Below are 57,671 nucleotides of genomic sequence, written 5' to 3'. Positions count from 1 at the left end.
ATCTCCGCTGCGGGAACCGGCGTCGAGCAGTGTGTGAGTCGTGCTCCCATCAGTACCAGGGCGACGTCTACCACGTGATCATGGCCGGCGCCGCAGGCGGCATGAAGAACGTACCGGCCGACGTGGCCGACCATCCGTTGGTGTTCGCCACCTTGACCGCTCCCTCGTTCGGGCCGGTGCATGCGGCGAAGAAGCCCGGCCGGCGCGGGACCCAGCGGTGCCGACCCCGCAGCGGCGACGGGCGGAAACTGTGTCCGCACGGACGTCCGACCTGGTGCATGGCCGTCCATGATCACGACGACACCCTGGTCGGTCAGCCGCTGTGCCGGGAGTGTTACGACTATCTGGGGCATCTGGTGTGGCAGTGGTACGCACCCGAGCTGTGGCGGCGGTTCACGATCGCTCTCGGTCGCGCGCTCGCTCGCCATCTCAACCTCTCGGAGACTGCGTGTCGTCGGCTGGTCCGGGTCCAGTTCGCGAAGGTGGCCGAGTTCCAACGCCGCGGCGTCATCCACTTCCACGCCCTGATCCGGCTCGACGGCCAACCTACCGAAACTGACCCCTTCCCTCCCCCGGCCCGGACGGTCTCGGCATCCGAGCTGGTGGACCTGGTGCTGCAGGCAGCCGGTGACGTGTCGTGCGAGGCGTCGCCGGTCGACGTGCACGATGTGGGGCGAGTGCTGAGCTTCGGCCGCCAGTTGGACGCCCGGGCCGTCCACGGTGACGCTGACCGGGAAGCCGCAACCGGGGTCGAGTTGCACCCCGAAACGGTCGCTGCGTACGTAGCGAAGTACGCCACCAAAGCCGCTGCAGACCTGGCCGACAGTCAGGCCGGTCCGAACCCGCACCTGGCCCGGCTCAAGCGACTGGTGAGAAGGACGGCGTTGCGGGCCGGTTGCGCCGGGCTGACCGGGCCGGATGGTCCGTACAAGGGGTGGGGTCGGTGGGCGGACATGCTCGGCTTCCGGGGCCACTTCGCTTCGAAGTCCCGCCGGTACTCGACCACTCTCGGCCGGCTGCGGCAGGCCCGCCGAGACCACGTCCGGGCACGGCTCAACAAGCTGCACGGCGGGGAGCCGGTCCGGGTCGGTGACGACGCTGACCTGGCCGAGCTGGAAGCGGATTCGACGCTGGTGGTGGGGTCGTGGCGGTTCGCCGGCATCGGTTGGCTGACAGCTGGTGATGCGGCGTTGGCGGCGGCTTCTGCTGCCCGAGCCCGGGATGACTGATGGGCGCGCAAGTCTCGTAGGCGTGCTGGCGGGCCCATTCCTCGGCCTCCCCCGATGACCAGCCGCCCGTGGTCGGAGGTCTGGTCGTCAAGGGTGAAGCGCAGCGAATCCGCAGGACACGAAGTGCCCTTGACGAGTGGACCGGAGACCACATTCTCCGAAGTCGGGGGAGGCCGAGAACCCAACCACCTAGAGAGGCGAGTTCGATGGAGAAGATGCTGTTCACCGTCAAGGAGACGGCGGAGATGTTGAGTGTGAGTCGTAACCGTGTGTACGAGCTGATCTATGCCGAGCAGTTGGCGTCGATCAAGATCGGTCGTTCTCGTCGGGTGTCGCGGGCGTCGATTGTGCGGTTCGTGGAGTCGGCAACTCCTGCGGCATGACCGGGCGTCGGGCCCCGGGTGAGGGGTCGGTGTACCGCGTGGACGATGGGTCGTGGCGGGGGGTTGTTGATCTTGGCTGGCATGGCGGGAAGCGGCGTCGGCGGTATGTGCGGGGCCGCACCAAGGTTGAGGTGACGGGTGCGATTCGTCGACTGGCATTGGAGGCTGAGGAGGGTCGGCTGCGACCGGGTCGCGCCCCGACGTTGGGTGTGTGGTTGGAGCGGTATCTGACGGAGGTGGCTCCGGCGACGGTTCGGCCGAACACGGTGCATCGGTATCGCCAGGAGGTCCGGCTGTATATCGGGCCGGCTTTGGGGAAGGTGCCGTTGGACAAGTTGCGGCCGGATCAGATCTCGGCGTTCTACCAGGATCAGTTGACGCGGATCTCGGCGGGCAGTGTGCGGCGGTTGCATGCGTTGCTGCGGCGGGCGTTGACGGTGGCGGTGCGGTGGCAGCTGGTGGGGTGGAATCCGGTGATGGCGGTTGATCCGCCGTCGTTGTCTCGGGTGGAGGTGCAGCCGTATAGCGAGGAGGAGACCCGGTCGTTCTTGGCTGCCGTGTCAGGGACGCGGTTCGAGGCCCGGTGGCTGCTGGGTGTGGTGTCGGGGATGCGGCAGGGCGAGGTCCTGGGGCTGTCGTGGCAGGACGTCGACCTGGTGGAGGGGACGGCTCGGGTGCGTCAGGCTTTGCAGTATCAGCCGGGGAATGGGTTGCAGTTGGTGCCGCCGAAGACGGCGAGGTCTCGGCGGACGGTCCCGCTCCCCCAGGTCACCGTGGACGCGCTGCGGTTGCTTCAGGACCGCCAGGCCGAGAGCCGGGTCAAGGCTGGGGAGTTCTGGGAGGACTGGGGACTGGTGTTTTCCACGGAGGTCGGGACGCCGATCCATCCGCGCAACGACTACCGCGACTTCCAGCTGATCGTGGAGCGGGCGGGTCTGCGTCGGGTGCGGTTGCATGATCTGCGGCATACGGCGGCGTCGTTGATGTTGGCTCAGGGGGTGCCGGCGCGGGTGGTGATGGAGGTGCTGGGGCACTCTCAGATCTCGATCACGTTGAACACGTACACACATGTGTCGGCGGGATTGTCGCGTGAGGCTGCCGACCGGATGCAGCTGCTGCTCGGCGGGGCCTCGGAGGTCGTGGCTGCCAGTGTGGCTGCCGAAGCCACAGATTCAGATCCGCAGGACGATGACGAGGAGAGTGAAAGTGCTGCTGACTAGGTCTTTTGGTGGAGCCGCCTTGGGGATTTGAACCCCAGACCTACGCATTACGAGTGCGTTGCTCTACCACTGAGCTAAGGCGGCCTGCGCGTACGGCCGGAGCCGAGCCGCCGGAAGCGGTAGCGCGACCGCCAACTATAGCGAGCAACCGGGGGTGGACGCGAAACGCCGTCAACCCCGCCGACGGGACCGGCATCCTCACCAAGTTCACCATCGGCCCTCAGGCGGATCACAGGTTCACCCAGCAGACTCAGCCACATCCCGAATGGGTGGCGCACCACCGCCGTCGTCGCGACGGAGGCGGTGTTTCACCCCGAACTGAGGGCCCGGGTGGCAGGTTCCCCGGGCTCTCGGTTCACCCCAACGATCGCCGGCTGGAGCTCGAAGCACCACAGCAGCCCGCCGTGGCGCCCAAGAGTTCCCAGGAGATCCTCAGCAGCGCGTCCCGTCGGCGGGCACGTCCCCGTCCAGCAGGTACGCCTGGACGTAGCGCTGGATGCAGGCGCTCTGGCCGTAGCCGAGGTGGCCCTCCCCCTTCAGCGTGAGCAGGTGCCCGGACCGGAGCTGCTTCGCCATCCGCTCGGCGTACTCGTACGGGGTCGCTGGGTCGCCGGTCGTGCCGATGACCACGATCGGCGCGGCGCCCGCGCCCCGGATCGTCGGCTCCTTCGGGAACGGGGCGACCGGCCAGAGCGGGCAGACGAGGTCGGCGCCGGCGAACGGTCCGAGCGTCGGCGCCCGCTTCGCCTCCTCCGCCCCCTCCTTCTCCGCCTCACTCACGCTGACGTCTTGGGAGTCCAGACAGCGGATGGCCGGGAACGAGAACTGGAGCTGCCCGTAGGTGCCGTTGGTGCTGCGGTCGTTGTACTGGTCGGCGAAGTACAGGAGATAGCGGCCGTCGTTCTCGAAGGCGGCGAGCTCGAGCCCCTGCCGCAGGTACTTCCAGCCTTCCTCGTTCTCGTACAGGACGGCGAGCACCCCGGTCAGCCCGAGCTGCTGGGTGAGCTTCGCCCGGCCCCCGTTGATCGGCTTCTCGTCCAGGCGCTGCAGCAGGTCGCCGATGGTGCGCTCCACCTCGGTCTTGCTGCTGCCGAGCTTGCACCGCTGCTCGGCGCACCAGGTGGCGAAGTTGCCCAGCGCCCGCTCGAACCCGTCGAGCTGACTGACGTCCTTCTTCCCGGTGATGTTGACCGCCCCGTCGAGCACCATCCGGCCGACAGTGGCCGGATACAGCTCGGCGTAGAGCGCGCCGATCTTCGTGCCGTACGACGAGCCGAAGTAGCTCAGCTTCTCGTCGCCCACCAGGTGCCGGAGCAGGTCGAGGTCGCGGACGGTCTCGGTGGTGGAGATGTGCTCCAGCAGCGCCCCGGACCGTTCGAGGCAGCCGCGACCGAAGTCGAGCTGGGCCTGGGTGAGCGCCTTCTCCTCGGCCTTGTCGTCGGGGGTGACGTCGACGGAGGTGTACACGTCCATGGCCGCGCCGTTCGCGCACTTGACCGGCGTGGACTGCCCGGTCCCCCGCGGGTCCCACCCGACGACGTCGAACCGCTCCAGACCCTTCACCTCGAAGTAGTCGACGTACTTGGTGCCGGACCCACCGGGGCCGCCCGGGTTGATGAACAGCGAGCCGGCCGACGGTCCGGCGCTGGCCGGACGCTTGGCCAGGCCCAGGGTGATCGCCTCCCCGTCGGGGTCGGCGTAGTCGAGCGGCGCGAGCACGGCCGCGCACCGCAGCCCCTTGCCGCAGTCGGACCAGCGGACCCGCTGCCCGAGGTAGCGCTGCAGACCCTGACCGGGCGGCGGCGACAGGAACCCGGCCGGACGCACGTCGGGGACCGGCTGGACCGGTCGACCCGACCCCTGAGTCGGCGTCGCCGACGATCCTCCCGCCGAGGGCGCGCCCGACGACGGTGTGTCCGACGAGGGCGCCGCGGTCGTCGAGCCGGGTGTCGGTGCGGTGGTCGAGACGGTCGGCAGCAACGCGCAGCCGGTGATCATCAGCAGCAGCGAGACCACCGCGACCAGCGCCGTCGTGCGACGCGTCGTCGTCGCCCCGCTCCCCCGCGCCATGCCGCGACTATAGGTGGACGCGCCCACCCCGGCGGCCGGCCGAGTGGGTCCGCTCAGTCAGTCGGTGCGGACGGCGCCTCGGGCGTCCGGCCGTCGTACGCGTGCCGGGACGGGCAGACGTCGGCCTTGGCGCAGACCTGGACGCCGGCGCCCCGGACCCGGACGAGCACGGCGTCCGCCGGCACCTGGTGGGCGACGACGGTGCCCTCCCCCACCGGCGTGGTGACCTGGCTGCCGACGGCCGGGGTGGACTCGGCGAAATCGACGTACAGGGGGTGCTCGTACTTCAGGCAGCACATCAGCCGGCCGCACGCCCCGGAGATGCGCAGCGGGTTGGCCGGCAGGTCCTGCAGCCGGGCCATCCGCAGACTGACCGGCTCGAAGCTCGTCAGGAAGGTGGAGCAGCACAGGTCGCGCCCACAGCTCCCGAGGTCCCCGGCGAGCCGCGCCCCCTCCCGGGAGCCGATCTGGCGCAGGTCGATCCGGGCCCGCAGCGCCCGGGCGAGATCCCCGACCAGGCTGCGGAAGTCGACCCGGTGGGGCGCCGTGAAGTAGATGACGAGCATCTCGTCGAAGTCGACCCCGGAGTCGAGGTAGTCGACACCCATCACCTTCATGGGCAGCTCGTGGCGCTTGATCAGCCGCTTGGTCACGAGCTTCGCCTCGGCGCGCCGCTGCCGGTTGGCCGCGTCGCGATCCAGCTGGGTCTGGTCGGCCCGGCCGAGACAGAGCGGCAGCTCACCGAAGTCGACGTCTCCGACCGTCTCCGGCGCCCAGACGCACTCGGCCACCTCGGGCCCGGCCTCGGTGGGCACCAGCACGTGCTCGCCGACGGCGTACGTCTGGTCGCCGGCGTCCAGGTAGTAGAGCCGGCCGTATCTCCGGAAGGAGACCGCCATCACCCGCGCCATGGCGCCCACGATAGGCCTCATCGCTCGCCCGCGCGCGCCGGGCAGCGACCCCTCGGGCCGCCGGGTCAGCTCCAGGCTCAGCCCTCGGACTCAGGTCAGCGGCGCAGCGAGATCGTGGTGCCGTGCTTCAGGTGCTTGTTCGGCTTCTTGGCGACCGTGGAGCTGTTCAACCGGTAGACGGCCTTCCAACCACCCTTGACGTGGTAGCGCTTGGCCAGCTTCTTCAGCGAGTGGGTCTTCTTCGTGACTGTGGCGACCTTGGTGGCCTTCAGCTTGGCGATCTTGGCGGCCTTGGCCTTCTTCTGCTTGGCCGTGAGCTTGGTGCTGCCGCTGGACGAGCCGGGCTTGGCGTGCCTGCTCGCCTTGCCACTGGATTTGCTCAGCCCGGCCTTGCGTCCGCAGCCGCCCCACGCCCCGGCGCCCTGACCGGCCAGCACCCGGCGGGCGACAGCGATCTGCTCGGACTTGCTGGCCCGGTGGGCCTGGTTGCCGTACTTCTTGCCGCCGTACGCGCGCCAGGTCCGCGCCGAGAACTGGAGTCCGCCGTAGTAGCCGTTGCCGGAGTTGATCTTCCAGCGGCCACCGCTCTCGCACTTGGCGACGCGGTTCCAGACACTGCCCTTGGCCTGCGCCGGTGTGGCGGCTCCGGCCGACAGGCCGATGGCCAGGGCCACGGCGGCCAGCACCCCGATCAGGCGCTTCACGATGGTGGAGGTCATTCCCCGAGTCCCTTCGCTCGCCGGCCCGTGGACGGTCCGGTCTCCTGACGCTTGTCACGTCCAGATCACAGGACCCGCCGGGAAGGGGAAGGCGACGGGGGTGCGGATAACGAAATGGACACGAGCGTGGCGATACCGTAAGTGGACGCTCAGGATTCTGGCAAACCGCACCCGTGGTCGTGACCACAGCCGTCACAGTGACGGTCCGGGCGAGACACGTTCGTTGCCGGCACCGTACGTCCGATCACCGAGTCCGGATCGGACGAGAAAGCGCTAACGGCGGGCGAGCCCGATCAGGGTGGACTCCACCGCCAGCAGCGGCGCCACGTTGCCCTCCAGCGCCTCCCGGCAGGCCAGCAGCGCGTCGATCTTGTGCAGCGTGGCCTCCGGGGTCGACGACCGGGCCATCACCGCGATCTTGGGTCCGAGGTCGTCGTTGATCAGCGGTGCCCCGGCACCGGTCTGGACACTCAGCAGGTCGCGGTAGAACCCGGTGAGCTCGGTCAGCGCCCGGTCGATGGCGTCGCGCTGCAGCCGCTTGGCCCGCGCCTTCTGCTGGTCCTCCAGGTCCTTGATGGCGGCCGCGGCCTGGCGCGGTCGCGCACCCTTGGTGCCGAACCCGAGCGCCTCCTCCAGGTCCTTGCGCTCCCGGGAATCCAGGTCGGCGGTGGCCGTCGACGCCTCCTCCGCCGCCGTCTTCACCAGCGTGTCCGCCGCCTGCAAGCAGGCGGACAGGTCCTTGAGCCGGAACGGGATCTCCAGGATCGCCCGACGTCGGTCGCGCGCGGACTCGTGCCGGGCCAGGGCCCGGGCCCGGCCCACGTGGCCCTGCGCCGCCCGTGCGGCGGAGGCGGCCAGCTCGGCGGGGATGCCGTCCCTGACCATCAGCAGCCGGGTGACGTCCTCGATGGTCGGGGTCTGCAGGGTGAGCAGCCGGCTGCGCGAGCGGATGGTGACCACGACGTCGTCGGCGGTCGGGGCGCACAGGATCCAGACCGTCCGCGGGGCGGGCTCCTCGATAGCCTTGAGCAGGGCGTCGGCCCCGCGCTCGGTGACCCGGTCGGCGTCCTCGATGACCAGCACCTGGCGGCGCCCCAACGTCGGGCTCATCGACGCCCGGCGGACCAGCTCGCGCACCTCGTCGACCCCGATGGACAGCATCTCGGTCCGGACCAGGGTGACGTCGGGATGGGCACCCGACAGCGAGGTCCGGCACTCGGTGCACTGCCCGCACCCTCCCCGGGGGCACTGCAGGGCGGCGGCGAACGCGCGAGCCGCGTTGGAGCGGCCGGAGCCCGGCGGGCCGGTGACCAGCCAGGCATGGGTCATCGCGTGCGACCGGCCGGCGACCGCCCGCCGCAGCACCTCGACCGAGCGCTCCTGGCCGATCAGGTCCGCCCAGACCCCGGTCGCGGGCGCCGCGGTCGTCGGGGGCACGGTGCTGGTCACCGGGCCAGTCTGCCCGGAACAGCCGACAGAACCACGCCGGTCCTGATCAGGGGGTGGGGAGGAGGGGGCGGACCCGGTCCCGGACCCGCTCGGCGATCTCGGCGATCGGCAGCCGGGCGGGCAGCACCAGGTAGTGCTCCGGGTCGGCGGCGGCCAGGGCCAGGAAGAAGTCGCGGGCCCGCCGGTGCAGGTCGTCGCCGGCCGCCTCCAGCCGGTCCTTGTCCACCTTGGCCGCCACTGCCTGGTCGGGGTCGAGGTCCAGCACCACGGTCAGGTGCGGACGCAGGTCCTCGGTGGCCCAGCGGGCGACGGTCTCGAGCTCGGCCAGGGCCAGCACCCGGCCGGCGCCCTGGTAGGCCAGCATCGAGTCCACGTAGCGGTCGCAGACCACGACCACACCGGCGGCCAGGGCGGGTCGCACGACCTCCGCCACGTGCTGGGCCTTGTCGGCGGCGTACAGCAGCGCCTCGGTCCGCGCCGACAGATCGCCGGTGGCCGGATCGAGCACGGCCCGGCGGATGGTCCGGCCGACGGGGGTGTCCCCCGGCTCGAAGGTCGCCACCACCGGTACGCCGTCAGCGGTCAGCCAGTCGACCAGGGCGCGCACCTGGGTGGACTTGCCGACGGCGTCCCCGCCTTCGAAGACCACGAACAGCCCGGTCTCGGCATACGCCGCACCGTCGCCAGCAGCCGCCCCCGGGACCACCGCGTCCGGGTTCGCCACATCCGGGGTCACCGCGTCCGGGGTCACCGCGTCCGGGGTCACCGCGTCGGTCACCGGTCGAGCTTCCGGCGGGTCTTCGCCCAGCGGGTGAGGAACTCCGAGCGGACGGTGCGGCCGCTCTCGCGGTCCCGCTCGAACCGGCGCCCGGTCTCGAACGCCTCCGCCGGGGTCAGCTCCTCGATCCGGTCGAGGACGGCGGCGGCCTCCTGGTCGACCGTGTACGCCCGCTCCAGCAGCTCGACGACGGGGCTCAGCCGGCTCGTGTCCCGGTCGGTCTGCTCGCGCGCGACCAGCGCGCGGATGACCGCCGCCCGGGACAGGTTCTGGGCCGCGGACCGGGCCGTGGCCCAGGTCTGCGCCGTCCCCTCCACGGCGAGCCGGTCGGCGGCCCGCACGAAGCGCGTCAACGCGGCCCCGTACAGGGCCTCGACGCCCTCCACCGCGGGCTGGGCGGCGTCGGCCCCGGTCCGGGGGGCCCGGGCCGCGGCGACGAGACGCTCGAGCAGGGACAGGTAGCGCAGGCTGTGCAGCCGCGCCCGGTAGCCGTCCGGCGCCGGGGGCTGACCACTCGCGTCCACCGTGCTCCCGGGCCCGCCGAGCGCGGCCCGGTCGTCCGACGCCCCCGGCCAGACCGACCGTCGCGCAGGCGCCGTGACCAGCGGCGGCTCCACCGGGGAGACCAGCCAGTCCAGGTCCTCCACCACCTCGTCGACCCAGTCCGCCCCGAGCACCGGCCGCAGCCCCTCGAGCCGGCGGCGGAGGTTACCGACCGAGTCCACCCACCGGGCGCCCGCGCCCGCAGCGCCGGCGCCGATCGCCAGGTCACCGCTGATCAGGTCGCGCGCCCCGGCGCCGAGCAGCTGGCTGAGGAACTGACCGAAGGTGCCGCCCGACAGCTCGGCCGGGGCCGGCAGGTCCGACGGCCCGGTGGCCGGCGCGCCCAACCGGCGGACCAACCGCGGGAAGCGGTCGATCTCGGTCCCACCGGCCGCGGCGAGGCACTGTCCGAGCCACTCGGCCTGGGGGTCGTCGAGCCCCGGTCCGACCGGGGTCAGCATCACCTCGCGGTAGCGGGCGGTGGTCAGGCCGTTGCGCCGGACGGTCACCTTGTCGTCCCGCAGCAGGGCGACGCTGCGACCCTCGGCGTTCCGGAGCGAGAACTCCCGCCGCTCGCAGCGCAACGCGGCCACCGGCGACAGAGGTGCGCCCCGACGGAACGGACGGACGAGGTCGGCCAGGTCGTCGGGCAGCTCGCCTTGCCCCATCGGCACGATCAGCTCCTTGGGCAGCAGCGGCACCCAGTCGGGGGCCCCGAGATACCACTCGCCGCGACCGTCGAGCACGCGGTGGGCCAGCAGCACCCCGGTGCGGATCAACCGGTGGTCGGCGGCGTCGAGCAGCGTGAGGTCGATGTCGTAACCGGCGTTGTGACCGGCCCTGGCCACCAGCGAGGCCAGCCCGAGATCGGGCCGCACCGGACTCGGCACCTGCGCGCTGAACGGCATGTCGAACAGCCGCTGACCGACGGGTCGCGGCTTCGGCGGGTTCGCGCCGGCCCGCTCCTCGGCCGGGCGGCCGGCACGGGTGCCGGAACCGGCCTTCTTGCCGGATCCGGTCTTGCCGCCGGCACCGGTCTTCACGGTGGTCGTCTTGCTCACGGGGTCATCCTCCCGCCGTCGGTCCGGAACCGCATCCTCGGGTGATCATGATCACCGGTCGACCATGATCAACCCACCGACCCCGGTCCGTTGCGGAGAAGCCGGCGGATCGCCCCGATCACCCCGTCGTTCAGCCGACCGACGGCGCCTTCTTGGTCGCGGTCTTCTTGGCCGGTGCCTTGCGGGCGGTGGTCTTCTTCGCCGCCGCCTTCTTGGCCGGGGCCTTCTTGACCGCCGACGTGGTCTTCTTCGCCGGCGCACGCTTCTTCGGTGCCGGGCCCTTGGCCCGCTTCTCGGCCAGCAGCTCCGCCGCCCGCTCGGGAGTGATCGACTCGATCTCGTCACCGCGGCGCAGCGTGGCGTTGAACTCGCCGTCGGTCACGTACGGTCCGAACCGGCCGTCCTTGATGATCATCGGCTTGCCGCTGGCCGGGTCGTCGCCGAGCTCACGCAGCGGCGGTTTGGCCGCCGCCCGGCCCCGCAGCTTCGGCTGGGCGAAGATCGCCTTCGCCTCGTCCAGGGTCACGTCGAAGATCTGGTCCTCGCCCTCCAGGGAGCGGGAATCCGTTCCCTTCTTCAGGTACGGGCCGTAACGGCCGTTCTGCGAGGTGATCTCGGATCCGTCCTCGTCGACCCCGACCACCCGCGGCAGGCTCATCAGCCGCAGGGCCTGCTCCAGGGTGACGGTCTCGATGCTCATCGACTGGAACAGCGATCCCGTCCGGGCCTTCGCGCTCTTGGGGGCGTCCTCGCCGAGCACCTCGGTGACGTACGGGCCGAAGCGTCCGTTGCGGGCCACGATCGGGGTGTGCGTCTCCGGGTCCAGCCCGAGCTCGCGCTCCTCGCCCATCGGCTTGGACAGCAGCTCGCGGGCGAGATCGACCGTGAGCTCGTCGGGCGGGAGATCGTCGGCCACGTTGGCGCGGCGGTTCTCGGCGTCCTCGACGTACGTGCCGTAACGGCCCACCCGGACCGCGATGCCCGAGCCCTCGGCGTCGGACTCGAGGTCACCCAGGGGGAAGGTCGAGAGCTTCCGCGCGTCGATGTCACCGAGCTCGGAGACGAGCTGCCGCAGACCCTCGCGATCACCGGTCGCGCCGACCTCGCCGTCGCTGCGCCCGAAGTAGAAGTCGGTGAGCACGGACAGCCGCTGGGCGCGCCCGTCGGCGATCTCGTCGAGCACGTCCTCCATCTCGGCGGTGAAGGCGTAGTCCACCAGGTGCGGGAAGTGCTCCTCCAGCAGCCGGGTGACCGCGAACGCCAACCAGGTCGGGACCAGCGCCGATCCCTTCTTGAACACGTAGTCCCGGCTGGTGATGGTGCGGATGATCGACGCGTACGTCGACGGCCGACCGATCTCCAGCTCCTCCAGCTTGGCCACCAGCGACGGCTCGGTGTAGCGGGCGGGCGGCCGGGTCTCGTGCCCGGAGGCGGTCACCTCGTCGGGACGGAGCGCCTGGCCCTGGCTGAGCTGCGGGATGCGGCGCTGGCTCTCGTCGTCGGCCGAGGAGTCGTCGGTCGACTCCACGTACGCCTTCATGAACCCGGGGAAGGTGACTGTCGAGCCGGTGGAGACGAAACCGCAGGGCGGCTGGCCGCTGTCGGCGGTCGGCCGCGCGTCGATCTGCACGGTGACCCGCTGCAGCTTGGCGTCGGCCATCTGGGAGGCGATGGTGCGCATCCAGATCAGCTCGTACAGGCGGAACTCGTCGCCGCGCAGACCTGTCTGGGCCGGCGTCCGGAAGGACTCACCGGCGGGCCGGATCGCCTCATGCGCCTCCTGGGCGTTCTTCACCTTGGAGGTGTAGACGCGGGGCGAGCTGGGCAGGTACTGCGGCCCGAACAGCTGCCGGACCTGGTTGCGGGCGGCGTTGATCGCGGTGTCGGACAGCTGCACCGAGTCGGTCCGCATGTAGGTGATGAAGCCGTCCTCGTACAGCGACTGGGCCACCGACATCGCCCGCTGGGCGGTCATCCCGAGCTTGCGACCGGCCTCCTGCTGCATCGTGGTGGTGCGGAACGGGGCGGACGGCCGGCGGGTGATCTCCTTGGACTCGATGCTCTTCACCGAGAACGCGGCACCGCGCAGGGCCTCGGTCAGCGCGGTCGCGGAGGCCTCGTCGAGGTGGACCAGCTGCTCGTTGCCCTTGCTCTGCAGCAGTCCGCGCGAGCTGAAGTCCCGCCCCTGGGCGACCCGTTGATCACCGACGGCGACCAGCCGGGAACCGAACAGCGGCGGCTCAGCCTCGGCGCCGGCGTCCAGGACGGCGTCGATGTCCCAGTAGGACGCGGTGCGGAAGGCCATCCGCTCGCGTTCGCGGTCGACCACCAGGCGGGTCGCCACGGACTGCACCCGGCCGGCCGAGAGCCTCGGCATGACCTTCTTCCACAGCACCGGGGAGACCTCGTAGCCGTACAGGCGGTCGAGGATCCGGCGGGTCTCCTGGGCGTCGACCAGGTTGACGTCCAGGTCGCGGGGGTTGGCCACGGCCTCGGCGATGGCCTGCGGGGTGATCTCGTGGAAGACCATCCGGCGGGCCGGGACCTTCGGCTTCAGCTCCTGCAGCAGGTGCCAGGCGATGGCCTCGCCCTCACGGTCCTCATCGGTGGCCAGCAGGAGCTCGTCGGCTCCGGACAGCGCGTCCTTGAGGGACTTGATGGTCGCGCGCTTGTCGGGGTTGACCACGTAGAGCGGCTCGAACCCGTTGTCGACGTCGACGCCGGTGCGCGCCCACTTCTCACCCTTGTACTTGGCCGGCACCTCGGCGGCCCCGGTCGGCAGGTCGCGGACGTGCCCACGGCTGGACTGGACGATGTAACCGTCGCCCAGGAAGCTGGCGATCTGGGTCGCCTTCTTCGGCGACTCGACGATCACCAGTCGTCGGCCCTTTGTCGTAGCCACGCTGTCCTCTTCTACTGCTGATGACGGTCGAACTCGTCCGCCCGGCGGCCGATGGGGCCACGGACGGGACCATACAGCCCCCGTCCATCTCCACCCGGGAGGTCCATCCCGCCCGACCGACGGCCCGTCCGGTCAGCTGCCCCCTGCGCGGCCGGTGATCGACGGCGCCGAGGTCGGTCAGCCGAACCAGCCGTCGGCGACCAAGGTGCGGAAGCGGGGCAGCACGTCGGCCCGGAGGGCTGACGGTTCCACGTCGAGCAGACCGGCAAGCGCATCGACGAGTCCGCCGAGCGGGAGGTCGCCGTCACAGGCGCCGAGCACACCCGCCAGGGCGGTGTCGGCGTCCACCGCCCGGCGGAAGCCACGCTGCTGGCGGAGCACGATGTGCTGCGGGTCGGCGGCCCCGGGCTGGCCGGTGGTCTCCTCCACCACGTCGCCGGTCAGGGTCCAGGCCCGCGACAGCAGGGCGTCGTCGGGCAGCCGGGAGTCGCTGATCCAGCCCGCTTCGGCGGCGAACGCGGGGGCGATCGGCTGCTCGACGGCGTACGGCCAGTCCTCCAGGCGCAGCCAAGGGTCGTCCCGGCCCGCCCGGGTGAGCAGCAGCCAGCCCATCCCGACCGCCTCGATGCCCAGCCCGGCGAAGTAGTCCAGCCACTCCGCGTACCGGTGCCGGTAGTCGGGGCTGCCGCTCAGCCCGGCGTCGGCCAGCCAGAGCTCCACGTACTCGGGCACCTCGAGCACCTCGCGCTGCACCACGTGCGCGTCCAGTCCGGTGCCGGCCACCCAGCCCGCCAGCCGCTCGTCCCAGGGCTGTCCGGCCCGGTGCGCCCAGTTGCCGAGGATCTGGCAGGTGCCGTCGGGGTTCAGGTGGTCGACGGCGTGCCGGACCAGGTGCTCCATCAGCTCGTCGCCCGCGTAGCCGGTCTCCCGGTAGGCCAGCCGCGCCTCGCCGGCCCGCGGCGGTGACATCACGTACGGCGGGTTGGTGGTGATCAGGTCGAACCGCCGACCCCGTACGGGGGCGTAGAGGGACCCGTCGAGCAGCTCGGCGTTGACGCCGTTGAGGGTGAGGGTCGCCGCCGCCAGGTCGAGGGCGCGGAAGTTGACGTCGGTGGCGGTGAGCGTCTCGGCGTGAGCGGCCAGGTGCAGGGTCTGCACCCCACAGCCGGTGCCGAGGTCCAGCGCGGAGCCGACCGGACGGCGCACCGTCAGCTGGGCCAGGGTGCTGGACGCCGACGACAGCCCCAGCACCCAGTCCGGCCGCATCGGGGCGACGTGGCCGTCCAGACCCGGGGTCAGGTCGGAGAAGACCCAGAAGTCGGCGTCGTCGGTTGCGTACGGGCGCAGGTCGACGGTCGCCGTGACGGAGCCGCCGGACTCGGTCAGGATGCCGGCCCGGAGCAGCGGCTCCAGCAGACCGGGCAGGGCCGCCTCGACCGAGGTCCGCGCGACAGGGCGTTGCAGGGGCCAGAGCCTGATCACGGTGGCCAACGGGTCGCCGCGCCCGTCCAGCGCCCGCTCGGCCGGGACCGTCTGATTCCGGGCCAGGGCCGCGTGGGGGGTCGCGCCCATCGCCGCCACCACCCGGTCGACGGTGTAGTCGGTCGCCTCGAGCGTCGCCCGGAGATCGGCGAGCAGCGGGCCGTCGAGGGCAGCGGTGTCCAGGGTCGTGGCGAGAGCGGGGGTGTCGAGAGCGGGGGCGGGAGAGGCCGGTGAAGGCATCTCGCCATGCTGTCACAGCGAGACGAGGAACCGATCCGAGATCGGGTAGGGCGGCGTTGCCGGCAGGACAGCCCCCCGCGCCTGACCGCCGCCGCCAAGGCCACCTGAGGGCCGCGCCTCGCCAGCGCCCACCCCCACAGCCTGTGGACAACCTCGACCGACGGCTGGTGCGGTCCCGCTGCCCAGTGGTCTGGTCGGCCGATGGAACCCATCCGACTCACCAGGGACCTCTACGCCGAGGGGTACGCCTATCCGGAGCTTGCCCGCTTGCGGACCAGCGGCGAGCTGCGCGCGCTCCGGCGTGGCGCGTACTCGTTGGATCCGTCGGCACCGCCCGACTCCCGCACGGTCCACCGCGAGCTGGTGCACGCGACCGCCAGGGCGCTGACCCGGGACGACGCCGTCGTCAGCCACATGTCGGCGGCAGCCCTCCACGGGCTGCCGCTGTGGGAATCCGATCTGACCACCGTGCACCTGACCTGCGGCCGCGACGGCGGCGGACGACGACGCCGCGACAACTTCATCCACGTCTGTCCGATCGACGCGCACGAGATCGTCGAGATCGAAGGCATCAGGGTCACCACCCTCGCTCGTACGGTGGTGGACCTGTCCCGCGGTCTGACGGCGTACAAGTTCGTCCCGCTCGGCGACGCTGCCCTGCGTCAGGGGCTTGATCGCGACGAGCTGACCGACGCGGTGGCGCGATGCCGGGGCTGGCGCGGGATCGTTCGCGCACGCCGAGCCGTGGCCTTCCTGGATCCGCGCAGCGAGAGCGTGGGCGAGTCCTGCAGCCTCGTCCGGATGGCTGAGGTGGGACTGCCCAGGCCCGACCTGCAGGTGAAGGTCTTCGATGATCACGGCTATCTCGTCGGGCGGACAGACTTCGGCTGGCTCGACCGCCGCACCCTGGGCGAGTTCGACGGGGCGACGAAGTACGGCCCGCTGCGGCGCCCGGACCAGACGGCCGAGGACGTCGTGCTCGCCGAGAAAGATCGGGAAGACGCGCTGCGCGACGAGGGCTTCCAGGTGGTGCGCTGGCGGTGGGATGCCCTCGAGGATCCGACGATCCTGCGCCGCAAGATCATGAACGCCTTCGCTCGTGCCCGCTGACGCCCCGTTTCGCTGGCTGACGCACCCCTTGCAGAGGGGGCGTGACCGAGCGAAAGGGGGCGTCAGCGGGATCGGGGGTGGGGATCGGGGGGCGTCAGCGGGCGGGAGGGACGGAGCTCACCGCAGCGTTCTCCGGACCTCGTGCTCGCGCACGGGAGTCTCGCCCGACCACTCGCCGGAGAGCACGGCAGCGTCGCCACCGAACCCGTCGTCACCGTCGTCGCAGTGGTGGCGACCGATGGGGATGATGGTGGGCGTCTTCGACACCGGGTCGGTGATGATCGTGGAGCGGAGCCCGAACACGTCCAGCATCGCCGCGGCGGTGATCACCTCGTTCGGCGGGCCCTCGGCGCTGATCCGCCCGTCCCGCATGGCGATCAGGTGATCGGCGTACCGGCAGGCGAGGTTGAGGTCGTGCATCACGATCACCACCGTGGTGCCGCGGCGCCGGTTGAGGTCGGTGAGCAGGTCCAGGACCTCGAGCTGGTGACTGAGGTCGAGATAGGTGGTCGGCTCGTCCAGCAGCAGCAGGTCGGTCTCCTGGGCCAGCGCCATCGCGATCCAGACGCGCTGCCGCTGACCACCGCTCATCTCCTCGATGGGCCGGTCGGCCAGCTCGAGCGTGCTGGTGGCGGTCAACGCCTCGGCGACCGCGCGGTCGTCGTCGGCGGCCCACTGCCGGAACCAGCCCTGGTGCGGGTAGCGGCCCCGCCCGACGAGATCCGCGACGGTGATGCCCTCGGGGGCGACCGGGCTCTGCGGCAGCAGCCCCATCACCTTGGCGACCTGCTTGCTCGGGATCGAGGAGATGGAGCGTCCGTCCAGCAGCACCGCCCCGTGGGTCGGGGTGAGCAGCCGGGCGAGCCCGCGCAGCAGGGTCGACTTGCCGCACCCGTTGGCGCCGATGATCACTGTCACCTTGCCGGTCGGGATGTCGACCGTCAGGTCCTCGACGATCTGCCGGTCCCCGTAGCCGAGACCGAGGTCGGTCGCGCTGAGGGTGTGCCGGGTCGCCGGTGCGTCACTGAGAACCATGGTCGATCAGCCTCCATGACCGATGCGGTTGGACCTGACGAGCAGGTAGAGGAGGAACGGCGCCCCGACGGCGGCGGTCAGGATGCCTACCGGCAGCTGGATCGGGAGCAGGTGCTGGCCGACGAAGTCCCCGGCGATGACCACGGCCGCCCCGACCAGGGCCGCCGGCACCAGGGCGATGCCGGTGCCGTTCGTCAGCCGCCGGGCGATCGGGCCGGAGACGAAGGCGACGAAGCCGACCGGTCCGGCGGCGGCGGTGGCGATCGAGGCCAGGGCGACCCCGAGCAGGATCAGCAGCAGCCGGGAGTGCTCCACCCGTACGCCGACGCTGGTGGCCGCGTCGTCGCCCAGCTGCAGACCGCCGAGCGCCCCACCGGCCCAGAGCGCCAGCGGCACGACGATCAGCATCAGCAGCAGCAGCGGCCGCATCTCCGTGGCGGACGCGCCGTTGAGGCTGCCGGTGAGCCAGAGCAGCGCGACCTGGGCGTCCCAGATCTGCGCCCGGGTCATCAGGTAGTCGATGACGGCACCGAGCATGGCCGCGATGCCGATGCCGACCAGCACGAGCCGGTAGCCGGCCACGCCCTGCTTCCAGGCCAGCAGGTAGATCGCGAGGGCGGTGACCAGCGCACCGCCGAACGCGAAGCCCGAGACGGCGAAACCACTCAGGTTCACCATCAGGATGGCGATCACCGCGGCCGCGCTGGCCCCGGAGGTGATGCCGATGATGTCCGGGCTGGCCAGCGGGTTGCGCATCATCGACTGGAAGATCGCCCCGGACAGCCCGAAGCACGCCCCCACCGCCAGGGCCACGACGGCCCGGGGCAGCCGCAGCTCGTGGACGATGAAGTCGCTGGCCCGGGTGCCGCGGCCGGTCAGCGACATCCAGACCTGCTGCACCGAGAGGGGGAAGTCACCGACGGTCAGGGCCAGGCAGAACATGACGAGCAGGAACGCCACCAGCGCGAGCGAGACCACGAGGGTCCGGCGACGGAGCCGGTGCCGGACGCCTCGGACGACCGCTACGCCGGTGGTGTCGGCCGCCGCCCGGACGTCGTCGCGGGTGGGCCGGCGCCCGGTCATCACCGCACTCACAGCTCGGCCAGCTTCTTGCGGCGGACCAGGGCGATGAAGACGGGTGCCCCGAGGAACGCGGTCACGATGGCGACCTGCAGCTCGCCCGGCCGGGCCACCACGCGACCGAGGATGTCGGCGGCCAGCAGCAGGATCGGGGCCAGCACCATCGAGTACGGCAGCACCCAGCGGTAGTCGGGACCGACGATCATCCGGGCCACGTGCGGGATGGTCAGCCCGACGAACCCGATCGGACCGCAGGCGGCGGTGGCCGCGCCGCAGAGCAGCACCACCGCGGCGGCCGACACACCACGGGAGACGAACACGTTGGCCCCGAGACCGCGGGCCACGTCCTCACCGAGGGACAGCGTGTTGAGCTCCCGGCCGAGACACAGGGCCAGCAGGCAGCCGACGATCAGGAAGGGAGCGATCTGGGCGACTACCGAGGAGTCCCGCCCGGCCAGCGCACCGACCGCCCAGAACCGGAACTGGTCGAAGGTGGCCTGGTCGAGCAGCAGCAGGGCGCTGGTGACCGCACCGAAGGCCGCACTCAGCGCGGCGCCGGCCAGGGCGAGCTTGACCGGGGTGGCGCCCTCCCGCCCGAGTGAGGCGACCGAGTAGACGATCACCGAGGCGATCGCGGCGCCGGCGAAGGCGAACCAGACGTAGCCGAGGATGGAGGTGACGCCGAAGGCGGAGATGCCGATCACGACCAGCAGGGCGGCGCCGGCGTTGACGCCGAGGATGCCAGGATCGGCCAGCGGGTTGCGGGTGACGCCCTGCATCACCGCTCCGGCCAGGCCGAGGGTCGCGCCGACGAGGACGCCCAGGATGGTTCGCGGCAGCCGCAGCTCCCGGATCACCAGGCTGTCGGTGTCAGCGGGGTCGTAGCGGAAGACCGCGTCCCAGACCGCCGAGAGCGGGGTGACCCGGGCGCCGACGGCGAGACTGAGGAAACACAGGACCACGACGACCAGCGTGCAGATCAGCAGACCGAGGGTGCGGGACGAGGTGCTCCGGCGGGTGACCGGCGGCACCGGCGCAGTGCGGGTCTGCGGGACCTGTGTCACCGACATAAGGCGAGCCTAACCTAGTCTCGACCGAACACCGAACCTGTCCGGACCACCCGGGCCTCGTCGATCGCCGGCTCGTCCGCCCGGTGGTTGGCCGGCTCGTCCGCCCGGTCGTTGGCCGGCTCGTCCGCCCCGTCGCCCGCCCCGTCGGTCGCGGAGCCGGCCCCCGCGCCGTCCGGGTCGGGGTCTCCCCACCCCCGGTCCCGATCTCGGGCCACCAGCCGGCGGCTCTCGGCGTACCAGTCCCGCCACTCCTGCTCGGCGGCCTCGGCCTCGGCCTCGCGACGGCGACGTTCCTCGTCTGCCCGGTCCCGGGCGTCGGCGTACCAGTCGGTCCAGCCGTCCTCGGTCTCGCCGACCTCGACCGCGACCGGTCGCCGCGGCGTGAGTGTCGCGCGACCGCGCAGCACGGTGACGGCACGAGCCGCGACGGACCGGACCGGCACGAAGCCCAGGACGGTGATCGCGACCAGCACGACGAGACCCCCGGACGCCGACCAGGTCCGCGTCACAGCCATCCCGGTGGCGACCACCGCGGTCAGGGACATGCTGAGGACCACTGTCAGGGCGACGGTGTCGCCGAGGTCGCGCAGCCGCAGCCGACGCGCCCAGCCCAGTCCGGGCAGGACCAGGCAGACGAGCAGCGCGGCGGTCAGCCGGACGGCGGGAGCGTCGAGCGCCAGGGCCAGCGCGATCACCAGGGCACCGGCCACCGCCAGCACGTGCCCGGCGCCGAGGCGACCCCGCACGCTGTCACCACGACCGCGTCCGCGGCCGCTTGTGCTTCCGCTTCCGAGCACAGCCATGTCAGCGTCCTGCCTGGTCGGCCAGCACGAAGATCACGGCGTCACCGTGGTCGTAGGCCACGGTGAAGTCGGGCGACTGGCGCAGCGCGATCTCGATGTCCTCCAGGGAGCCGATCGGCATGGAGCCCAGGGTGTCGACGGCGATCTTCTGCGAGCGGGTGATCAGCACGTAGGCGTCGGTGTAGCGGGGGTCACTGAGCCAGTCGTCCAGCTTGTCGGCCGGATCGGCCAGCATCTCCCGCCAGGAGCCTTCCGGCTCGCGGTCGATCGGGACGTAGGTGAACCGCTCGTAGTTCTTGAACTGGGTCGGGTAGTTCCGGCTGCCCTCCACCAGCAGGGAGCCGGGCCGAGCGTTCTCCTGCACCCAGGTCAGGGCGCTGACCTCGCCCGGGGTGAAGTAGTTCTGCCGCTCCTTGCCGTAGTAGGCGAGCAGGAAACCCGGCACCAGCACGGCGGTGAGGGCGACGGTGGCGACCAGGTTCCGCCACGGGAAGCCTCGGCCGTCGCGAGGGAGGCAGGCAGCCGCGGCCAGGAACGCGATGAAGGGGGCGGCGAACAGGAAGGCGCGGAACAGCACCTCGCCACCGAAGCCGGTCATCAGCACGAGCATCCCGGGCAGCACCATCAACAAGACGGCGGTGACCCGGAGCCCGCGGACCCGCCAGCTGCGCCAGGCGCCGACCAGGGCCATCACGGTGGCCAGCACGACCACGCTGCGCCCGGCCCAGATCACCACCAGCTGGGAGCCCGCGGCGATGCTGGAGGTCTTCTCCAGGGTCTCGTTGGCGTTGGAGACCGGCTGACCCAGCCCGACCACCAGCTCCATGATGTTGGGCAGCGTGTAGTCCCGCGCGGCGGTGAAGGCCCAGGCGGCCACCAGGATCCCGCCGAGGACCGGGAGATACCAGCCGGAGGTCCGGCGCAGCACCACCAGGGCGGTGATGGCCAGCAGCAGCATCATCGGGGTGATCTGGTGGCTGGCGGCGACCACGGCGACGATCAGCAGGAAGGGGATCAGCTGCCGCTTCCTCAGGGTCGTCTTGCGGATCAGCAGCCCGATGCAGGCCAGGTAGAGCACGTACGCCATCGCCTGCGGCGAGAAGTAGTCCTGCCCGACCCAGTTGATGATGAAGAAGAAGAAGAGGCTGAGCCAGATCAGGCGCTTGCTGCGGGTCAGGCCGCGGTACACGTAGCGCAGCACGACCAGGTTCATCAGGTTGAACGCGACCGGGGCCCAGGTGGCGATCCGCAGCGCGTCCGGGCTCCCCGCCAGCGAGGTGAGCAGGGCGCTGGCCGCGAAGAAGCCCGGCCAGTTGTGGTAGATCTCGCCGACGGCGATGCTGGGGTCCACCGTGCCCGTACGCAGGATGTAGTCGACGATCCCGACGTGCTTGTACGCCCACGAGTAGCGCAGCGTGCCGTAGAGCACGGCCGGGGTGCCGTGGATCAGGAAGATGTACGTGACCAGGTAGAGGCCGAGGACCCACTCCCGCTTGTTGCGGTAGAGGCTGGCCAGGAAGCCCCCGACGAGCAGGAGCAGTCCGCCGGCGGTGGCCGCGGTGAACAGCGAGACGAGACCGAAGGAGCCCATCTCGCGTGGGTCGGCGCCGAGGAAGCCGAGGGTCCACAGCAGCGCCGCGAGCAGCGGCAGCCCGGCCAGCCAGCCCTGCGAGCGGAGCGCGGTCAGCAGCGTCACGCCGACCGGGCGCGGCGGCGAAGGGTCGGACCCGGCGGCGGTCGGCCGGTCGTCGGCCTTCTGGCCGGGGTTCGGCCGGTCGGCGGTCGGCTGGTCGGTGGTCGGCTGGTCGGTGGTCGGCTGGTCGGTGGGGCGGGCCCGGACGAGCGTGTCCGGACCCGGCGCGGGAGCGGCTACGACATCGGTCACGAGAACTGATTCGGAGCCGGACGGGGTCCCGGATGGGTCGGATCCACCAAACGGGCCGTCACGGGCGGTCGCTCGCCCGCGGCCCACCGGCGCAGCGGGCGGCCGGCTCGGGCCCGATCGGCTCGGGGGCGGCGAGCAGCTGCAGGATCGGCTTCACGTTGCGGGCCAGCCAGACCCGTCCGAGGTGGTCGGCCGAGGTCCGGTCCATCCCGGCGGTGACGTGCCGCAGCCAGGTGAGCAGCGCGAGGTGCTCCAGGGCGATGTGCGGGTTCGGCAGGTCGATCGACAGCTCGGCGAGCCGCCGCCGGACCTCGGCGGGACGGGCCACGACGTGGCGTACGGCGGCACCCAGCTCGACCGGCTGGGTGGCGAGCCACCAGTGGAGCAGGTCGACGTCGGGGAGACCCCCCGGCTCGGCGTTCTCCCAGTCCGCCAGGCCGGTGACCCGGACCTCTGCGTCCACCCCCTCCGTCGCGGTGCCGACGGACTCCAGGCCGAGCGCCGGGTCCACCCCCGACGCCGTCTCCTCGACCAGCACGTTGCCGGGCCAGAAGTCGCCGTGCACCCAGGACGTCGCGACCTCGCGGCCGGCCAGGGCGTCGTGCAGGAGGACCCGCAACCGCTCCAGGCTCTGCAGGTCACCGGGGAGACCTCGCAGACCACGGAGGAAGTCGAGCGGCTCGTCCACCCAGCGGGCCAGGGCCGCGTCGTCGACGATCTGCGTCACCGTGGTGGCGCGGTGGAGCGCGGTCATGGCTGTGGCGGCCGCCGCGCTGGTGGCGTCCTCGGAGAGTCGCCGGGTGGCGGCGTGGCCCGGCAGCTGGGTCTCGATCACCACCAGGTGACCCTCCAGCCGACCTTCCCGCACCACCCGGGGCAGCAGCGCCGCACTGGCGTCGTCGCCCAGCAGCACCCGGACCCGGGCCAGGCTGGCGACGTGCTGCTCCAGACCGTGCGTCGCCGCGGCGGAGGTGGCGATCTTCGCGATCAGCTTGTCCTCCCCCGACTGCAGGGCCACCACGAGGGTGTCGGAGTCCGAGGTCAGCATCGCGGCCGGGGTCGCCGGATCCAGGTCGCAGGCGACCAGCGCGGGTGCGAGCCGGCGGCGGATCGCCTTGCGGCTGCGTCGCCGGCGCAGGAGCCGGGGCAGCTGCTCGAGCTCGGCGACCACGCTGCGGAAGCCGCGCTCGGCGAACAGCCCGGTGCGACCGGTGAGCAGCAGCGCGGAGCAGACCACCAGCTGGGTGCCCAGGCAGGCCAGCCCCACGCCGGCGATGCCGAACGTGCCGAGGGCGAGCCAGCTGCCGCCGACGGAGCCGATGGCCAGCGCGGTGTAGACGACCATGATCGTGCGCAGGTCACGCCGGATCCGCGCAGTGGCGATGGAGATCCCGACGACGATCTGCGGGATCGCGGAGACCAGCAGCAGCTGCAGCACCAGCGTCCCGTTGGCGGCGTAGTCGGGCCCGAGCACGTCCAGCACCAGGGGCGCGACCAGGACGCCGACGATCGCGAGCGGGATCACCAGCCGGGCCGAGTTCCACAGCGCCTGGCGGGCCAGCGCCACCGTGCGCTCCGGGCGGCGGGCACCCTCGGCGACCAGCGCGCTGCCCACGTTGCTGATCACCAGGTAGAGGGTGTAGCCGATGGTGTTGGCCATGAAGTAGTAGGCGCTGGCCTCCGGTCCGACCTGGTTCAGCACCAGCAGGGTCAGCAGGTCCGCGGTGCCCATCCACAGCAGCGCCGCGAAGTGGTCGGCGGCCGCGAAGCGGACCAGCTGGGACACCGGGATGCTCGTCGGCGCCAGCCCCGCCGTCGTCCGGCGCAGGTAGCGCATGATCATGGTGGTCATCACCAGCACGGCAGCGGCGGCCGGCAGCGCCGCGGCGCCGAACACCGCCCAGCCGCCCGCGACGGCGAGCAACGGCAGCAGGGCGATCTTGGCGACCGCGCACAGACCGTTCTCCAGCGGCACCCAGATGGTCTGGCGCAGACCGACCAGCACGTGGTCCTGCAGGACGAAGATCACCCAGAACGCCGTGCCGATCATGAAGGCGAGGACGGCCGGCGGGGACGCGCGGAGGAACTCCAGCCGCGGCGCCCACAGCGGCTGACCGAGCAGGAAGATGCCGGCGGCCAGCACCGCGGTGACCGCACAGAGGGCGTAGCAGCTGATGATCAAGCGGCGGCTCGCCGCCCCGGCGGCGGGCAGGAACCGGATCAGACCGTTGCGCAGCCCGAGGGTGGACAGGTTGGCCAGGAGCGCCATCACCGACACCAGCGCGGCCCCGAGCCCGACGGTCGCGGTCGGCAGCCAGCGGGCGGCCATCGCCCAGAACACCAGGCCCAGTCCGGAGGTCAGCCCGGTGGCCAGGATCAACGCGTACGCGCTGCGCCGCATCGGGTCCCGGAGGTGGTCGGCGACGGCGGCGCCCAGCCGGGCGTGCCGGGGTACGGGAATCTCCATCAGCTCAGGCCCCCGTGCTCATCCGGACGTAGTCGATCTCGAAGGTGGCCGGGAAGGCCGTGCTCGCATCGGGCGGTCCCGGGTAGGCGCCACCGACGGCCAGGTTCATCACCAGGTACATCGGCTCGGAGGGCACCTGCTGGCCCGTCACGGTCCAGATCGGCTTCCCGTCCAGGGTGTAGACGAGCTTGCCGGGGGTCCAGATCACCCCGACGGTGTGCCAGTCCTCGGCCAGGTCCGGGTTGCTCACCCGGACCCGCCTGCTCGGCGAGTCCGCGTCCCGGTCCTTCGGGTGGTAGTGCAGGATCAGCTCGCTCGGGTCCTGACCGATCATCTCCAGCAGGTCGATCTCGGGGCGTGACTCCTTGCTGGCGGGCAGCAGCCAGATCGCCGGCCACAGGCCACGCCCGGCGGGTGCCCTGAACCGCGCCTCGACGGTCCCGTACGTGATCGCGACCTTGGCGTCGTCGTCGTCCGGGGTGGGACCGGTGGTCACCATCCCGGAGGTGAAGTCGTAGCTGTTGCCGTCGGACGCGTCGAACCGGTTCGGCGCGGCGGTCAGCCGCAGGGCGCCGTCGGCCACCGCTACCTGCTCGGGGCGATACCACTCGAGCTCGTTGTTGGAGGCGATGGTGCAGCCCTCCTTGTCCCACCAGTGGCAGGTGTTCCAGCGACTGCCGTCGAGGGTGCCGCCATCGAAGTTCTCGTCCAGCACGACCCGGCTGGCGCCGCTGGTCGTGGTCGGTGCCGGGTCGCCGGCCTGGCGCACGGCCACGGTGGCGATCACCGTCGCGAGGACGGCGACCACCAGCAGCCAGGGCCAGCGGCGGCGGGGGCGGGGGCGAGGGCGGTCAGTCACGGAATCTCAGCACCTTCTTGACCAGCGAACGGAGTCGCTGGTCGGTCGGGGTCCAGGGCAGCCGCTCGATCCGCAGCTCGGCGTAGTCGAGCGGACGGGCTCCGAACTTCTCCTTGAACTGGGCGAGCGAGGTCGACTGACCGGACTCGCCGAGGTGGTAGGCGGTGCAGCCCAGCTCGCAGGCGAGCTCGATCATCCGCCACTGCACCAGGTCGCCGGCGTAGGTCTTGTCGACCAGGTCCCGGTCCATCGCGGCGCGGGTGTCGTGCGCGGTCTGGCCGAGCAGGGTGATCGACCCGAAGGCCGGACGGTCGTCGACGTAGGCCAGGGCGATCACGAACGCCTTGCCCAGGTGGTCCGACATGGCCCGCAGCTTGCTCAGCGGGTCGCGACGGCGGGCCCGGAAGCGGGCCAGGGCCCGCGGTTCGTGCTGCCGCTCGGCCCAGCGGTCGATGGACAGCAGGTACAGCCGGTAGTAGTCCTCCAGCAGCGCCCCGGAGCGGTCGATCTCGACCCGGACCCCGGACTTCTCGGCCACCCGGGTGCCCCGGCGGGCCGACTTGGAGAACTGGCTGAACGCGTGCTCGGCGCCGCCGGTGAGGTCGATGACGTGCGCGCGGCGCGGGATGGTCAGGACCGTCCGGTCGCCGGCGACGGCCGCGTCCCAGGCGGTCCAGCGGGCGGGGTCGGGACGGAGGCCGATCCGCTGGCTGCGGGTCCGGCGGAGGTCGGCGATCACGGCGCGGAGGACGTCGGCGTCGGCGTCCGCGCCGACCAGGCCGCCGATCCCCCAGGACGGCGGGAAGCACTGCAGCCAGCCGCCCAGCCCGAGCGGACCCCGGCGGGCGACCAGCGGCAGCACGAAGGCGCGGCCGTCGTCGGTGACGTAGTAGCGGCTGGCGTCGGCGTAGCGACCGTCGGCACAGAGTGCGTCGATCCACTCCGGGGCGTGCTCGGGCAGCGCCCGGTCGTCGCCGGCCAGGGCCGCGCGCCACTCCTCCCGCGGCGCGGGGGTGATCACCTGCCTCATCGCCGACCCGCTCCCGAGGGGCGGGCCAGTCGACGGGCCTGCCGCCAGACAGCGGTCTGCCAGCGCTCCCGCGGACCGGCGGTGCGCACGCCCGTGCCGTCCAGCACCCGGGCGACCTCGGCGATCCCGAAGTCGGAGGTGACCGTCACCCGCGCGATGGCGTAGCGGTCGTCGTCGGCGTGGCTCACGGCGTTGCGGACGGCGGTGGCCGAGCGGTAGCCGGCGGCGATGACGAGCTCCTTGGTGGCCCGGCTGTGGTAGCCGTGCGGGTAGGCGAAGCTGTCGACGGTCCGGCCGAGCACCTGCTCGAGCACGTCCTTGCTGTTCCGGATCTCCTCGTACGCGACCGCGTGCGGCAGGCAGTCCAGGTGCGGGTGGGTCATGCTGTGGGCGCCGATCTCGCAGCCGTCGGCGGCCAGGTCCGCGATCTCGCGCCGGGACAGCATCGGCAGCGAGACACCGGCCGAGGCCAGCCACGCGCTGCGGCCGCCGAGGTCGCCCGCGGTGACGTAGAGGGTCGCGGCCAGCCCACGCTCGGCGAGCAACGGCCAGGCATTGGCGGCGTAGTCGGCGAAGCCGTCGTCGAAGGTGAGCACGACGGGCCGGGGCGGCAGCTGCCCGGCGGCGAGACCGGCCAGCATCGCGCCGACCGTGATCGGCTGGTAACCCTTCTCCAGCAGCAGATCCAGGTGCGCGGCCAGCTGGGAACGGGACACCGTGAATGGTCCGAACCGACCGGCCGGGGCGTCGCTGACCGAGTGGTAGAGCAGCACCGGGATGGCACCGGTGGCGGTCGTGACGCTGGACGTCTCGGTCATGGTCATGCCACCTCCCGACGAGCGTGGCGACGGCTGCGCAGGTAGCGGAACGGACCGGAGACCAGACCACGCAGCTGCTGCCGGCTCAGGTCGGCCGGGTACGCCGGCAGGCCGTCGGCCACGCGGGGCCGCACGATCCTGGTGGCCCGGCGCAGCGCCGTCGGCGCCCCCTTCGCCAAAGCGACCACCACCAGCGGGTCGGTGAGCAGGCAGCGCATCAGGTGCGCCCCCAGTCCGGCGCCGTACCCGTAGGTCTGGCGCCGTAGAGCGGCGTAGTCGGCGTAGTGCTGGTGCAGCACGATGGCGCCGGGCTCGTAGACGAGCCGGTGACCGCCCCGGACGACGTCGTAGAACGCCGCCAGGTCGTCCCCACCGAGCGCCACGGTGCCGGTGCCCAGGGCCGGGTCGAAGCCGCGGTGGGCGCGCAGGTAGTCGGTCCGGAACGCCATGTTGGCCCCGGACCCGAAGGCGCCGGCGGTGTACGGGAACAGCGGATCGTCCGGTCGGTGGTCACCGGCGTCGAAGACGCGCCGGTGCAGCCCCTTGTCGTAGGTGGCGTTGCCCTCCACCCACTGCTGCGGCAGCGTGTCCAGCGCCCGCGGGGCGATCAGCCCGGTCACGCAGGCGACCTCGGGATCGGCGAACCCGTCGACGAGCTTGCCCAACCAGCGCGGGTCGGTGAGCACGTCGTCGTCGGTGAACGCCACCAGCGGCGTCAGCACGTGCGGCAGGGCGGCGTTGTGGGCGCGGGCCAGACCCGGTCGGTCCTCGCGCACGTAGCGCAGCCGGGGCTCGGTCGCCGCCAGCTCCGCGACCAGCTCGGCGGTGCGAGTGGTGCTGGGGGCGTTGTCGACCACGACCACCCGCTCCGGCTGCAGCTCGCCGGCCAGCACCGAGGCCAGGCACTCGGCCAGCCGCTCGGGGCGCTCACGGGTGGCGATGACGACGGTCGCGTCGGCGCGGGGGGCCGGCGCCGACGGACCGCCGCTGACCGGCGGCAGATCTGCGGCGGGGCCGAGGCCGTGCCGAAGACGTGCGCCGACCAGCTCGGGGGCGAGGACGTCGCCGTCCAGGCCGAGGTGCACCTTGCCGACCGGCTCGCCGCCGCGGGTCACCAGGACCAGGGCCTGGGCGTACGGGGGCAGGTCGTCGCGTCGCGCGTCGACGGCCGGCAGCGGCCGGTCGAGGTCGAGCACGAGCGGCAGGACGGGGTCGACGGGCTGGGTGCCCGGGAGGGGAGTCGTCGGGCGGGCAGTCATCGGGAGGGCAGCCGCCGCGGTCGCGCGATGGCGCGGTGACCAGCGGGTGGTGAGGAAGCTGCCGGCGGTCAGGCCCAGGCCGGCGAGGATGGCGCCGGCGCGGGCGGCACCCGAGAGGTCGCCGCGCAGTGTGCTGAGCACGTTCGCGGCCACCGCGGTGGGCAGCACCCGGGAGACGTAGCTGGACTCTGCGGACAGCGCCGCCGACTGCCCCACGCTCCGCGACATCCGGGCCTTGGAGACGCCCTCGGCGAGGCAGCGGTCACGGAAGTAACCCCAGGAGGCCCGGGCGCCGGGCACGTGGTGGTGGACGACGGCGGCGGGCTCGTGCAGGAAGACGCCGTCGGGGAACAGCTGGCGGGCGCGGATGCAGAGCTCGGTCTCCTCGCACCCCGCCTGGTTGTCGCCCTGGCGGCCGAGGTCGGCGTCGAAGCCGCCGACCGCGTCCAGGACCGTACGGCGGACGGACATGTTGCAGCCCATCAGGTTGCGGACCGGAGCCCGGCTGGTCGGCTGTCCCCGGTAGCTGCAGCCGACGACCCAGCCGAACTCCCCGGGCCACCAGGACGGTGCCGCGGTCTCCCAGGTCGGGATGGCCGCCCCGCCGACCCCGAGCACGTGCGGGTCGTCGTACGGCGCCAGCAGGTGGGTGGTCCAGGAGGCCTCGGCTACGGCGTCGTCGTCCAGGAAGCAGACGACGTCACCGGTGCTCGCCTCGATGCCGGTGTTGCGGGCGCCTGACAGGCCCTGGGCGTGGGCGTTGGCCAGGACCGTGACGGACGTGTCACCGGATCCAGGGGCGAACGCGGCGGCGGCCCGCGCGAGCAGACCGTCGTGGTGGTCGATCACGACGACGATCTCCTCGACGGCGAGCCGCTGCGTCTGGACCGACGCCACCGCTTCGGCGAGCTGGTCCCAGCGCGCCTCGGTGTAGGCGCAGATCACCACCGAGGTCGTGCGGGTCATCACACCTCGACTTCGTGCAGCCGTGCCTCGTGCCGGCCGACCGACTCCTGCCGGGCGGCGGGTTCGTGCAGGAGGGCGGGCTTGCCCGAGGCGGCGGCGACCAGCATCCGGGACAGCGGCACCGTGGCCTCGGAGTCGAAGGCCGGGGCGGTGCGGGTCTCCTCCTCGATCAGGTGGACGGCGCTGCGCTGGAGGGTGCTGTAGCGGGCGACCGGACGGGGCACACCGAGCCCGGCGCGGGCCCGGCTCAGCCGGCGTCGCTCGCGGGCGATGGTGCGCAGCACGCGGGAGCCGTCCCGGAAGGTCCGCAGGTGGCTGTCGCCGTGGATGCGGGGGCTCTCGAAGGAGGCGACCTCGACGATCCGCAGGCCGGCGGCCAGGGCGCGGACGTTGAGGAAGGTCTCCACCTCGAAGCCGGGCACGCCGGGGGTGAATGCCGGGAGGACGTGGCGCCAGAAGGCCATGTACCCGTAGCACAGGTCGGAGTAGCGGCCGCCGAAGGTGACCCGGACCGCCTGGGTCAGCATGAAGTTGCCGAAGGTCCGCAGCGGCGTGAGATCGCTGCTGCCGCCACCCTGCAGGAAGCGGGAACCCTTGGCCACGTCGGCGCCGGCGTGCAGCGCGGCGACGAAGGTGGCGATGTCGTTCGGGTCCATGGACCCGTCGGCGTCCATCATCACCAGGATCTCGCCGCGGGCCGCCTCGAAGCCGGACTGCAGCGCGACGCCCTTGCCGGGGCGGGGGTCGTGCACGATCACGGCGTCCGGGCGCAGCTCGCGGACCACCTCGACCGTGCCGTCGGTGGAGCCACCGTCGACGATGACCAGCTCGTCCACCACGGCGGGCAGCGTCGGCAGGACGTGGCGCAGGTTGTCGGCCTCGTTCAGGGTCGGGATGATCAGCGACACCGTCGGGTGCGCCGACGGCTCGTTGCTCACGGTCTTGAGTCTGCGATGTCCGCCGTGCTGCGTTCCATTGGCTGTCGTGGCCACGATCCACTCCCCGAGTTCGTCGTCGTTGTCTTCTGGACTTGTGGTGTTCACCTGCAAGGTGCGCCCAGTCCGGTTCCCTGGACTCGTAGGACGATTCGGAGCGATCGGGGCGGCGGATGGGTGACGGCCCGGGGTTTCTTCAGAAACCGTCGTCGAGCTGGTCGGCCGGGGGCGGCGTACCGGTGGGCGGCGGGGAGCGGGGAGCGCGGGAGCGCGGGAGCGGGAGCAGGAGCGCGGGAGCGCGGGAGCGGGAGCAGGAGCGCGGGAGCAGGAGCGCGGGAGCAGGAGCGCGGGAGCAGGAGCGCGGGAGCAGGAGCGCGGGAGCAGGAGCGCGGGAGCAGGAGCGCGGGAGCAGGAGCGCGGGAGCAGGAGCGCGGCGAGGTTGGCGGCGGGGGCGCGGCCAGGTTCCCGACCGGGGGGCGCGGCCAGGTTCGCGGCGGGAGGCGTGTGGCCTAGGCTCACGCGGATGAAGGTCCTGGTCACCGGCGGTGCGGGCTACATCGGCTCGGTCACCGCGACAGCGTTGGAGGCGGCCGGTCACGTCCCGGTCATCCTCGACTCCCTGCTCAGCGGACCGGCGGCGTTCGTGACCGGCCGCCTCTTCTACCGTGGCGACATCGCCGACCGGGACCTGGTGGCGCGGGTGGTGGCAGATCATCCCGACCTGGACTGCACCATCCACATGGCGGCCCGGGTGGTGGTCGGGGAATCCGTGGCGCAGCCGTACCTCTACTACCGCGACAACGTGGCCAAGTCGCTGGAGCTCTTCGACCAGCTCACGGCCCTCGGCAAGCCACGGGTGGTCTTCTCCTCCTCGGCTTCGGTGTACGCGGCCGTCGAGGGGTTCGAGGTGTTCGAGGACTCCCCCACGCTGCCCGTCTCGCCGTACGCGCGGACCAAGCTGATGATGGAGGAGATGCTGACCGACCTGGCCGCCGCCACCGACCTGCGCGCCCTCGTCCTTCGCTACTTCAACCCGATCGGCGCCGACCCCGGTCTGCGGCACGGCATCTACGTCCGCGAGCCGAGCCACGTGCTCGGCCAGCTGGTGATGGCGGCCCAGGGTCAGCGGGACGCGTTCGCGATCACCGGCACGGACTGGCCGACCAGGGACGGCACCGGGCTGCGGGACTACGTGCACGTCTGGGATCTGGCCCTGGCCCACGTCCGGGCCGTGGAGGGCTTCGACTCCGCCCTGGACCGGGTGGGCGCGCCGAGCACGATCGTCAACCTCGGCACCGGGGACGGCGTGACCGTACGAGAGCTGGTGGCCACCGTGGAGCAGGTGCTGGGTCGCCCCGTCCCGACCCGTTCCGCCCCCCGACGGGACGGCGACGCCGTCGGAGGCTTCGCCAACGTGGACAAGGCCCGCGAGCTGCTCGGCTGGACCGCCCGCTCCACCCTGCTCGACGGGGTCGCGTCGGCCCTGCAGTGGGCCGACCGCCGCCAGGGGATCCTCGGCTACCCGTGACTCCCGGGCCCTCCTGACCGCCCGTGACTCCGCGGTCAGTTCCGGGCGGTCGGCGGCCGATCTGACGCCCGGACGTGACTCCGCGGCGGCATCGGGCCCACCCGGCCGCGCGACAGTCGACCGGACGTGACTCCGCGGCGACATCCGACCCACCCGGACACGCGACAATCGACCGGACGCGACTCCGCGGCGACATCCGGCACCCTGCCCACCCGGGGACGAGTCGCCCACCGGCACCAACCGCCCACCAGCCCCACCGCCCGACCACCGCCAGCGGACCTCAGCTCGTACGCAGGCCAGACTCCCGCGGCGCCGTCGGCCGGTAGAAGCGGTCCAGTCCGCGACGACGGGCCTGCCACAGCACCAGCCCCAACGCGATCAGGCTGAGCGCTGCCGAGATCGCGAAGGACAGCGGCGAGCTCGTGGTCTCGGCGCCCACGAGGGATTCGTCGAAACCGCCGACGGCGCTCACGACGATGTCGATGCCCACGTTGTTCACCGCGTGCATCACGATCGCCGCCTCCAACCCACCGGTCCGCCAGGTCATCACACTGGCCACGACCGAGAACAGCGCCAGGTCGGCCAGGATCCACGGGTCGGGGCTGCCGTGCGCCGCCGCGAAGGCAGCGGCGGCGATCACCGTCGGCACCAGGAACGCCACCAGCGGGCGGGCGAAGTAGGCGCCGATGTTCTGGGCGAGCCAGCCGCGGAACGCGTACTCCTCGGCCGCCGCCTGCCACGGCGTCAGCAGCAGGCCGATGATCAGCAGGGCCAACCAGTCGGTCGAGCGGGGTGACTGCGGTGGGTCGACGATCGTCGACACCGTCAGGTAGACCACCCACAGCGGCGCCAGCACCACGACGCAGCGGAGCAGCCAGCGCCAGCGCAGACCGCCCGCCACCGAGGACAGGAAGCGCGGCCGGATGCGGTGGACCGCCCAGATCGAGAGCATGGCGGCCGGGATGAGGATGATCAGGGAGAACATGAGGAACAGGTAGCCGCCGGGCTCGGTCACCGCACCCTCGGCCAGCTGCTCGTCCATCCAGAGCTCGATGTCACCGACCCCGGTCACCGCTGCGTACGCCATCGCCACCAGGAACGGCGTCACCGACAGGACCGCGAACAGAGCCAGGAAGACCAGCAGGGTGGCGAGCGGCCGCCACCGGGCCCGGGTCGGCCCGCGCAGCAGCTGGGGGTACTCGACGGGGGTCTCGGGCAGTCGTCCCCGGGGCGGGGTGGCGGGCACCGACCCCGTCGGCGTCAGCCCGTGGCCGGTCACCACCGGCCCGTCGGCCGGACCGGACGTCGTCGCGGCGAGACCCAGGTCGGCTCCCCAGATCACCTCGTCGTACGCGTCCCGGTCACCCGACGGTCGGAACGGCGGGATCGGGTCCCAGCGCGACGATCCTCCCGCCCCGAGCGGCGCCGAAGCCGTCCCGACCGGGTCCGGTCCGTCGGTACCAGAACCGCCGGTCGGCAGCTCGGCGCCGAACCGAGACCACCCGCCCTCCGAGGGAGGGCGGGTGGTCGAGGGCTCAGGGGCCCCGGTGCTCACCGGTGGGGGCCGTCAGGCGTGTCGGTCAGCTGCGTGCCTCACGCGTGGCCGCAGGCTCGCTCTGGCCCTGCTCGACCTGGTGCGCGTCCGGCGCCGCCGTGACGGCCTGGCCGGTGCCGCCGGTGTCGCCGTCGTCGGCGATGTCCACCGTGCGCTTGGTGCTGATGACGACCGCCACCACGATCACGATGACCGCGACGAGCGCGATCACGTACCGCACCGCCGACGGCGTGGTGCTCAAGGGCGACAGCGCCACGACGGCCGGGGCGATCAGCACCGCGACCAGGTTCATCACCTTGATCAGCGGGTTGATGGCCGGACCGGCGGTGTCCTTGAACGGGTCGCCGACGGTGTCGCCGATGATGGTCGCCTCGTGGGCGCTGGACCCCTTGCCACCGTAGTGACCGTCCTCGACCAGCTTCTTGGCGTTGTCCCACGAGCCACCGGAGTTGGCCAGGAACACCGCCATCAGCGTGCCGCAAGCGATCGCGCCGGCCAGGTAGCCCGCCAGGGCCGGAGCGCCGAGGCCGAAGCCGACCGCGACCGGCGCGAAGATCGCCAGCAGACCCGGCGTGGCCAGCTCCCGCAGCGAGTCCTTGGTGACGATGTCGACGACCTTGCCGTACTCGGGCTTGGTCGTGCCCTCCATGATCCCGGGGATCTCACGGAACTGGCGACGGACCTCGAAGACCACGGCGCCGGCCGCCCGGCCCACGGCGCTGATGGCCAGACCGGAGAACAGGAACACCACGGCCGCGCCGAGGATCAGACCGACCAGGGTCGGCGGGGCGAAGACGACCGCCTGCACCTCGAACTCGTTGTACCGCTCCGCGAGCACCCCGCTGATGGCGTCGGTGTAGGAGCCGAACAGCGCGGTCGCGGCCAGCACCGCCGTGGCGATCGCGATGCCCTTGGTGATCGCCTTGGTGGTGTTGCCGACGGCGTCCAGCTCGGTCAGGATCTTGGCGCCCTCGCCGTCCACGTCGCCCGACATCTCGGCGATGCCCTGGGCGTTGTCGGACACTGGTCCGAAGGTGTCCATGGCCACGATGACGCCGACGGTGGTCAGCAGTCCGCAGCCGGCCAGCGCGATGGCGAACAGGGCGACCACGCCGATGCCACCCAGCAGGTAGGCACCGTAGACGGCGGCCGCGATGACGATCGCGGTGTAGACCGCGGACTCGAGACCGAGCGAGATGCCGGACAGCACGACCGTGGCCGCGCCCGTCAACGAGGTCTTGGCCACGTCCTGCACCGGGCGGTGCTCGGTGCCGGTGTAGCGACCGGTCAGCGACAGGATGACGACCGCGAGGACGATGCCGATGACCACGGCGCCGATGGCCACGATCCGCGGGTCGTCGATCGGTCCGGCGAACACCAGACCCTCGACGCCGAGGCCGGCGAAGGTGGACGGGAGGTAGGCGAAGGCGGCGATCGCACACAGCACTGCGGAGATGGCCGCGGAGATGTAGAAGGCCCGGTTGATGGTCTTCAGACCACCCTCGTCGGGGCGGGGCTTGGTGAGGTAGATGCCGATGATGGCGGTGATCACGCCGATGGCGGGCACGATCAGCGGGAAGACCAGCCCGTACGCGCCGAAGGCGGCCTTGCCGAGGATCAGCGAGGCGACCAGCGTGACCGCGTACGACTCGAACAGGTCGGCCGCCATGCCGGCGCAGTCGCCCACGTTGTCACCGACGTTGTCGGCGATGGTGGCGGCGTTGCGCGGGTCGTCCTCGGGGATGTTCTGCTCGACCTTGCCGACCAGGTCGGCGCCGACGTCGGCGGCCTTGGTGAAGATGCCACCGCCGACGCGCATGAACATCGCCAGCATGGCCGCGCCGAAGCCGAAGCCCTCGAGGATGGTCGGCGCGTCGGCCCGGAACACCAGGACGACGATCGCGGCACCCAGCAGGCCCATGCCGACGGTCATCATGCCGACGTGCGCGCCGGTGCGGAACGCGATCCGCATGGCCGGGTCACGACCCTCGCTGCGCGCGGCCGAGGCCACGCGGACGTTGGCCTTGACGGCCAGCGACATGCCGAGGTAGCCGATCAAACCGGAGAACACCGCGCCGGCCAGGAAGGCGATCGAGCGGGCGATCTTCAGCGTCCAGGTGCCGAACTCACCGTCGTGCACCGGGAGGGCGAGGAGCAGCAGGAAGGCCAGGATCGCGAACACCCCGAGGGTGCGGAACTGGCGGGCCAGGTAGGCGCTGGCGCCCTCCTGGACGGCCAGGGCGATGACCTTCATCTTCTCCGTGCCGTCGTGCGCGGCGATGACCTCGCGCCGGAAGAGCCCGCCCATGATCAAGGCGATGACGGCGATGACCCCGACGACGCCGACCAGGGTGAGGTTCGGGCCGGAGAGGACTACTTCGAGTGGGATGGTTTCCATCAGGACCGGAAGCCCGGACATGCAACGTCCTCCTGCAGACATCAGTGTCGACTACGCATCCATACGGGCGCGACCGGCAGATTCTAGCCAGTTGAAGCACTGGTCTGCTGCCGGAACGCGAACAGTACGCGAGTTGTCCTTATTCTTCACAACTCACCGACGTGTGCCGGGGTGTCCCACGTCCGTGTCAGGCTGAGTCGGTGGCGACGGCACCCCTGCGAACCGACCTGCTGGAGGTCCGGCATCGGCGCGATCTGCCGCCCCGACCCGGTCGCGTCGCCCCGTGGCCGGTCTGGCTCCCTGTGGGAGCTCCGGCCCGGACCGCCGTCGAGCGGGCAGGCATCACCGAGCTGTGGACGCACCAGGTCGCGGCCGCGGACGCGCTGACCGCCCGCCGACACGTGGTGCTCACCACCGGGACGGCCTCGGGCAAGTCGTTGGCCTACCTGCTCCCGGTCGCGACGGCCGCGGTTGCCGCACCGGCCGCGGACGATCCCGTCCGGTGGCGCCGGCGGCCCGCGACCTCGCTCTACCTGGCCCCGACCAAGGCCCTGGCCCACGACCAGGCCCGGGTCTGCGCCGAGCTCGCCGTGCCCGGTTGGCGCGTGGCCACGGTCGACGGGGACACCGATCCGGCGGACCGGCAGTGGGCTCGTGACCACGCCCACCACGTGCTGACCAACCCTGACCTGCTGCACGCCTCGCTGCTCCCCCAGCACGCCCGCTGGGCCTCCTTCCTGCGTTCGCTGCGCTACGTGGTGGTCGACGAGTCGCACCGTTACCGGGGGGTGTTCGGGGCCCAGGTGGCCGCGGTGCTGCGGCGGCTGCGGCGGCTCGCCGACCACTACGGCGCCGATCCCACCTTCGCCGTCGTCAGTGCCACCAGCTCGGACCCGGTGGGCTCGGCGGCGGCGTTGACCGGGATCCCCGCCGACGAGCTGGTGGCGGTGCACGAGGACGGCTCCGCCCGTGGTCGGATCCGGATCAGCCTGGTGACATCGGAGCTGGCTCCCGAGGCGGCCGCCGCCGAGGTGATGGCCGAGCGGGTCCGCGACGGCGAGCAGGTGCTCACCTTCGTCTCGTCCCGCCGACTGGCCGAGGAGGTAGCCGCCGCCGGGAACGCGGTCGCCTACCGGGGCGGTTACCTGGCCTCGGACCGGCGGGAGATCGAGCGGGGGCTGGCCGACGGGACGATCCGCGGGGTGGCCGCCACGAACGCGCTGGAGCTCGGGGTCGACATCGCCGGGCTCGACACGGTCGTGATGTGCGGCTATCCCGGCAGCCGGGCCGCCTTCTGGCAGCAGGCCGGCCGCGCGGGCCGGCGCGCGGCCGACGCCGACGTGCTGCTGATCGCCCGGGCCACTCCGCTGGACGCCTACCTGCTGGACCATCCGGGGGCGCTGTTCGACCAGCCGGTCGAGGCGACCGTGCTGGATCCGTCGAGCCCGGCCGTGCTCGGGCCCCAGCTGGCGGCCGCTGCGCAGGAGCTTCCCCTGCGCGACGGCGACGACCGCTGGTTCGGCGCCACCACCCGGTCGCTCGTGCAGCGGCTCACCGACCGGGGGCTTCTGCGACGGCGTCCCGACGGCTGGTTCTGGACGTCCCCCGGCCGCGCCGTCGACCGGATCAGCCTGCGCAGCACCGACGCCCGCTCGATCGACATCGTGGTCGAGTCGACCGGTCGCGTGCTCGGCACCGTCGGGGCCGACGCCGCCGACCTCGTGGTGCACCCGGGTGCGGTCTACCTCCACCAGGGCGAGACCTATCTCTGCGACGACGAGGGCTGGGACCCGGAGTCCGCCGAGGCGCTGGTGCGCGCCGCCCGGCCGGGCTACCTGACCCAGCCACTGGTCGACGCCGACGTCTCCCTCGGTCCGCCGGAGGCACACCGCCCGGCGGGGGCGGGCCGGTTGACGTATGGGCTCGGCCGGGTCAGCAGCACCGTCACGGGCTACCTGCGCCGCGACGAGGTCACCGGACGGGTCTGGGACTCGACTCCGCTCGATCGACCGGAGCGCGTGCTGACCACGTCGGTCACGGTGCTGACCGTGCCCGGCGCCGGCGAACCGCTCTCCCGGACGCGACTCGACGCCGGGACCCACGCCCTCGAGCACCTGGTGACCGGTCTGCTGCCGGCCCTCACCGCCAACGACCGGTACGACGTCGGCTCGCACTCCTGGCTGAGCGAGGAGGGCGAGGCGGTGGTCGCGGTCTTCGACCGCCGCCCCGGCAGCGGCTTCGCGGCGAGTGCGTACGCCCGCGGCGACGCCTGGCTCACCGCGGCCCGCGACCGCCTCGAGCAGTGTGACTGCGTCTCGGGGTGCCCGGCCTGCGTCCTCAGCGCCGGCTGCACGTCGAGCCGTCCGCTGGACAAGGCCACCGCCCAGCGCCTGCTCGCCGTGGTGGCGCCCACGGTCGTCGACTGAGCGGTCGAGGTGCTGCGGCGCCGGGGCGGGGGCAGTGCTCGGGACCGCGGCGGGCCGGGTCCGGGGGGCCCGAGGTGGCCGGGCCGAGGTAGCCGGGAGCCGGGGGTAGCCGGGGGGCGGGGCCGAGGGCCCGAGGTAGCCGGGGGCGGGGCCGGGGGCCCGAGGCTCGGATCGCACGTGACGCTCGCTCTCCCCGGGGTGCTGGGGGCCCGGGGATACTGGAACGCGATGAGCTTCATGGAGATCTTCCAGCCCGGGCTGAAGCACCTGCGGGAAGAGCAGTACCGACGCCAGATGGACATCGCCTACCCCACCAACGGGGGAAACCCGCCGATGGACATCGACCTCGACGCGGGCACGGCCACCATCGTGGTGCGGGTCCAGGTGCCCGACCCTGGGAACGACGAGCCCGGGGACGACGAGCTCGAGGACGGGGCTCCCGGGCCGGCCTAGCCCCACCACGGCGTCGAACCCGGTCACCGCTCCCGCACCTCCTCCGCACCCGCGTACGCGGTGGCGCTCAACCGCCGGGGCAGTCCCGGGATCCGCAGATCCGTGGTCACCATCGCGGTGACGGTGACCACGAAGTCGATCTGGTCACCGACCCGCTGACAGGACGTGACCTCCGCCCCGTGGGCCCGGGCGTTGCGCCGAGCCGCGTCGCACGGATCGCCACCCTGCCCGGCCGTGGTGGCGCCGCTGAGGGCGGCCAGGTCGGCGGCGGCCCGGGCCCGGTGGCCGGCGATCACGTAACCGCAGACGATCATCGCCGTGTAGCCCAGCGTCATCACGACCACGCAGACGCCGATCATCAGCATCGAACCGCCGCCGCGTTCGTCGCGGACCCGCCCGGCGGCGCCGGCCCCGCTCACCGTGGTCTCTCCGGCTCGGGCACCACCTCGGCGCGCGCCCGGAGCGGCACCCCGACGAGCCGCGCCGTGAGCGGTCGGGCGACCACGCTGACCTGCACCCGGACCAGACCCGGACCCCTGGAGATCTGCACCCTGGCCCCGGCCGGCGCCTCCCGCCGGGCCCGGGCCACCGCCGCGTCGTCGCCCCGGGCGGCCTGCCGGGCCACCTCGGCGGCGGTGTCGATGCAGCGCACCTGCACGACCATCAGATAGAGGCCCCAGCTCAGCAGCAGCAGGATGACCAGGGCGGCGAGGGTGGCGACGGCCAGCTCGGCCGTCACCATCCCCCGTTCCCCGGTCCGGCGGGTGCCGGACGCCGTCGTCGACATGGCGCGGTCAGCGTCCGATCATCATGCCGCTGAAGGAGTTGATCAGCTTCAGGATGAACGCCAGCAGGGCGTCCTGCACCGCCCCGTTGGTGACCACCGCGATCAGCACCCCGGCGATGCCGATGGCGGCGATGATGCCGACCGCCCACTCGGCGCTCACCATCCCCCGCTGGTCCCGGCGGGCGACGTCCTGCCCCCGGTCTCGGCACGCCGGTCCCCGCGCGTGCTCCTGCCCGTCCGCCGCGCCGTCGACGATGCCCTCGACGACCGCGAGCTCCGTGTTTCCCATCTCGACCTCCTGACTTCCCCACCCCTCGGTGAGTCGCACCCGCCGTGGGTGCACCGAGAGTCTGTGGACGTCAGCCGTTTTCGTACGGGGTCGCCGACGATCTGTTGACGACGCTTCGCAGGACCTCCTGGCCTGTGGACAACTCCGCCGGACCGGGGTCCGCTCTGTGGTAGCGCGAGTTGCGCCCAGGCGACTCCGCTGGCGCGCGTGCGTGACCGCGGGGGTGCGTCACCGCTGAGGGAGTCGAGGGGCCGCGGCCGGGCCCGGTCGGACGGCGTGGAACAGCAGCCGGTGGCTGGTCACCGTGAAGGCGCCGCTGGTGCGGATGACCCGGTCGATCTCGAGCAGCTCCGAGCGGTGCCGGTCGACATCGAAGCCGGGGACCTGCCAGCTGACGGCTCGGAGCTGGAGCACCACGGCACCCACGTCAAGGTACCGACTGCCGGGCCACGCTTCCTCGGCCCGCACCACGTCCAGACCGGCCGCCTGCAGCTGGGCCGTCCCGTCCGCCGCGGAGGCCAGACCACCGACCGGCGGGGCCGCTCCGAAGGCGGCGTTGAGCTCGGCGTCGTTGACGGCGCCGACCTGCTGGGTCCACACGGACCCACCCGGTCGCAGCACCCGGGCGATCTCGGTCGGGTCGAGGGCCCCGTGGCGGTTGAGGACGAGGTCGAATGCGGCGTCCTCGACCGGCAGCCGGCTCGCAGTCCGCTCGCGCACCTCGATCCCGTACGCCTGCAGGCGCGCGCGGGCCACGGGGACGTTGGGTGCGTACGGCTCGACGGCGACGCTCCCGGCGGGAACGCCGAGGGTGGCGAGGACCTCCCCACCGCCGGTGTCGATGTCCAGCACGCGGGTGGCCCGGCGAGCGGCGGCACCGGCCAGCGCGCGGTAGTCCCACGGCAGCGGGTCGCTCCGTACCCGACCCTCGAGCCGGGAGAAGTCCCAGCCGGACAGCGGCACGGCAACGGCGTCGGCGATCAGCCGGTCGACGCCGGCTTGCGACGAACGGGTCATCGCGCCACCGTGCCACACCGTCCTAGGCGGGGCACGCCGCCGGTCGCGAGTGCTCGGCGTCGTGACCGACAGGCGTCGGCTCACGGGCGTCACCAGGTGAAGTGGTCACCAAGCGGAAGGTGTCACCGGCTCGGAGCGGTATCGAAGCTGCTGGCCGAGCTCGCTCGACGCCTGGAGGATGCCCTGGCACAGCGGCGGCGACGACTCGCGGTCGACGCAGAAGTGCTGGGCAGCTCAGAAGTGCAGGGCAGCTCAGAAGTGCAGGGCGTTCAGGACCGCCGACGCCACGGTGGGGACGATGCCGAGCAGTAGGAACGCCGGGATGAAGCAGACCATCAGGGGCAGCACGCTGCGGACCCCGACCCGCCGGGCCGCCTCCTCGACCTGTCCGTGCCTTTCCTCCCGGGCGACCTCCGCGTGGACCAGCAGGCTCTCCACCAGCAGGGCACCCGTCTCGACGGAGCGGGCCAGATCGAGGGCGGCGGCCCCGAGCTGCTCGTGCTGGGCCAGGCTGCGCCACGCCGAGACGTCGTCGCGACCGAGATCGGTCAGGCGGAGCACCTGTCCGAGGTCGTCGGCCAGCGGGCCGTCGATCACCTCGACCACCGCGCGGAGGGCCGAGCGCACCGGCAGCCCGGCGGCAAGGCAGGAAGCCAGCAGGTCCAGGGCCTGCGGTGTGTCCGCGATCCGCCGGTGCCGGGCGACCCGGGTCGCCGCCGGCTCCAGCCACCCCAGGGCCACGGCTCCGGCGAGGGTGACCACCAGTCCGCCCGCCACGGCCGGGACTGGGCCGGCCCGCCCGAGGACCGCCGTCACGGCCAGCCCCAGCATCCCGCCGCCCCCGAGACGGCGCACGAACGACGCGGCGTCCGCGCGACCGCGGAGCCACCGCGGCAGTGGGCGTCGAACCCCGGCGAGGGCGCTGGTGCGCGCTCCGGACGGCCAGACCAGCAGCACGGCCAGTCCCGCGAGCCCGGCCGCCACCGCCGCCCACGCGCTCACAGTGACTCCGCCCGGGAGGAGCGCAGCCGCTCCCGGGAGCGCATCGAGGGGTATCGCCTCGAACGGGAGCGCCTCGAGCGGGTTCATCCGGGCCGTCCCACCTGGCGGGCCAGTCCCTCGATCCAGAGCACGCCGCCCGCGGCCAGCACCGCACCTCCGACCAGGCAGGCCCAGCCCGGCGGCCCGTCGAGCAGGAACCCGATCGGGTCGCCACCCAGCAGGTAGCCGAGTCCGATGCCGCACAGCGGCAGCACCGCCATCACGCGGCCGGTGGCGCGCGGCCCAGCGAGCTCCGAGGCCACGGTGCGCTCGACCGACTGGTCCTTCCGCAGCGCGCTGGCGACCTGGTCCAGCAGGTCGGCCATCGGCGCCCCGGTCCGGGTGCCGACCTGCCAGGAGCGAGCCAGGTCCTGGAGCCCGCGGCAGCCCGGGCGCTCGGCCTGACCGAGCAGCGCCTCCACCACGTCGCCACCGTTGCGTTGCACCCGCGCCGCCACCGCCAGGACCGGGGCGTCCTCGGCGGCCAGGGACAACGCCTCCGCCGGGATCCGGCCGACTCGCACCTGGTTGGCGATGACCGCGCAGGCTCCGGCGACCTGCGCCCGGGTCAGGTGCTCGGACCGGGTCCGCCGGCCCAGGCCCACCAGGCGGAGAGCGGCCGCCGTCGCGATCAGCCCCGCCAGCCCGGCCGCGGCTGCGGACGGCCCCAGCACCACGCCCAGGACGCCTACCACGGCACCGGCCGCAGCGGTCAGCGCGACCCGGCGGAACCAGGCCCGGGCATACCAGGCCGGACCCTCGGTGGCCGGGTCCAGGCGTCGTCGTACGGGATCGGGGGGAGCCATCCACAGCCAGACCGCCAGCCCCGCACAGGCCAGTGCCACAGCACTCATCGATCGAGGATCCTCTCCAGTCGGGCGGCACCGGGTCCGAGCCGGGTGCGTGACCCCGAGCAGTCCAGCGCCGGCACGGTGCCCACCCAGCCGGTCGCGGGATCCCGTTCCAGGACGTGCAGCTCGCTCACCCGCCGCCGCCCGTCACGACCGCGACGGATGTGCACCACCACGTCGAGAGCCGAGGCCAGCTGGGCGTGCAGCGCCGGCCGGTCCAGGTGCCCGAGGGCGCCGAGCGCCTCGAGTCGGACGGGAACGTCCTCCGCCGAGTTGGCGTGCACCGTGCCGCAACCGCCCTCGTGGCCGGTGTTCATCGCCGCCAGCAGGTCGCAGATCTCGGCCCCTCGCACCTCGCCCACGACCAGGCGGTCGGGTCGCATCCGCAGCGACTGGCGGACGAGATCGGTCAGCGCGATCGCTCCCCGACCTTCGGCGTTGGCCGGTCGCCCCTCCAGACTCACCACGTGCGGGTGGTCCGGTCGCAGCTCGCGCGAGTCCTCGACCACGACGAGACGCTCGGCGGGCGGCACCAACGCGAGCAGAGCGGCCAGCAGGGTGGTCTTGCCCGAGCCGGTGCCCCCCGACACGAGGAAGGCGGCCCGGCTCTCGACGAGCCGCGTCAGCACGGCCGCCAGGCTCGGGCTCACCGCCCCGGTGGACACGCAGTCGGCCAGCGAGAAGGCCCGCCGGGCCGGCACCCGGAACGACAGGCAGGTGCCGGGCACGGCCTGGGTGGCCAGCGCGGCGTGCACCCGGGTGCCGTCCGGAAGCCGGGTGTCCACGAAGGGTGACGAGTCGTCCAGCCTCCGCCCGGTGGCGGCGGCCAGCCGCTGCGCCAACCGCCGGACCTCCCCGTCGTCGGCGAACCGGACGTCGGCGAGCTCAAGTCCCCCGCCCCGGTCCACCCAGACCTGGGTCGGTCCGTTCACCAGCACGTCGGTGACACCCGGCTCGCGCAGCAGGCGCGTCAGCGGCCCGGCCCCGACCATCTCCCGACGCAGGGCCTCGACGACGCCGAGCAGCGACTCGTCGGTGACCAGCCGGCCCTCCGCCCGCATGGCGTCGGCCACGTCGGCGGGCGTGTGGAGTCGCGGCAGGTCGGCCAGCCGTCGTCGGATCGGCTCGAGGTCCACCGGGCCGGTCTGCAGGACCGTGTTCACGGCGTACCCACCCGCCGCGGCAGCTGCTCCAGGATCTGGCGGCACGCCCTGGTCAGCGACGAGCGGGCCGAGCGACCGGGGGGCTCCCCTCGCTCGGCGCCGAGCCGGACGGTCTTCTCGTCGGACACGGTGGCCAGCACCGGCAGCCCGAGACTCTCCTCGACCAGCTCCGGACCGACGGCGGCGGACCGTCGACCTCGGAGCAGCACCTGCGCGGACGACTCCGGCAACCACGCCGCCAGCTCGCGGGCCGCGGCGAGGCCACGCAGGTCGGCGCGGACGACCAGCACGGTCAGGTCCGCGCGACGGGTCGTCTCCAGACCCACCGCGCTGAGCCAGCGCGGCACGTCCACCACGGTCAGGTCGTGGCTCCGGGTGGTCGACCGCAGCACCGCGGCCATCTGCTCCGGCCCGATCTCCTCGGCGCCGCCCCGGCCACCACGGCGCGCGGCCGCCAGCAGATCCACCCCGTCGACGAAGGGCAGCTGTCCGCTGAGATCACCCAGGTGACCACGGGCTCCGGCCAGGTGCGGCCAGCGCCAGCCGTCGACGTGCTCGGCACCGACCAGCAGATCCAGCCCGCCACCGAGGGCGTCCCCGTCCACCAGCACCGTCCGCTGACCCTCGGTGGCCGCCGTGACGGCCACGGCCGCAGCGCAGGTCGAGCTCCCCACTCCACCGGTGGACCCGACCACCGCCAGCAGGCGTCCGGCGCCGGTCCGCAGACCGGCCGCATCGGCGAGCGCTGTCGCGAACCAGGTGTCCGCCGACGGCAGCGGCGCCACCGCCGCCCCCAGCGGCACCGACCAGCGACACAGGTCGTCGCTGTCGTGGTCGTCACCGACGACGAACACGTCCGACCGACGGGGCAGCCCGAGCGCGACCAGCTGCTCGGCGCGGTCCCCGCCCACCGCGACGGCGGTGGCCTCCCGCCACACCGCCCTCAGCGCGCCGGGGTCACTGACCACCCGCGGCTCCATCCCCACCGCCGCCAGGGTGGCCAGCAGCCGGTCCAACAGCTCTTCGTCCGCGGTCAGCACCGCGGCGTACGCGCTCGCATCCACGTCACCACACTGGGGACGTCGGGCGATTTCGGACGGCCCGCCGGCAGATCTGTGGATGACGCTCAAGGTCGTCGTCGACCTGTGGACAACTCCCGGCGAGCGGCCCGGACCGGCCGGAGAAGTTGATCATGGAAAAGGTCCTGCCGGCGGCACTGCGCCCGCGCGCCGGTCCTGAGGATCTTCTTACCCAGAACCCTTTCCAAGCCGCCGCGTCAGGAGTAGAAAGGAACCCACGAACCAGCCCCTCGGCAGCGTTGAGTGCGAGACGAGTGGAACGACCACTCCGTAGTCGTCGATGACCGAGCCACGGTTCCGCACGGCACCTGAGCACCCACGCGGCGATCACCCATCCGAACTGGGCAGTTGAGATCCAGGCTTGCCTGGGCCAACACTTCACCGATGCACGCATGGTCACTCAGCTGGCGTGTCCGACACGACGCCCGTGCTGCGGGCGTCGTGTCATGTCAGAGCTCATCGTCGGTCAGCCAGCACTCATCGTCGGGCAGCCAGCACTCATCGTCGGTCAGCCAGCACTCGTCGTCGGTCAGCCAGCACTCATCGTCGGTCTGTCAGGTCCCACCCTCGGGGGGTCGCGTCGGGCGCTGCCCGCGACCGAGTCCTCAGCTCGAGACGCCGCCCACCACCGGCGAGGCCTCGGCCCCGTCCACCGCAGCCTGGGCGACGTGCAGGATCCAGGCGCGGACACCCGCCACGGTCCCGGACGCGTACCCGCTCAGCAGCGCGTCGTAGTCGTCCCGCCGTCGTAGATGACCCAGCTCGGTCACGATGACCCCGCGCGGGTCGAAGCCCGAGGAGATCAGCACCATCCGCTCCACCGCCCGAGCCACCAGACCGTCGGCCGAGCCGAACGGGGCGACGGTGGCGATCTCGGCGTGGGCGATGGCGGCCAGCACCAGCGCCGGGCTCTCGATCCGTCCGGTCAGCAGCTCAGCCAGCCCACCCATCCGCGAGGCGATCTCGACCCCGTCCCGCGGCCGACCCAGCCGGTCATCGGTCACCTCTCCGTACGCGGCCAGCGTGTGAGCCCGGGCCAACGCCTGCGCAGGGGCGACCCGCAGCACACCCGCCAGGGCGGGCACCTCGGTGGAGAGTCGGATGGCGCCCGCCGCCCAGCGCGCCGGGTCCTCGGTCAACCGGGCGCTGGCCCGGGCGCCGGCGAGCAGAGCCGATGCCACCTGGTCGCCGGTCATGGCCCGCAGGCCCCGATCGGTGAGCACCAGGTCGACGGCGGCCCGCGCCGCGGCGAGTCCCGACGGCACGCCCTCCAGCCGCGCCAGGTCGGTCAGCGGGTCGGGCACGACTAGAGTCTGCACCATGAATTCGGCACGCAGAACCCTCTATCCGGCGGCCGCGCCCGCGTGGATGGTGGGCGGCCCGCGGCGCCGCATCCTCGACCTGGGCTCGGGGACGGGCGCGTTCGCCCAGACCCTGGCCGACGAGGGCCACGAGGTGTTCTGCATCGACCGTGACCTCGACGGGGTCGCCGCCACCACGGAACGGCTCGGCACCCGGCTGCACGTGGTCGGTCAGGTCGAATCCCTGCCCTACCTGTCGTGCCACTTCGACGTGGTCACCTCCTCGCAGAACCTGCACAAGTTCGCTCCCGGACTGGCCCTGTCGGAGATCGCCCGGGTGCTCCGACCCGGCGGGCACCTGGCGGTGGCGTACAACACGCGGGACGACACGGTGCCCTGGGTGCGGCGGCTGACCGCGCTGCTCCAGCAGAACGACCCGCAGGCGATGCGGGGTGACTACGGCATCGAGTCGGTGGACGACGTCACCGAGAGCCCCTACTTCGGCGACCTGGTCCGTCGCGACTTCCGCAACTGGGTGCCGATTACCCGCAACGGACTGGTGGCCATGGTCGAGCGCCGACCGACCACCGCCCGGCTGGACCCGCCGAGCCGGCAGGCGCTGCTCAACGAGGTCGCCGGCCTCTACGACTCGATCGCGCGGCCACCGGAGCCGCTGCTGCTGCCGTACCGCGCCTCCTGCTGGCGGGCCGAGGTCGACCACACCGGGCTGGTGCTCGGCGAGGACGACCTGGACGTCGTCCAGATCCGTCTGTAGCGGGTGCCGGCGGTGATCACCCGGCCCCGGAGTTGATCACCTACCCGCGTGCCCGCACCACGATCAAGATCAGCATCCACCGACCCCTGGTCCGAGGCCCGGTTTAGTGCGTAAAGTGCCGTCCAACCACCAACGGAGGTGACGGTGACCGACGACGCGAAGCCAGGGTCCGACCGGGATCTTCCCGCGACCCCCGATCAAGAGGTCTACCTCGAGATCTCCCGCCAGCAGGACTTCCTCGAGCTGCGCCGGCGCTACGCCCGGTTCGCGTTCCCCGCCACCGCGGCCTTCATGGTCTGGTACATCACCTACGTCATCTGCAACAACTGGGCCCGCGACTTCATGAACACACCAGTGATCGGGCACATCAACGTCGCTCTCGTCTTCGGGCTGCTCCAGTTCGTGTCGACCTTCCTGATCGCCTGGCTCTACTCCCGGCACGCAGCCAGGTCGCTGGATCCGTTGTCCACCCGGATCCGGGAGGAGTTCGAGGGGAGGACCGGACGATGATCAGCACGCTGCTCCCGCTGGCCACCGGCGGCAACCAGTACCTCACCATCGGCCTGTTCCTGCTCGTGGTCGCCCTGACGCTCTACATCACCTTCTGGGCCTCGCGCAGCAACAAGACCACCACCGACTACTACGCGGGCGGTCGCAACTTCTCCGGCTTCCAGAACGGGCTGGCCATCGGCGGGGACTACATGTCGGCCGCCTCGTTCCTGGGCATCTCCGGGTCGATCGCCCTGTACGGCTACGACGGCTTCCTCTACTCCATCGGCTTCCTGGTCGCGTGGCTCGTCGCCCTGCTGCTGGTCGCCGAGCTGCTCCGCAACTCCGGCCGCTACACGATGGCCGACCAGCTCGCCTACCGGATGCGGCAGGCGCCCGTCCGCAGCGCCGCCGCCGCCTCCACGATCGTGGTGTCGATCTTCTACCTGCTGGCGCAGATGGTCGGCGCGGGCAGCCTGGTCGGGTTGCTGCTCGGGGTGAGCTCGCCGTTGATCAAGAACCTGGTGATCGTCGGCGTGGGTATCCTCATGATCATCTACGTCACCCTCGGCGGGATGAAGGGCACCACCTGGGTGCAGATCGTCAAGGCCGTGCTGTTGATGGCCGGCACCTTGTTGATCACCATCCTGGTCCTGGCCCAGTTCGGGTTCAACCTCTCCGAGCTGCTCGGGGCCGCAGCGGAGAAGTCCGGCAAGGGTGAGGCCTTCCTGCAACCCGGACAGCTCTACGGCAAGGACCTGACCGCCAAGTTCGACTTCCTGTCCCTCGGCCTGGCCCTCGTGCTCGGCACCGCCGGTCTGCCGCACATCCTGATCCGGTTCTACACGACGCCGACCGCCCACGCGGCCCGCAAGTCGGTGCTGTGGGCCATCGGTCTGATCGGCGCGTTCTACCTGATGACGCTGGTCCTCGGCTTCGGCGCCGCCGCGCTGGTGGACACCGGACCCGAGAGCCAGATCGCCAAGTCCTCGGGCAACCTGGCCTCACCGCTGCTGGCCCAGGCGGTCGGTGGCGGACCGGACAGCCTGGGCGGCTCGGTCCTGCTCGCCCTGATCTCGGCGGTGGCCTTCGCCACCATCCTGGCCGTGGTCGCCGGCCTCACCCTGGCCTCGGCCTCCTCGGTCGCCCACGACCTGTACGCCAGCGTGTGGCGTCGCGGCAAGGCGTCGGAGGCCAGCGAGCTGATCGTCGTCCGCATCGCCGCGCTGGTGATCGGGGCGGTGGCCATCGCCCTGGCCATCCCGGCCCAACGTCTCAACATCGCCTTCCTGGTGGCGTTGGCCTTCGCGGTCGCCGCGTCGGCCAACCTGCCGGCGTTGATCTTCAACCTGTTCTGGAAGCGGTTCAACACCGCCGGTGCCTGCGCCAGCATCTTCGGTGGCCTGATCGCCGCGGTCGGGTTGGTGATCTTCTCCCCGGTCGTCTCGGGCACGGCGACGTCGCTGATGCCCGACGCCGACTTCGCCTGGTTCCCGCTGCGCAACCCGGGGCTGATCTCCATCCCCATCGGCTTCCTCTGCGGCTTCCTCGGCACCGTGCTGAGCAAGGACACCGCCAGCCAGGACCGCTATCCCGAGCTCCAGGTCCGCTCCCTGACCGGTGCCGGTGCCGAGAAGGGCGGTGTCAGCCACTGACGGTGTTGTCGCCAGCATCCCGTCGCCAGCATCCCGTCGCCAGCATCCCGTCGCCAGCATCCCGTCGCGAGCGACCGAGAGCGGAGCGACGGACTCCGTCTGGAGTGACGAGAGCGCAAACACGCTTTTCGTTTGCGTGCGAGGAGCGAAGACGGAGTCGGTGGAGCGCAGCGAACAGCGAGTGACGACTAGCGCCGATGCCGGGCCACGAACCGGAAGCGGTCGCCGCGGAAGACCGAGCGGGTGTGCTCCACCGGGCGCGCACCGGCCCAGGCGGTGCGCCTGATCAGCAGCATCGGCAACCCGGTGTCCACACCGAGCAGCTGCGCCTCGCCCGGTGAGGCCAGCGCCGTCTCGATCGCGTCCTCGGCGTCGGTGAGCTCGATCCCGTACGCCTCGTTGAGGGTCCGGTAGAGCGAGCCCCGTCGGGCCAGCTCGGCGGCCAGTCGCGGGTAGGCACCGATCAGGTGCGCCACCTCGTGGGCGATCGGCTCGTCGCTGACGATCCGCAACCGCTCGACCCGCTGCACCTTCGTCCCCACCGCCACGTCGAGGGCCCGGGCGGTCTCGGCGTCGACCGGCACCCGGGAGATGTCCAGCACCTCGCTGCGGGCGTCGTCGCGTCGCCCGCCGATGTCCTCGGTGAACGAGCTCAGCTGCCGCAGCTGGATCACCTTGGGCTCGGAGACGTAGGTGCCGCTGCCCTGGGTCCGCTCCAGCCGCCCCTCGACGACCAGCTCGGCGATCGCCTGCCGCACGGTGGTCCGGGACACCGCGAAGCGGTCGGCCAGGTCCCGCTCGGTCGGCAGCACCGCGCCCACCGCGGCCCCCTCGATCAGCCGCAGCAGCTCCCCCTTCAGCTGGTAGTACTTCGGCACCCGCACGGCGTCGGTCACGGTCCTCCGTTTGACGGCACAAATTGGTCTATGCCAATCTTAGCCACAGTTGGTCTGAACCAATCAACCCGTCACGAGGAGACACCCCGACCATGTCGCAACCCGGAGCCCTGATGGCCGCCGAGATCGTCGAGCAGCCGGACGCGTGGCGGCGGCTGCTGGGTGACGGCCGGGGGCAGGTCACCACCGTGGCCGAGCGGATCGCCGCGTACGCACCGACGATGGTGCTGTTCGTCGCCCGCGGCACCAGTGACCACGCCGCGCTGTACGGCAAGTACCTCGTCGAGATCGTGGCGCAGCTGCCCGCCGGTCTGGTCTCGCCGTCCACCATGACCGCGTACGGCGCCCGCCCCCGCCTCGACCGGGTGCTGATGATCGGTGTCAGCCAGTCCGGCGGATCGCCCGATCTGGTGCAGTCGCTCGAGGTGGCCCGCGCGCAGGGCGCCCTGACCCTGGCCGTCACCAACCAGCCGGGCTCACCGCTGGCCCGCGTGGCCGAGCTGGAGATCGACGTGAGGGCGGGCAAAGAGCGGGCGGTCGCCGCGACCAAGTCCTACACGGCCCAGCTGCTCGCGCTCTACCTGATCATCGACCGGCTGCGCGGCGGCGACGGCTCGTCGGCCGAGGCCCTGCCCGCGCTGGCTGAGCAGGTGATCACGAACGACCACCACGTCCGCGAGCTGGCCCAGCGCTACCGGTTCGCCTCCCGGCTGGTGACCACCGCCCGCGGCTACTCGTACGCGACCGCCCGCGAGGCCGCCCTCAAGCTGATGGAGACCTCCTACCTCGGCGCCCAGGCGTTCTCCGGCGCCGATCTGCTGCACGGCCCCCTGGCCATGATCGACCCGCAGGTGCCGGTGCTGACCGTGGTCGCCCCGGGGGTCGGCGGCGAGGCCATGCAGCAGGTGCTGCCGCGGCTGGCCGAGGTGGGGGCCGACGTGTTCTGCGTCGGGTCGCCGTCCGCCGTGGCCGCGGCCTCGGTCGGGGTGGCCCTGCCGGCGGAGGTGAGCGAGGAGCTCTCACCGCTGCTGGAGATCATCCCGTTCCAGCAGCTGGCCCTGCACCTGGCGCTGGCCCGGGGCGGCGACCCGGATGCCCCCCGCGGACTGAAGAAGGTCACCGAGACCCTCTGAGCCTCCTACTTCTGGAGCACCAGCATCAACAATCGTGGACGCCGGCACAAAAGTCGGGGTGGGCTACCGCAGCTTGAAGGCGAGCTCGGTCTCCCAGTCGTTCTGGTCGGGGACCTCGACCGGGTCGGAGTAGTACCACTCGGTCCGACTCGCCCAGGTGTGGCCCTCGGGGGTCTGCCACTCGTCGAACTCCAGACCCTGCGACTCCGCCCAGGCCAGCAGGTCGGTAGTGGCCTGCATCAGGGAGTCGGGGTGGCCGTGGTGGCGCACCACCACGTAGCGGCCGGCCGGCAGCTCGCCGGTCCGGACCGTGTCGTCGCCGTCCACCGACGCGGCGATCGGCACCCCGGCCTCGAGGTGCATCGGGCCGGGCATGTTGATCACGTCGTACTTGAAGAAGACCGGTCCGACGGGTTCGATCCCGCGCCGACCGAGCCAGCCGAAGACCTCCCCGAACCGGTCGGCGATGACGTCGAACCTGTCCATGTAGACGCTGTCGTCGCTCACGTACGCGTACGGCTGGGCCGCCCGCTCCTCCACCCGGTACGGGCTCTCGTCGCTCATACCGCTATGACCCGGTGGCCTCGTCGAACTCATCGGCTGCCGCCCGGCCCGTGGTCAGCGACGCCAGCAACAGCCCCGTGATCAAGGTCCGGTACTGCTGCGGGCTCTGGCCCTCGACGCGGACGAACCGGTCCCACAGCTCCACCGACCCGATGGCGGTGGCGCGGCGGACGAGCTCGTCCGGCGGTACGTCATCGCGGAGCCATCCCTGGGTCCGCCACCGCTCGAGGGCGATCCGCGTCTGCTCCGCGATCTCCGCGGTCAGCCGACGGAGCTCCGCGGCGAGCGTCGCGTCGTTCCGCGAAGCCTCGGAGAAGGCCATCCACACCCCGTGCGACCGCTCGTTGACCACCGCCAGCACCTCCGCGCTGCGGCGGGCCGCCTCGGCGGCGCTCGTCGCGCCCGTCAGCTGGCGCCCGAGCTCGGTGTCGGCGACGGCCGTCCCGGCTTCGGCGCCGAAGGAGACGAGGTCGAGGGCAGCTCGGAGCAGCTGGACCTTCGGTCCGTGGTTCTGCACGGTCTCGGTGGAGACACCTGCCCGCCGGCCGACCGCCGGCAGCGTGGTCCCCGCATACCCCCGCTCGGTGAACAGGTCGGCCGCCGCCCGCACCACCCGGTCGCGGGTGTCGGCGGCCTGCTGGGACCGCAGTCGGGAGACGTAGCCGCGGGGGCCCTCGGCAGCCGACGTATCAGCGGAAACCATATTGACTCCTGTGTACCTGTACTCAATAAACTAGTCCCGTACCGAAAGGTACCAAAGGACGTCGTCCGCACAGGAGAACCGTCATGCCGAACCACCTCATCGCCGCCGTCCCGATCCACGGCCACGTGGCACCGCTGCTGCCGATCGCCGCTCAGCTGGTCGGGCGGGGCGACACCGTACGGTTCCTCACCGGCTCGCGGTTCGCCGCCGCCGTGACCGCCACCGGGGCCACCCACGTCCCGCTGCCGACCGAGGCGGACTTCGACGACCGCGACGTCGCCGCTCGCTTCCCGCAGCGCGAGGGCCTGTCCCCGCTCGCCGCGATCGCCTTCGACATCGAGCACATCTTCATCCGGCCCGGGGAGACCCAGTACGCCGCCGTGACCGCGCTGCTGGCCGCCGCCCCGGTCGACGCCGTCATCGTGGATCCCCTGTTCCTGGGCGGTGCGCTGCTCACCGAGGTGCCGGCCGACCAGCGACCGCCGGTCCTGGTGGCCGGGGTGGTGCCACTGGCCCTCCCCGGTCGCGACCTGGCCCCGTTCGGTCTCGGGGTGCCGCCCCTGGCCGGCCTGCTGGGACGGGTCCGCAACGGCGCGCTCCGGGCCGTCAACGCCCGGGTGCTGAAGAGCGCCGAGGCGGCGGGCGCCGCGATCGCGAGGCGCGTCCACGGCCGGAGCGGCAGCGGTCCGATGATGGACTGGCTGAGTCGGGCCGACGCCGTGGTCCAGCTGTCGGTGCCGTCCTTCGAGTACCCGCGACCCGACACCGCCACCCGGCTCGAGTTCACCGGCATGGTCACCACCTCGTCGGCCGTGGAGCACCCCCGGCCGGCGTGGTGGTCCGATCTGGACGGCTCGCGCCCGGTCGTCCACGTCACCCAGGGCACCATCGCCAACGGCGACCTCAGCGAGCTGATCCTGCCGACCGTGCAGGGGCTCGCCCACGACGACGTCCTCGTGGTTGTGGCCACCGGCGGCCGACCGGTCGCCGACCTCGGGCCGCTGCCGGCCAACACCCGCGCCGCGGAGTTCCTGCCGTACGCCGAGCTGTTCGCGCGGACCGACGTCTTCGTCACCAACGGCGGGTACGGGGGCGTCCAGTTCGCCCTGGCCCACGGGGTCCCGGTGGTGATCGCGCCGGGCAAGGAGGACAAGGTCGAGGTGGCGGCCCGGGTCGTCTGGTCGGGCACCGGGGTCAACCTGCGTCGGCAGCGACCGACCGGCGCTCGGGTCCGGCGAGGCGTCCGGCGGGTGCTCACGGACCCGCGCTTCCGTACCGCGGCGTCCCGGATCGCCGCCGAGCTGGCGGCAGCACCGGGTGCGGCCGGCTTCGCGGCGGTGGTCGACGACGTCGTGGCCCACCATCCGAGGCCCGCCGCCGACGGTGCGACCCCGGTGCAACGCGAGGTCGCATAGGCTCACCTCCAGCCCGCCACACCTCGATCACGCATGCCGCTGACGGTGCGGCCGGGCCCTGCCCGTGCACCGTCGACGTGGAGGTTTCGCTGTGAGTGATGAGGTCCGGTCGTCCCAGAAGGCACAGTCCGACGAGGGGGGCCTGTCCAACCTGTCGCACGAGGACCGGCGGTTCCCGCCGCCGGAGGAGCTGGCCGCGTCGGCCAACGTGACCGCGGCGACGTACGAGCAGGCCGCCGCCGATCCGGACGCGTTCTGGGCCGAGCAGGCCAAGCGGATCAGCTGGGAGACCGAGCCGACCGAGGTGCTGGACTGGAGCAACCCGCCGTTCGCCACGTGGTTCGCCGACGGCACGCTCAACGCGGCGTACAACGCCTGCGACCGGCACGTCGAGGCCGGCCACGGCGACCGGGTCGCCTTCTACTTCGAGGGCGAGCCGGGTGACACCCGCGAGATCACGTACGCGCAGCTGACCACCGAGGTGAAGCAGGCTGCCAACGCGCTGATCGAGCTGGGGGTGGAGGCCGGGGACCGGGTGGCGATCTACCTGCCGATGATCCCCGAGGCGGTCGTGGCGATGCTGGCCTGCGCCCGGATCGGCGCCCCGCACACGGTCGTCTTCGGTGGCTTCTCCTCCGACGCCCTGTCCTCGCGCATCCTGGACTGCGGGGTCGAGGTGGTGATCACCGCCGACGGTGGCTACCGCCGCGGCGCGCCGTCCGGGCTCAAACCCGCCGTGGACGAGGCCCTGACCAAGTGCCCGGACGTCCGCCACGTGCTGGTCATCCGGCGGACCGGCCAGGACGTGGAGATGACTGAGGGCCGGGACCTGTGGTGGCACGAGTTCGTCGGGCAGCAGTCCGAAGAGCACACCGCGGAGGCGTTCCCGGCCGAGCACCCGCTCTACATCATGTACACCTCAGGCAGCACCGGGAAGCCCAAGGGCATCCTGCACACCACCGGGGGCTACCTGGTCGGCACCTCGTACACGCACTGGGCGACCTTCGACCTGAAGCCGGAGACGGACGTGTTCTGGACCGCGGCCGACATCGGCTGGGTGACCGGGCACTCCTACCTGGTCTACGGGCCGCTGGTGAACGGCACCACCTCGGTCATGTACGAGGGCACCCCGGACACCCCGCACAAGGGCCGTTGGTGGGAGATCATCGAGAAGTACCGGGTGACGATCCTCTACTGCGCCCCGACCGCGATCCGCACCTTCATGAAGTGGGGTTCGGAGTTCCCCGAGCAGTTCGACCTGTCCTCGCTGCGGATCCTCGGCTCGGTGGGCGAGCCGATCAACCCGGAGGCGTACGTCTGGTACCGCCACGTGATCGGCGGCGACCGGACGCCGGTGGTCGACACGTGGTGGCAGACCGAGACCGGCATGCACATGATCTCCCCGATGCCCGGCGTCACCTCGGGCAAGCCCGGGGCGGCCATGACCCCGGTGCCCGGCGTCAGCGTGGACGTGGTCAACGACGAGGCGCAGTCGGTCCCGAACGGCTCCGGTGGCTACCTGGTGATCACCAAGCCCTGGCCGTCGATGCTGCGCACGCTCTGGGGGGACGACCAGCGCTTCGTGGACACGTACTGGTCCCGGTTCGCGGGTCTCTACTTCGCCGGCGACGGGGCCAAGCGGGACGACGACGGGGACATCTGGTTCCTCGGCCGGGTCGACGACGTGATGAACGTGTCCGGTCACCGGATGTCGACCACCGAGATCGAGTCGGCGCTGGTCTCCCACCCGAAGGTGGCCGAGGCGGCCGTGGTCGGGGCCAGCGATCCCACCACCGGGCAGGCGATCGTGGCGTTCGTGATCTTGCGCTCCGAGGCCGGCGACGGCGGGCCGGACGTGGTCGCCGAGCTCAGGGCCCATGTGGCCAAGGAGATCGGGGCGATCGCCAAGCCGCGGCAGATCATGGTCGTGGAGGAGCTGCCCAAGACCCGGTCCGGCAAGATCATGCGCCGGCTGCTGCGCGACATCGCCGAGCACCGTGAGGTCGGTGACGTCACCACCCTGACCGACTCCTCGGTGATGAGCTTGATCAAGGACAACATGGACAAGCCGGCGGCTGCGGCCGAGGGGTAGGCCCGGCCGACCTGCTCGGGTTTGTCGGTTCTGCTCGGTCTATAGACCGAGCAGAACCGACGAACCCGAGCAGATGTGGCGGACGGAGCCGGCGGGACGGACCGGTAGGGTCGTCCCCGGTGTGCCGGGAAGTCTGGTCGGCGTCCTGTTCGTCGACCCCAGGAGTCACCATGACCAGCGACCGTCCCCGGGTGGTGCTGTTCGGCCGCAACGCCGACGACGCCGACACCATCGCCGTCACCGACGTCCTCCGCCAGGAGACAGTCGGTGGGGCCCTGATGCTCACGGCGGCGGTGGTGGCCGTGGTGTGGGCCAATCTCGGTCCCGACAGCTACCAGCGGCTGCTGCACCTGCCGCTGGGACCGCTGGACCTCGCGCACTGGGCCGCCGACGGGCTGCTGGCGATCTTCTTCTTCGTGGCCGGTCTCGAGCTCAAGCGCGAGCTGACCGTGGGCGCCCTGAGCAAACCCGCGGAGGCCCTGGTCCCGATCGTCGCCGCCCTGTGCGGCATGGTCGTGCCCGCCCTGATCTACGCCGGGATCAACCTGGCGCTGCCCGACGGTCGACCGCAGGGCTGGGCCATCCCGATGGCCACCGACATCGCCTTCGCCCTCGCGATCCTGGGTCTGGTGGGGTCGAAGCTGCCCACCGCCCTGAGGGCCTTCCTGCTCACCCTGGCCATCGTCGACGACCTGGGCTCGATCACCGTGATCGCGATCTTCTTCTCCCACGGCTTCTCCCTGCTGTGGTTCGTCGGCGCCCTGGTCTGCGCCGCCCTGTGGGCCCTGTTGCAGTGGCGCCGGATCTCCGGCTGTTACGTCTACGTCCCGCTGGGCCTGCTCTGCTGGTGGTGCATGTACAGCAGCGGCATCCACGCCACCGTGGCCGGTGTCGTGCTCGGGCTGCTGACCTCCTCGTCGATGAGCAAGGGGCCCTCGTACGTGGACCGCTGGGAGCACCAGTGGCGGCCTCTCTCGGCCGGCTTCGCCGTGCCCGTCTTCGCCCTGTTCGCCGCCGGGGTGCCGGTCTCGCTGGACCGGCTCGGGATCGTGTTCACCGATCCGGTGGGTCTCGGCGTGGTGATGGGGCTGATCGTGGGCAAGGTGGTCGGGATCCTGGGCGGCTCCTGGCTGACCGCGCGAGTCACCCGGGCCGAGCTGGCCGGCGATCTGAGGTGGAGCGAGATCGCCTCGCTCTCCCTGCTGGCCGGTGTCGGTTTCACCGTGGCGCTGCTGATCGGCGACCTGGCCTTCGAGGGTGACCCGGCGACGCAGGAGGTGGCCAAGACCGCCGTCCTGGTGGGCTCGGTGATCGCCGCCGTCCTCGCCTCGATCTCCCTGCGTCGACGCACCCGCGCCCGGCTCCGGGACTGAACCCGACCCCGACTGCACGAAGCACCGGTCGCCGACCGTTAGGCTCAGCCTCGGAACAGCGAGAGGAGATCGTCATGGCTGACCGCAAGATCGCCGACCTGATCAAGGACATCCGGGGTGATGTCCAGCTGCTGGTCAACGACCAGGTGGCGCTGGCGAAGTCCGAGCTGACGCCGGCCGCCAAGAACGCCGGCATCGGTGGTGGGCTGTTCGGAGCGGCGGGCTACTTCGGCATCAACGCCGCGACGCTGCTCTACGTGGCCGCCGCGTTCGGCCTGGCCGCCCTCGGCCTCCCCTACTGGGCCGCGTTCCTGATCGTCGCCGGGGTGCTGCTGCTGCTCGCCGCGATCGCCGGTCTGATCGGCTACAGCCGGATCAAGAAGG

The 57,671-nt window shown here is 72.1% G+C and carries 48 protein-coding genes and 1 tRNA gene (2 of these 49 cut by a window edge); 15 read left to right on the top strand and 34 right to left on the bottom strand.

The genetic code is table 11. The features are described from left to right. From ABD714_RS22860 to ABD714_RS22850, 3 genes are all read left to right on the top strand, one after another. On the top strand, positions 1-1,229 hold the 3' portion of the coding sequence (locus tag ABD714_RS22860; RefSeq protein WP_344814772.1) for a replication initiator. Its footprint begins 214 nt before the window's first position; the window shows 1,229 of its 1,443 coding nt (coding positions 215-1,443); the start codon falls outside the window, past its left edge; it ends in the stop codon at positions 1,227-1,229. A 206-nt stretch (positions 1,230-1,435) separates the two neighbouring features. Next, the gene (locus ABD714_RS22855) at positions 1,436-1,612 is read left to right on the top strand and encodes a helix-turn-helix domain-containing protein (protein ID WP_344814771.1); all 177 of its coding nucleotides are present in this window, start codon (positions 1,436-1,438) and stop codon (positions 1,610-1,612) included. Further along, positions 1,609-2,832: a tyrosine-type recombinase/integrase gene (locus ABD714_RS22850; RefSeq protein ID WP_344814770.1), complete on the top strand. Its 1,224-nt coding sequence runs from the start codon at positions 1,609-1,611 to the stop codon at positions 2,830-2,832. The genes ABD714_RS22855 and ABD714_RS22850 overlap by 4 nt, the downstream gene beginning before the upstream one ends. Positions 2,833-2,841: 9 nt before the next feature. On the opposite strand, the gene ABD714_RS22845 is transcribed toward ABD714_RS22850, so the two are convergent. The 9 genes from ABD714_RS22845 to ABD714_RS22805 all read right to left on the bottom strand — a co-directional run bounded on the left by ABD714_RS22845 (position 2,842) and on the right by ABD714_RS22805 (position 14,987). After that, positions 2,842-2,916, bottom strand: a tRNA-Thr gene (locus ABD714_RS22845). Positions 2,917-3,264: 348 nt separating this feature from the next. Then, positions 3,265-4,902, bottom strand: coding sequence for an alpha/beta hydrolase (locus ABD714_RS22840; protein ID WP_344814769.1), 1,638 nt, complete (start codon positions 4,900-4,902; stop codon positions 3,265-3,267). A 53-nt stretch (positions 4,903-4,955) separates the two neighbouring features. Next, a complete protein-coding gene (locus ABD714_RS22835) occupies positions 4,956-5,813 on the bottom strand; it encodes a PSP1 domain-containing protein (RefSeq protein WP_344814768.1) in 858 nt (285 codons plus the stop codon). Positions 5,814-5,908: 95 nt separating this feature from the next. Continuing rightward, complete coding sequence (locus ABD714_RS22830) at positions 5,909-6,532, bottom strand: transglycosylase family protein (RefSeq protein ID WP_344814767.1); 624 nt, start codon at positions 6,530-6,532, stop codon at positions 5,909-5,911. A gap of 273 nt (positions 6,533-6,805) precedes the next feature. Beyond that, on the bottom strand, positions 6,806-7,981 hold the full coding sequence (locus ABD714_RS22825) for a DNA polymerase III subunit delta' (RefSeq protein ID WP_344814766.1): 1,176 nt from the start codon (positions 7,979-7,981) through the stop codon (positions 6,806-6,808). A gap of 46 nt (positions 7,982-8,027) precedes the next feature. After that, positions 8,028-8,759, bottom strand: coding sequence for a dTMP kinase (tmk, locus tag ABD714_RS22820; RefSeq protein WP_344814765.1), 732 nt, complete (start codon positions 8,757-8,759; stop codon positions 8,028-8,030). Then, positions 8,756-10,363 carry a CYTH domain-containing protein gene (locus ABD714_RS22815; RefSeq protein ID WP_344814764.1) on the bottom strand — a complete coding sequence of 536 codons (1,608 nt, stop codon included), beginning with the start codon at positions 10,361-10,363 and terminating at the stop codon, positions 8,756-8,758. The genes tmk and ABD714_RS22815 overlap by 4 nt, the downstream gene beginning before the upstream one ends. Positions 10,364-10,493: 130 nt before the next feature. Next, positions 10,494-13,265, bottom strand: a complete 2,772-nt coding sequence (gene topA, locus ABD714_RS22810; protein ID WP_344814763.1) for a type I DNA topoisomerase — start codon at positions 13,263-13,265, stop codon at positions 10,494-10,496. Positions 13,266-13,442: 177 nt separating this feature from the next. After that, positions 13,443-14,987, bottom strand: coding sequence for a DUF7059 domain-containing protein (locus ABD714_RS22805; protein ID WP_344814762.1), 1,545 nt, complete (start codon positions 14,985-14,987; stop codon positions 13,443-13,445). 201 nt (positions 14,988-15,188) lie between these two features. Between ABD714_RS22805 and ABD714_RS22800 the strand changes: the two genes are divergently transcribed. Further along, the gene (locus ABD714_RS22800) at positions 15,189-16,097 is read left to right on the top strand and encodes a type IV toxin-antitoxin system AbiEi family antitoxin domain-containing protein (protein WP_344814761.1); all 909 of its coding nucleotides are present in this window, start codon (positions 15,189-15,191) and stop codon (positions 16,095-16,097) included. Positions 16,098-16,214: 117 nt separating this feature from the next. On the opposite strand, the gene ABD714_RS22795 is transcribed toward ABD714_RS22800, so the two are convergent. Genes ABD714_RS22795 through ABD714_RS22745 form a run of 11 tightly spaced genes read right to left on the bottom strand, consistent with a single transcriptional unit; the run spans position 16,215 to position 30,307 of the window. Beyond that, positions 16,215-17,132: an ABC transporter ATP-binding protein gene (locus ABD714_RS22795; RefSeq protein WP_344814760.1), complete on the bottom strand. Its 918-nt coding sequence runs from the start codon at positions 17,130-17,132 to the stop codon at positions 16,215-16,217. Between the two features lie 6 nt (positions 17,133-17,138). Next, positions 17,139-18,227: a FecCD family ABC transporter permease gene (locus ABD714_RS22790; RefSeq protein WP_344814759.1), complete on the bottom strand. Its 1,089-nt coding sequence runs from the start codon at positions 18,225-18,227 to the stop codon at positions 17,139-17,141. After that, positions 18,224-19,282, bottom strand: coding sequence for a FecCD family ABC transporter permease (locus ABD714_RS22785; RefSeq protein ID WP_344814758.1), 1,059 nt, complete (start codon positions 19,280-19,282; stop codon positions 18,224-18,226). The genes ABD714_RS22790 and ABD714_RS22785 overlap by 4 nt, the downstream gene beginning before the upstream one ends. Before the next feature lie 14 nt (positions 19,283-19,296). Continuing rightward, on the bottom strand, positions 19,297-20,028 hold the full coding sequence (locus ABD714_RS22780) for a hypothetical protein (protein ID WP_344814757.1): 732 nt from the start codon (positions 20,026-20,028) through the stop codon (positions 19,297-19,299). Positions 20,029-20,086: 58 nt separating this feature from the next. Then, positions 20,087-21,970, bottom strand: coding sequence for a hypothetical protein (locus ABD714_RS22775; RefSeq protein WP_344814756.1), 1,884 nt, complete (start codon positions 21,968-21,970; stop codon positions 20,087-20,089). A gap of 58 nt (positions 21,971-22,028) precedes the next feature. After that, a complete protein-coding gene (locus ABD714_RS22770) occupies positions 22,029-24,437 on the bottom strand; it encodes an oligosaccharide flippase family protein (protein ID WP_344814755.1) in 2,409 nt (802 codons plus the stop codon). Between the two features lie 4 nt (positions 24,438-24,441). After that, positions 24,442-25,296: a glycoside hydrolase family 16 protein gene (locus ABD714_RS22765; RefSeq protein ID WP_344814754.1), complete on the bottom strand. Its 855-nt coding sequence runs from the start codon at positions 25,294-25,296 to the stop codon at positions 24,442-24,444. Further along, the gene (locus tag ABD714_RS22760) at positions 25,289-26,326 is read right to left on the bottom strand and encodes a GNAT family N-acetyltransferase (protein ID WP_344814753.1); all 1,038 of its coding nucleotides are present in this window, start codon (positions 26,324-26,326) and stop codon (positions 25,289-25,291) included. Before ABD714_RS22760 ends, ABD714_RS22765 begins: the two co-directional genes overlap by 8 nt. Further along, entirely contained in the window at positions 26,323-27,144 is an 822-nt protein-coding gene (locus tag ABD714_RS22755; RefSeq protein ID WP_344814752.1) for a polysaccharide deacetylase family protein, read from the bottom strand. The genes ABD714_RS22760 and ABD714_RS22755 overlap by 4 nt, the downstream gene beginning before the upstream one ends. A 2-nt stretch (positions 27,145-27,146) precedes the next feature. Then, positions 27,147-29,369, bottom strand: coding sequence for a glycosyltransferase (locus tag ABD714_RS22750; protein WP_344814751.1), 2,223 nt, complete (start codon positions 29,367-29,369; stop codon positions 27,147-27,149). After that, positions 29,369-30,307 (bottom strand): glycosyltransferase family 2 protein, encoded by a 939-nt coding sequence (locus ABD714_RS22745; RefSeq protein ID WP_344814750.1) that lies wholly within the window; start codon positions 30,305-30,307, stop codon positions 29,369-29,371. The genes ABD714_RS22750 and ABD714_RS22745 overlap by 1 nt, the downstream gene beginning before the upstream one ends. 520 nt (positions 30,308-30,827) lie before the next feature. On the opposite strand from ABD714_RS22745, the gene galE reads away from it, so the two are divergent. Next, positions 30,828-31,832: a UDP-glucose 4-epimerase GalE gene (gene galE / locus ABD714_RS22740; RefSeq protein ID WP_344814749.1), complete on the top strand. Its 1,005-nt coding sequence runs from the start codon at positions 30,828-30,830 to the stop codon at positions 31,830-31,832. Positions 31,833-32,112: 280 nt separating this feature from the next. On the opposite strand, the gene ABD714_RS22735 is transcribed toward galE, so the two are convergent. Together ABD714_RS22735 and ABD714_RS22730 are read right to left on the bottom strand one after the other, a co-directional pair. After that, the gene (locus ABD714_RS22735) at positions 32,113-33,387 is read right to left on the bottom strand and encodes a CPBP family intramembrane glutamic endopeptidase (protein ID WP_344814748.1); all 1,275 of its coding nucleotides are present in this window, start codon (positions 33,385-33,387) and stop codon (positions 32,113-32,115) included. A gap of 25 nt (positions 33,388-33,412) precedes the next feature. Next, positions 33,413-35,806, bottom strand: coding sequence for a sodium-translocating pyrophosphatase (locus ABD714_RS22730; RefSeq protein ID WP_344814747.1), 2,394 nt, complete (start codon positions 35,804-35,806; stop codon positions 33,413-33,415). A 179-nt stretch (positions 35,807-35,985) separates the two neighbouring features. Here ABD714_RS22730 and ABD714_RS22725 point away from each other — a divergent pair, with 179 nt between their 5' ends. Together ABD714_RS22725 and ABD714_RS22720 are read left to right on the top strand one after the other, a co-directional pair. Then, a complete protein-coding gene (locus tag ABD714_RS22725; protein ID WP_344814746.1) occupies positions 35,986-38,211 on the top strand; it encodes a DEAD/DEAH box helicase in 2,226 nt (741 codons plus the stop codon). A 177-nt stretch (positions 38,212-38,388) separates the two neighbouring features. After that, entirely contained in the window at positions 38,389-38,664 is a 276-nt protein-coding gene (locus ABD714_RS22720; protein ID WP_344814745.1) for a DUF6191 domain-containing protein, read from the top strand. Between the two features lie 23 nt (positions 38,665-38,687). Here the strand turns inward: ABD714_RS22720 and ABD714_RS22715 are convergent, their stop codons facing one another. From ABD714_RS22715 to ABD714_RS22675, 9 genes are all read right to left on the bottom strand, one after another. Then, positions 38,688-39,083: an Rv3654c family TadE-like protein gene (locus ABD714_RS22715; RefSeq protein ID WP_344814744.1), complete on the bottom strand. Its 396-nt coding sequence runs from the start codon at positions 39,081-39,083 to the stop codon at positions 38,688-38,690. Next, positions 39,080-39,451: a TadE family type IV pilus minor pilin gene (locus ABD714_RS22710; protein WP_344814743.1), complete on the bottom strand. Its 372-nt coding sequence runs from the start codon at positions 39,449-39,451 to the stop codon at positions 39,080-39,082. The genes ABD714_RS22715 and ABD714_RS22710 overlap by 4 nt, the downstream gene beginning before the upstream one ends. A 7-nt stretch (positions 39,452-39,458) precedes the next feature. Further along, the gene (locus tag ABD714_RS22705; RefSeq protein WP_344814742.1) at positions 39,459-39,740 is read right to left on the bottom strand and encodes a DUF4244 domain-containing protein; all 282 of its coding nucleotides are present in this window, start codon (positions 39,738-39,740) and stop codon (positions 39,459-39,461) included. A 228-nt stretch (positions 39,741-39,968) separates the two neighbouring features. Continuing rightward, on the bottom strand, positions 39,969-40,757 hold the full coding sequence (locus ABD714_RS22700; protein ID WP_344814741.1) for a class I SAM-dependent methyltransferase: 789 nt from the start codon (positions 40,755-40,757) through the stop codon (positions 39,969-39,971). 252 nt (positions 40,758-41,009) lie between these two features. Beyond that, on the bottom strand, positions 41,010-41,759 hold the full coding sequence (locus tag ABD714_RS22695; protein ID WP_344814740.1) for a type II secretion system F family protein: 750 nt from the start codon (positions 41,757-41,759) through the stop codon (positions 41,010-41,012). Positions 41,760-41,842: 83 nt separating this feature from the next. Beyond that, on the bottom strand, positions 41,843-42,652 hold the full coding sequence (locus ABD714_RS22690; RefSeq protein ID WP_344814739.1) for a type II secretion system F family protein: 810 nt from the start codon (positions 42,650-42,652) through the stop codon (positions 41,843-41,845). Next, the gene (locus ABD714_RS22685) at positions 42,649-43,812 is read right to left on the bottom strand and encodes a TadA family conjugal transfer-associated ATPase (protein ID WP_344814738.1); all 1,164 of its coding nucleotides are present in this window, start codon (positions 43,810-43,812) and stop codon (positions 42,649-42,651) included. The genes ABD714_RS22690 and ABD714_RS22685 overlap by 4 nt, the downstream gene beginning before the upstream one ends. Then, positions 43,809-44,876: a septum site-determining protein Ssd gene (ssd, locus tag ABD714_RS22680; RefSeq protein ID WP_344814737.1), complete on the bottom strand. Its 1,068-nt coding sequence runs from the start codon at positions 44,874-44,876 to the stop codon at positions 43,809-43,811. The genes ABD714_RS22685 and ssd overlap by 4 nt, the downstream gene beginning before the upstream one ends. Positions 44,877-45,496: 620 nt before the next feature. Further along, the gene (locus tag ABD714_RS22675) at positions 45,497-46,195 is read right to left on the bottom strand and encodes a Fic family protein (RefSeq protein WP_344814736.1); all 699 of its coding nucleotides are present in this window, start codon (positions 46,193-46,195) and stop codon (positions 45,497-45,499) included. A gap of 16 nt (positions 46,196-46,211) precedes the next feature. Between ABD714_RS22675 and ABD714_RS22670 the strand changes: the two genes are divergently transcribed. The 3 genes from ABD714_RS22670 (at position 46,212) to ABD714_RS22660 (ending at position 49,111) form a co-directional block, all read left to right on the top strand. Then, a complete protein-coding gene (locus ABD714_RS22670; protein WP_344814735.1) occupies positions 46,212-46,967 on the top strand; it encodes a class I SAM-dependent methyltransferase in 756 nt (251 codons plus the stop codon). A 144-nt stretch (positions 46,968-47,111) separates the two neighbouring features. Next, entirely contained in the window at positions 47,112-47,477 is a 366-nt protein-coding gene (locus ABD714_RS22665) for a DUF485 domain-containing protein (protein ID WP_344814734.1), read from the top strand. Further along, on the top strand, positions 47,474-49,111 hold the full coding sequence (locus ABD714_RS22660) for a solute symporter family protein (protein WP_344814733.1): 1,638 nt from the start codon (positions 47,474-47,476) through the stop codon (positions 49,109-49,111). Before ABD714_RS22665 ends, ABD714_RS22660 begins: the two co-directional genes overlap by 4 nt. Before the next feature lie 188 nt (positions 49,112-49,299). On the opposite strand, the gene ABD714_RS22655 is transcribed toward ABD714_RS22660, so the two are convergent. Further along, the gene (locus tag ABD714_RS22655; protein WP_344814732.1) at positions 49,300-50,007 is read right to left on the bottom strand and encodes a GntR family transcriptional regulator; all 708 of its coding nucleotides are present in this window, start codon (positions 50,005-50,007) and stop codon (positions 49,300-49,302) included. A gap of 92 nt (positions 50,008-50,099) precedes the next feature. On the opposite strand from ABD714_RS22655, the gene ABD714_RS22650 reads away from it, so the two are divergent. Continuing rightward, on the top strand, positions 50,100-51,140 hold the full coding sequence (locus tag ABD714_RS22650) for an SIS domain-containing protein (RefSeq protein WP_344814731.1): 1,041 nt from the start codon (positions 50,100-50,102) through the stop codon (positions 51,138-51,140). A 63-nt stretch (positions 51,141-51,203) separates the two neighbouring features. Here the strand turns inward: ABD714_RS22650 and ABD714_RS22645 are convergent, their stop codons facing one another. Then, positions 51,204-51,704: a GyrI-like domain-containing protein gene (locus ABD714_RS22645; RefSeq protein WP_344814730.1), complete on the bottom strand. Its 501-nt coding sequence runs from the start codon at positions 51,702-51,704 to the stop codon at positions 51,204-51,206. A 4-nt stretch (positions 51,705-51,708) separates the two neighbouring features. Next, a complete protein-coding gene (locus ABD714_RS22640) occupies positions 51,709-52,407 on the bottom strand; it encodes a TetR/AcrR family transcriptional regulator (RefSeq protein WP_344814729.1) in 699 nt (232 codons plus the stop codon). A gap of 83 nt (positions 52,408-52,490) precedes the next feature. On the opposite strand from ABD714_RS22640, the gene ABD714_RS22635 reads away from it, so the two are divergent. From ABD714_RS22635 to ABD714_RS22620, 4 genes are all read left to right on the top strand, one after another. Then, a complete protein-coding gene (locus tag ABD714_RS22635) occupies positions 52,491-53,822 on the top strand; it encodes a glycosyltransferase (RefSeq protein WP_344814728.1) in 1,332 nt (443 codons plus the stop codon). A 91-nt stretch (positions 53,823-53,913) separates the two neighbouring features. Next, positions 53,914-55,914: an acetate--CoA ligase gene (gene acs / locus ABD714_RS22630; RefSeq protein ID WP_344814727.1), complete on the top strand. Its 2,001-nt coding sequence runs from the start codon at positions 53,914-53,916 to the stop codon at positions 55,912-55,914. Positions 55,915-56,084: 170 nt separating this feature from the next. Beyond that, entirely contained in the window at positions 56,085-57,287 is a 1,203-nt protein-coding gene (gene nhaA, locus ABD714_RS22625) for a Na+/H+ antiporter NhaA (RefSeq protein ID WP_344814726.1), read from the top strand. A 74-nt stretch (positions 57,288-57,361) separates the two neighbouring features. Continuing rightward, a protein-coding gene (locus tag ABD714_RS22620) for a phage holin family protein (RefSeq protein WP_344814725.1) crosses the window boundary here: on the top strand, positions 57,362-57,671 show its 5' portion. Its footprint extends 140 nt past the window's final position; 310 of the gene's 450 nt are visible here — the first part of the coding sequence; the start codon lies at positions 57,362-57,364; its stop codon lies beyond the right edge, outside the window.

It is taken from the genome of Microlunatus aurantiacus, from assembly GCF_039536605.1.
GTDB classification, from domain to species: domain Bacteria; phylum Actinomycetota; class Actinomycetes; order Propionibacteriales; family Propionibacteriaceae; genus Microlunatus; species Microlunatus aurantiacus.
The sequence above is the reverse complement of the archived record's forward strand: the minus strand, read 5'-3'. Positions and strand labels throughout refer to the sequence as shown.

Bases quoted from the DNA above. Each gene is read 5' to 3' on its own strand.
- ABD714_RS22855 (WP_344814771.1), top strand. From the start codon at position 1,436: ATGGAGAAGATGCTGTTCACCGTCAAGGAGACGGCGGAGATGTTGAGT.
- ABD714_RS22850 (WP_344814770.1), top strand. From the start codon at position 1,609: ATGACCGGGCGTCGGGCCCCGGGTGAGGGGTCGGTGTACCGCGTGGAC.
- ABD714_RS22840 (WP_344814769.1), bottom strand. From the start codon at position 4,902: ATGGCGCGGGGGAGCGGGGCGACGACGACGCGTCGCACGACGGCGCTG.
- ABD714_RS22835 (WP_344814768.1), bottom strand. From the start codon at position 5,813: ATGGCGCGGGTGATGGCGGTCTCCTTCCGGAGATACGGCCGGCTCTAC.
- ABD714_RS22830 (WP_344814767.1), bottom strand. From the start codon at position 6,532: ATGACCTCCACCATCGTGAAGCGCCTGATCGGGGTGCTGGCCGCCGTG.
- ABD714_RS22805 (WP_344814762.1), bottom strand. From the start codon at position 14,987: ATGCCTTCACCGGCCTCTCCCGCCCCCGCTCTCGACACCCCCGCTCTC.
- ABD714_RS22800 (WP_344814761.1), top strand. From the start codon at position 15,189: ATGGAACCCATCCGACTCACCAGGGACCTCTACGCCGAGGGGTACGCC.
- ABD714_RS22795 (WP_344814760.1), bottom strand. From the start codon at position 17,132: ATGGTTCTCAGTGACGCACCGGCGACCCGGCACACCCTCAGCGCGACC.
- ABD714_RS22785 (WP_344814758.1), bottom strand. From the start codon at position 19,282: ATGTCGGTGACACAGGTCCCGCAGACCCGCACTGCGCCGGTGCCGCCG.
- ABD714_RS22770 (WP_344814755.1), bottom strand. From the start codon at position 24,437: ATGGAGATTCCCGTACCCCGGCACGCCCGGCTGGGCGCCGCCGTCGCC.
- ABD714_RS22760 (WP_344814753.1), bottom strand. From the start codon at position 26,326: ATGAGGCAGGTGATCACCCCCGCGCCGCGGGAGGAGTGGCGCGCGGCC.
- ABD714_RS22755 (WP_344814752.1), bottom strand. From the start codon at position 27,144: ATGACCGAGACGTCCAGCGTCACGACCGCCACCGGTGCCATCCCGGTG.
- ABD714_RS22750 (WP_344814751.1), bottom strand. From the start codon at position 29,369: ATGACCCGCACGACCTCGGTGGTGATCTGCGCCTACACCGAGGCGCGC.
- galE (WP_344814749.1), top strand. From the start codon at position 30,828: ATGAAGGTCCTGGTCACCGGCGGTGCGGGCTACATCGGCTCGGTCACC.
- ABD714_RS22730 (WP_344814747.1), bottom strand. From the start codon at position 35,806: ATGTCCGGGCTTCCGGTCCTGATGGAAACCATCCCACTCGAAGTAGTC.
- ABD714_RS22710 (WP_344814743.1), bottom strand. From the start codon at position 39,451: ATGTCGACGACGGCGTCCGGCACCCGCCGGACCGGGGAACGGGGGATG.
- ABD714_RS22705 (WP_344814742.1), bottom strand. From the start codon at position 39,740: ATGGGAAACACGGAGCTCGCGGTCGTCGAGGGCATCGTCGACGGCGCG.
- ABD714_RS22700 (WP_344814741.1), bottom strand. From the start codon at position 40,757: ATGACCCGTTCGTCGCAAGCCGGCGTCGACCGGCTGATCGCCGACGCC.
- ABD714_RS22690 (WP_344814739.1), bottom strand. From the start codon at position 42,652: ATGAGTGCTGTGGCACTGGCCTGTGCGGGGCTGGCGGTCTGGCTGTGG.
- ABD714_RS22670 (WP_344814735.1), top strand. From the start codon at position 46,212: ATGAATTCGGCACGCAGAACCCTCTATCCGGCGGCCGCGCCCGCGTGG.
- ABD714_RS22660 (WP_344814733.1), top strand. From the start codon at position 47,474: ATGATCAGCACGCTGCTCCCGCTGGCCACCGGCGGCAACCAGTACCTC.
- ABD714_RS22650 (WP_344814731.1), top strand. From the start codon at position 50,100: ATGTCGCAACCCGGAGCCCTGATGGCCGCCGAGATCGTCGAGCAGCCG.
- ABD714_RS22645 (WP_344814730.1), bottom strand. From the start codon at position 51,704: ATGAGCGACGAGAGCCCGTACCGGGTGGAGGAGCGGGCGGCCCAGCCG.
- ABD714_RS22640 (WP_344814729.1), bottom strand. From the start codon at position 52,407: ATGGTTTCCGCTGATACGTCGGCTGCCGAGGGCCCCCGCGGCTACGTC.
- ABD714_RS22635 (WP_344814728.1), top strand. From the start codon at position 52,491: ATGCCGAACCACCTCATCGCCGCCGTCCCGATCCACGGCCACGTGGCA.
- nhaA (WP_344814726.1), top strand. From the start codon at position 56,085: ATGACCAGCGACCGTCCCCGGGTGGTGCTGTTCGGCCGCAACGCCGAC.